Source organism: Agrobacterium sp. D14, from assembly GCF_001526505.1.
GTDB lineage: Bacteria > Pseudomonadota > Alphaproteobacteria > Rhizobiales > Rhizobiaceae > Agrobacterium > Agrobacterium leguminum.
On sequence record NZ_ASXX01000013.1, the window covers coordinates 1 to 57,671 of the forward strand.

Annotated in this window: 46 protein-coding genes, 1 tRNA gene and 1 pseudogene (1 of these 48 running past the window's edge); 27 read left to right on the forward strand and 21 right to left on the reverse strand. The window is 60.0% G+C overall.

Annotation, left to right across the window (positions count from 1 at the left end; genetic code table 11):
• Positions 1 to 152 precede the first annotated feature (152 nt).
• A complete protein-coding gene (locus tag L901_RS10950) occupies positions 153 to 2,243 on the reverse strand; it encodes a methyl-accepting chemotaxis protein (protein ID WP_059756532.1) in 2,091 nt (696 codons plus the stop codon).
• A gap of 329 nt (positions 2,244 to 2,572) precedes the next feature.
• On the opposite strand from L901_RS10950, the gene L901_RS10955 reads away from it, so the two are divergent.
• Positions 2,573 to 3,970, forward strand: coding sequence for an MATE family efflux transporter (locus L901_RS10955; RefSeq protein WP_059756536.1), 1,398 nt, complete (start codon positions 2,573 to 2,575; stop codon positions 3,968 to 3,970).
• A gap of 38 nt (positions 3,971 to 4,008) precedes the next feature.
• Here L901_RS10955 and carA read toward each other — a convergent pair whose 3' ends face one another.
• Positions 4,009 to 5,214 carry a glutamine-hydrolyzing carbamoyl-phosphate synthase small subunit gene (carA, locus tag L901_RS10960; RefSeq protein WP_003522834.1) on the reverse strand — a complete coding sequence of 402 codons (1,206 nt, stop codon included), beginning with the start codon at positions 5,212 to 5,214 and terminating at the stop codon, positions 4,009 to 4,011.
• Positions 5,215 to 5,549: 335 nt separating this feature from the next.
• On the opposite strand from carA, the gene L901_RS10965 reads away from it, so the two are divergent.
• From L901_RS10965 to L901_RS10980, 4 genes are all read left to right on the forward strand, one after another.
• The gene (locus L901_RS10965) at positions 5,550 to 6,002 is read left to right on the forward strand and encodes a GatB/YqeY domain-containing protein (protein WP_003522833.1); all 453 of its coding nucleotides are present in this window, start codon (positions 5,550 to 5,552) and stop codon (positions 6,000 to 6,002) included.
• A gap of 380 nt (positions 6,003 to 6,382) precedes the next feature.
• Positions 6,383 to 8,368, forward strand: coding sequence for a DNA primase (gene dnaG, locus L901_RS10970; RefSeq protein ID WP_059756539.1), 1,986 nt, complete (start codon positions 6,383 to 6,385; stop codon positions 8,366 to 8,368).
• Positions 8,369 to 8,761: 393 nt separating this feature from the next.
• A complete protein-coding gene (gene rpoD, locus L901_RS10975) occupies positions 8,762 to 10,816 on the forward strand; it encodes an RNA polymerase sigma factor RpoD (RefSeq protein ID WP_035260974.1) in 2,055 nt (684 codons plus the stop codon).
• Between the two features lie 196 nt (positions 10,817 to 11,012).
• The gene (locus L901_RS10980; protein ID WP_059756542.1) at positions 11,013 to 11,933 is read left to right on the forward strand and encodes a DUF930 domain-containing protein; all 921 of its coding nucleotides are present in this window, start codon (positions 11,013 to 11,015) and stop codon (positions 11,931 to 11,933) included.
• 43 nt (positions 11,934 to 11,976) lie between these two features.
• Here the strand turns inward: L901_RS10980 and L901_RS10985 are convergent, their stop codons facing one another.
• The gene (locus tag L901_RS10985; protein WP_059756545.1) at positions 11,977 to 14,529 is read right to left on the reverse strand and encodes an HWE histidine kinase domain-containing protein; all 2,553 of its coding nucleotides are present in this window, start codon (positions 14,527 to 14,529) and stop codon (positions 11,977 to 11,979) included.
• Positions 14,530 to 14,782: 253 nt separating this feature from the next.
• Between L901_RS10985 and L901_RS10990 the strand changes: the two genes are divergently transcribed.
• The gene (locus tag L901_RS10990; RefSeq protein WP_035260980.1) at positions 14,783 to 15,205 is read left to right on the forward strand and encodes a secondary thiamine-phosphate synthase enzyme YjbQ; all 423 of its coding nucleotides are present in this window, start codon (positions 14,783 to 14,785) and stop codon (positions 15,203 to 15,205) included.
• Between the two features lie 151 nt (positions 15,206 to 15,356).
• Positions 15,357 to 15,692: a hypothetical protein gene (locus L901_RS10995; protein ID WP_059756548.1), complete on the forward strand. Its 336-nt coding sequence runs from the start codon at positions 15,357 to 15,359 to the stop codon at positions 15,690 to 15,692.
• A 166-nt stretch (positions 15,693 to 15,858) separates the two neighbouring features.
• Here the strand turns inward: L901_RS10995 and L901_RS11000 are convergent, their stop codons facing one another.
• Positions 15,859 to 16,602, reverse strand: a complete 744-nt coding sequence (locus L901_RS11000) for an SIMPL domain-containing protein (protein WP_059756550.1) — start codon at positions 16,600 to 16,602, stop codon at positions 15,859 to 15,861.
• A gap of 180 nt (positions 16,603 to 16,782) precedes the next feature.
• Here L901_RS11000 and L901_RS11005 point away from each other — a divergent pair.
• Positions 16,783 to 16,858: transfer RNA gene (locus L901_RS11005), tRNA-Ile, on the forward strand.
• Between the two features lie 171 nt (positions 16,859 to 17,029).
• On the opposite strand, the gene L901_RS11010 is transcribed toward L901_RS11005, so the two are convergent.
• Together L901_RS11010 and L901_RS11015 are read right to left on the reverse strand one after the other, a co-directional pair.
• Positions 17,030 to 17,401: a hypothetical protein gene (locus tag L901_RS11010; RefSeq protein WP_035261012.1), complete on the reverse strand. Its 372-nt coding sequence runs from the start codon at positions 17,399 to 17,401 to the stop codon at positions 17,030 to 17,032.
• A 211-nt stretch (positions 17,402 to 17,612) separates the two neighbouring features.
• On the reverse strand, positions 17,613 to 18,245 hold the full coding sequence (locus L901_RS11015) for an outer membrane protein (RefSeq protein ID WP_003522825.1): 633 nt from the start codon (positions 18,243 to 18,245) through the stop codon (positions 17,613 to 17,615).
• Between the two features lie 444 nt (positions 18,246 to 18,689).
• Between L901_RS11015 and L901_RS11020 the strand changes: the two genes are divergently transcribed.
• Together L901_RS11020 and L901_RS11025 are read left to right on the forward strand one after the other, a co-directional pair.
• Positions 18,690 to 19,142, forward strand: a complete 453-nt coding sequence (locus L901_RS11020) for a hypothetical protein (RefSeq protein ID WP_059756553.1) — start codon at positions 18,690 to 18,692, stop codon at positions 19,140 to 19,142.
• Positions 19,143 to 19,353: 211 nt separating this feature from the next.
• Positions 19,354 to 19,914, forward strand: a complete 561-nt coding sequence (locus L901_RS11025) for a dual specificity protein phosphatase family protein (RefSeq protein WP_059756755.1) — start codon at positions 19,354 to 19,356, stop codon at positions 19,912 to 19,914.
• Between the two features lie 146 nt (positions 19,915 to 20,060).
• Here L901_RS11025 and L901_RS11030 read toward each other — a convergent pair whose 3' ends face one another.
• Positions 20,061 to 21,308, reverse strand: coding sequence for an AGE family epimerase/isomerase (locus L901_RS11030; protein WP_059756556.1), 1,248 nt, complete (start codon positions 21,306 to 21,308; stop codon positions 20,061 to 20,063).
• 192 nt (positions 21,309 to 21,500) lie between these two features.
• On the opposite strand from L901_RS11030, the gene metH reads away from it, so the two are divergent.
• On the forward strand, positions 21,501 to 25,274 hold the full coding sequence (gene metH, locus L901_RS11035) for a methionine synthase (protein WP_059756559.1): 3,774 nt from the start codon (positions 21,501 to 21,503) through the stop codon (positions 25,272 to 25,274).
• Positions 25,275 to 25,493: 219 nt separating this feature from the next.
• On the opposite strand, the gene L901_RS11040 is transcribed toward metH, so the two are convergent.
• Positions 25,494 to 26,825: an MFS transporter gene (locus tag L901_RS11040; RefSeq protein WP_059756561.1), complete on the reverse strand. Its 1,332-nt coding sequence runs from the start codon at positions 26,823 to 26,825 to the stop codon at positions 25,494 to 25,496.
• 78 nt (positions 26,826 to 26,903) lie between these two features.
• Positions 26,904 to 27,680, reverse strand: coding sequence for an AAA family ATPase (locus tag L901_RS11045; protein WP_059756564.1), 777 nt, complete (start codon positions 27,678 to 27,680; stop codon positions 26,904 to 26,906).
• 332 nt (positions 27,681 to 28,012) lie between these two features.
• Between L901_RS11045 and L901_RS11050 the strand changes: the two genes are divergently transcribed.
• Positions 28,013 to 28,654 carry a hypothetical protein gene (locus tag L901_RS11050; RefSeq protein ID WP_059756567.1) on the forward strand — a complete coding sequence of 214 codons (642 nt, stop codon included), beginning with the start codon at positions 28,013 to 28,015 and terminating at the stop codon, positions 28,652 to 28,654.
• Positions 28,655 to 28,698: 44 nt separating this feature from the next.
• Here the strand turns inward: L901_RS11050 and L901_RS11055 are convergent, their stop codons facing one another.
• The 6 genes and pseudogenes from L901_RS11055 to L901_RS11080 all read right to left on the reverse strand — a co-directional run bounded on the left by L901_RS11055 (position 28,699) and on the right by L901_RS11080 (position 34,950).
• Entirely contained in the window at positions 28,699 to 29,742 is a 1,044-nt protein-coding gene (locus tag L901_RS11055; protein ID WP_059756569.1) for a zinc-dependent alcohol dehydrogenase family protein, read from the reverse strand.
• A 95-nt stretch (positions 29,743 to 29,837) separates the two neighbouring features.
• Positions 29,838 to 30,896, reverse strand: a complete 1,059-nt coding sequence (locus L901_RS11060; protein WP_059756572.1) for an ABC transporter ATP-binding protein — start codon at positions 30,894 to 30,896, stop codon at positions 29,838 to 29,840.
• A gap of 13 nt (positions 30,897 to 30,909) precedes the next feature.
• Positions 30,910 to 31,692, reverse strand: a complete 783-nt coding sequence (locus L901_RS11065; RefSeq protein ID WP_035261247.1) for an iron ABC transporter permease — start codon at positions 31,690 to 31,692, stop codon at positions 30,910 to 30,912.
• Entirely contained in the window at positions 31,689 to 32,573 is an 885-nt protein-coding gene (locus L901_RS11070; protein ID WP_059756575.1) for an ABC transporter permease subunit, read from the reverse strand. Before L901_RS11070 ends, L901_RS11065 begins: the two co-directional genes overlap by 4 nt.
• A gap of 101 nt (positions 32,574 to 32,674) precedes the next feature.
• Positions 32,675 to 33,780: pseudogene (locus tag L901_RS11075) on the reverse strand (ABC transporter substrate-binding protein).
• Positions 33,781 to 34,071: 291 nt separating this feature from the next.
• The gene (locus L901_RS11080) at positions 34,072 to 34,950 is read right to left on the reverse strand and encodes a MurR/RpiR family transcriptional regulator (protein ID WP_003522811.1); all 879 of its coding nucleotides are present in this window, start codon (positions 34,948 to 34,950) and stop codon (positions 34,072 to 34,074) included.
• A gap of 174 nt (positions 34,951 to 35,124) precedes the next feature.
• Between L901_RS11080 and L901_RS11085 the strand changes: the two genes are divergently transcribed.
• The 6 genes from L901_RS11085 to L901_RS11110 all read left to right on the forward strand — a co-directional run bounded on the left by L901_RS11085 (position 35,125) and on the right by L901_RS11110 (position 42,721).
• Positions 35,125 to 35,898: an N-formylglutamate amidohydrolase gene (locus L901_RS11085; protein ID WP_059756578.1), complete on the forward strand. Its 774-nt coding sequence runs from the start codon at positions 35,125 to 35,127 to the stop codon at positions 35,896 to 35,898.
• Positions 35,899 to 36,124: 226 nt separating this feature from the next.
• Complete coding sequence (locus L901_RS11090) at positions 36,125 to 37,639, forward strand: amino acid permease (RefSeq protein WP_059756581.1); 1,515 nt, start codon at positions 36,125 to 36,127, stop codon at positions 37,637 to 37,639.
• 64 nt (positions 37,640 to 37,703) lie between these two features.
• Entirely contained in the window at positions 37,704 to 39,071 is a 1,368-nt protein-coding gene (locus tag L901_RS11095; protein ID WP_003494807.1) for a glutamine synthetase family protein, read from the forward strand.
• An 18-nt stretch (positions 39,072 to 39,089) separates the two neighbouring features.
• Complete coding sequence (locus L901_RS11100) at positions 39,090 to 40,478, forward strand: aldehyde dehydrogenase family protein (RefSeq protein ID WP_059756584.1); 1,389 nt, start codon at positions 39,090 to 39,092, stop codon at positions 40,476 to 40,478.
• On the forward strand, positions 40,475 to 41,620 hold the full coding sequence (locus tag L901_RS11105) for an iron-containing alcohol dehydrogenase (RefSeq protein WP_059756585.1): 1,146 nt from the start codon (positions 40,475 to 40,477) through the stop codon (positions 41,618 to 41,620). The genes L901_RS11100 and L901_RS11105 overlap by 4 nt, the downstream gene beginning before the upstream one ends.
• 384 nt (positions 41,621 to 42,004) lie before the next feature.
• A complete protein-coding gene (locus L901_RS11110; protein ID WP_059756589.1) occupies positions 42,005 to 42,721 on the forward strand; it encodes a ParA family protein in 717 nt (238 codons plus the stop codon).
• Positions 42,722 to 42,769: 48 nt separating this feature from the next.
• Here the strand turns inward: L901_RS11110 and L901_RS11115 are convergent, their stop codons facing one another.
• Positions 42,770 to 43,288 (reverse strand): Spy/CpxP family protein refolding chaperone, encoded by a 519-nt coding sequence (locus tag L901_RS11115; RefSeq protein ID WP_059756593.1) that lies wholly within the window; start codon positions 43,286 to 43,288, stop codon positions 42,770 to 42,772.
• Between the two features lie 57 nt (positions 43,289 to 43,345).
• Between L901_RS11115 and L901_RS11120 the strand changes: the two genes are divergently transcribed.
• From L901_RS11120 to L901_RS11130, 3 genes are read left to right on the forward strand one after another with little or no spacing between them, the layout of a single operon-like run.
• On the forward strand, positions 43,346 to 43,900 hold the full coding sequence (locus L901_RS11120) for a Crp/Fnr family transcriptional regulator (protein WP_003522802.1): 555 nt from the start codon (positions 43,346 to 43,348) through the stop codon (positions 43,898 to 43,900).
• Between the two features lie 37 nt (positions 43,901 to 43,937).
• Positions 43,938 to 44,585, forward strand: a complete 648-nt coding sequence (locus L901_RS11125; RefSeq protein ID WP_059756595.1) for a TetR/AcrR family transcriptional regulator — start codon at positions 43,938 to 43,940, stop codon at positions 44,583 to 44,585.
• A gap of 46 nt (positions 44,586 to 44,631) precedes the next feature.
• Positions 44,632 to 45,837 (forward strand): MFS transporter, encoded by a 1,206-nt coding sequence (locus tag L901_RS11130; RefSeq protein WP_059756598.1) that lies wholly within the window; start codon positions 44,632 to 44,634, stop codon positions 45,835 to 45,837.
• A 69-nt stretch (positions 45,838 to 45,906) separates the two neighbouring features.
• On the opposite strand, the gene L901_RS11135 is transcribed toward L901_RS11130, so the two are convergent.
• Positions 45,907 to 47,295 (reverse strand): L,D-transpeptidase, encoded by a 1,389-nt coding sequence (locus L901_RS11135; RefSeq protein WP_059756602.1) that lies wholly within the window; start codon positions 47,293 to 47,295, stop codon positions 45,907 to 45,909.
• Positions 47,296 to 47,450: 155 nt separating this feature from the next.
• Between L901_RS11135 and L901_RS11140 the strand changes: the two genes are divergently transcribed.
• From L901_RS11140 to L901_RS11150, 3 genes are all read left to right on the forward strand, one after another.
• On the forward strand, positions 47,451 to 48,284 hold the full coding sequence (locus L901_RS11140; RefSeq protein WP_059756604.1) for an aldose 1-epimerase family protein: 834 nt from the start codon (positions 47,451 to 47,453) through the stop codon (positions 48,282 to 48,284).
• A gap of 117 nt (positions 48,285 to 48,401) precedes the next feature.
• Positions 48,402 to 48,740, forward strand: a complete 339-nt coding sequence (locus L901_RS11145; RefSeq protein ID WP_003494827.1) for a TIGR01244 family sulfur transferase — start codon at positions 48,402 to 48,404, stop codon at positions 48,738 to 48,740.
• 48 nt (positions 48,741 to 48,788) lie between these two features.
• The gene (locus tag L901_RS11150) at positions 48,789 to 49,130 is read left to right on the forward strand and encodes a RidA family protein (RefSeq protein ID WP_003494829.1); all 342 of its coding nucleotides are present in this window, start codon (positions 48,789 to 48,791) and stop codon (positions 49,128 to 49,130) included.
• 280 nt (positions 49,131 to 49,410) lie between these two features.
• On the opposite strand, the gene L901_RS11155 is transcribed toward L901_RS11150, so the two are convergent.
• The 4 genes from L901_RS11155 to L901_RS11170 all read right to left on the reverse strand — a co-directional run bounded on the left by L901_RS11155 (position 49,411) and on the right by L901_RS11170 (position 54,131).
• Positions 49,411 to 50,163: a HugZ family protein gene (locus L901_RS11155; RefSeq protein WP_059756607.1), complete on the reverse strand. Its 753-nt coding sequence runs from the start codon at positions 50,161 to 50,163 to the stop codon at positions 49,411 to 49,413.
• A gap of 67 nt (positions 50,164 to 50,230) precedes the next feature.
• A complete protein-coding gene (locus L901_RS11160; RefSeq protein ID WP_059756610.1) occupies positions 50,231 to 51,880 on the reverse strand; it encodes a thiamine pyrophosphate-binding protein in 1,650 nt (549 codons plus the stop codon).
• Positions 51,877 to 53,079: a CaiB/BaiF CoA-transferase family protein gene (locus L901_RS11165; RefSeq protein ID WP_059756613.1), complete on the reverse strand. Its 1,203-nt coding sequence runs from the start codon at positions 53,077 to 53,079 to the stop codon at positions 51,877 to 51,879. Before L901_RS11165 ends, L901_RS11160 begins: the two co-directional genes overlap by 4 nt.
• A gap of 101 nt (positions 53,080 to 53,180) precedes the next feature.
• On the reverse strand, positions 53,181 to 54,131 hold the full coding sequence (locus L901_RS11170; protein ID WP_059756757.1) for an alpha/beta hydrolase: 951 nt from the start codon (positions 54,129 to 54,131) through the stop codon (positions 53,181 to 53,183).
• A 148-nt stretch (positions 54,132 to 54,279) separates the two neighbouring features.
• On the opposite strand from L901_RS11170, the gene ettA reads away from it, so the two are divergent.
• The 3 genes from ettA to metF all read left to right on the forward strand — a co-directional run.
• Complete coding sequence (gene ettA, locus L901_RS11175; protein WP_003522791.1) at positions 54,280 to 55,929, forward strand: energy-dependent translational throttle protein EttA; 1,650 nt, start codon at positions 54,280 to 54,282, stop codon at positions 55,927 to 55,929.
• Positions 55,930 to 56,089: 160 nt separating this feature from the next.
• Positions 56,090 to 57,103, forward strand: a complete 1,014-nt coding sequence (locus L901_RS11180) for a metalloregulator ArsR/SmtB family transcription factor (RefSeq protein WP_059756617.1) — start codon at positions 56,090 to 56,092, stop codon at positions 57,101 to 57,103.
• 1 nt (position 57,104) lies between these two features.
• Positions 57,105 to 57,671, forward strand: the 5' portion of a protein-coding gene (gene metF, locus L901_RS11185) for a methylenetetrahydrofolate reductase [NAD(P)H] (protein ID WP_059756620.1). The gene runs 327 nt beyond the window's last position; the window shows 567 of its 894 coding nt (coding positions 1–567); it begins with the start codon at positions 57,105 to 57,107; the stop codon falls past the right edge of the window.

The window sequence follows — 57,671 nt, forward strand, 5'->3', positions numbered from 1 at the left end:
ATCCACGGTTGCTTGTCCCGAGCATCTGCGACGTATCTTTTAAACGAGGCGTGGTTGGATCCTCGGGACAAGCCCGAGGATGACGTCGAGAGTGGGTGACTTTCGGCCGTGATCTGGTTGCAGTAGCGATCCGGCCAATATTGTTCTCCCCCTCAAGCGGCCCGCCCATATTCCGCCTGCCGCCGGGTGGCCGTGGCGAGCTGGAACTGCGCGAGCAGCTCGTTGAGCGCCGCCGCTTCCGAGGCGAGCCCGTGGCTTGCGGCCGTCTGTTCCTCAACCATGGCGGCATTCTGCTGCGTGCCCTGATCGATGGTGTTGATGGCGGTGTTGATTTCCTGAAGGCCGGTGGACTGTTCGCGCGACGACGTCACGATGGCGTCGATGTGGCGATTGATCTCCTGCACTTCGCGGACGATGGTTTCCAGCGCCTTGCCGGCATTGCCGACGAGATCGACACCCGATTGTACCTGCGATGTCGAGGCGTTGATCAGCGTCTTGATCTCCTTCGCCGCATTGGCGGAGCGCTGGGCAAGCTCGCGCACCTCCTGTGCGACGACGGCGAACCCCTTGCCGGCCTCACCGGCGCGGGCGGCTTCCACACCGGCATTCAGCGCCAGAAGGTTGGTCTGGAAGGCGATCTCGTCGATCACGCCGATGATGTTGCTGATCTCGGACGACGATTTTTCGATGCCTTCCATGGCGCGAACTGCATCTTCGACGATGACGCCGGACTGTTCGGCATTGTTGCGGGCGCGGTCGACCAGACGGCCCACTTCTTCCGCGCGGCGGGCGGAATCCTTGACCGTCGTGGTGATTTCCTCAAGCGCCGCCGCAGTTTCTTCCACGGAAGCTGCCTGCTGCTCGGTGCGCCGTGCGAGATCGTCGGCGGACTGACGGATTTCGCCGGCCCCGGCGTCGATGGCGCGGGCGTTCTGGCCGACGGTGCTGAGCGCTGCGTTCAGCTTGGCAACGGAATTGTTGAAATCATCGCGCAGACGGTCGATGCGGGTCACGAAAGGTGTGTCGATGCGGTAGTTGAGGTCGCCATCGGAAAGATGCGCCAATCCACGGGCAAGCGAATCGACCGCGAACTGGATGTCGGCGGCGTCCTTTGCCGCCAGTCTTTCGCGCTCGCTGCGCTCCCGTTCGGAAAGCGTGCGGTTTTCTTCGGCATCGCCTTCGAGGCGCAGGCGTTCCATGGCGTTCGACCGGAACACGGCGACGGCCGCGGCCATGGAGCCGATCTGGTCGGTGCGCTCCTGACCGGGAATGGCGACCTCGAGATTGCCGGATGCGAGGCCTTCCATGGCTGACGTCATCTGCGTCACCGGGCGGACGATGAAGCGGGACAGCACGGTGGCCAAGAGACCGATCATGATCGCGGCGGCGAGAATTGTGGCGATGGTCGCCGCCAGGCGGAACTGGCCAATGGCGCCATAGGCAACATCGGAATCGACGACAAAGCCGAGATACCAGTCGACCGAGGGCAGGCCCGCCACCGGAATGAAGCTGGTGATCTTGCCCTTGCCGTCGATTTCCGTCTGCGAAATCGCCGAGGAAATGGCCGGCGTATTGACCTTGAACAGATCGGTCAGCGGCTTGTCGACGAATTTCGGATCGGGGTGAATAAGGATCTTGCCGTCCTTGCTGACGAGGAACGCATATCCGTCCGCGCCGGCATCCACCGACTTGATCATGTTGACCAGCGAATTGAGCGAGAAGTCGCTGCCCGTCACGCCAGCCAGCTTGCCATCGATGGAAACGGGAATTGCGGCGGTGATGATGAGGCCGCCGGTCGAGGCGTCGTTATAGGGTTCGGTCAGAACCGTCTTGCCGGCCTTGACCGCATCCAGATACCACGGGCGCTTGCGCGGGTCATATCCTTCCGGCAGCGGTGTTTTGGGGAAGGTGGTGAAGCTTCCCGTTTCGGCATTGCCGAAATAGGTCGACATGAACTGCGCGGTCAGAACGTCGTTTTCCAGAAACCGCAGCTTCGCCTCTTCATCCGGAAGCTTGGCAAGCGTCTTTGCCACTGTTTCCGTCAGCATGATGCGGCCATTCAGCCAGTTGGCGATGCTTTGCGCGGCCTGCTTGCCGGAAGAATCGATATTTTCTGCCACCGCTTCTGTTGTGACGCGGTGCTGAAGGCTGTCGATGTAGAAGGAAAAACCGGCAAAGGCGGCGACGACAAGCGAAGACGCCGCAAAGAGAATGCGTGTCATGAGGTTGGTTTTTTTGGGCAAGCTACACGTCCTTGGAACAGGATGTACCGTTCGGCTCATCTTGTGAAATGGTGGGAAAGACATGCCAGAAAGGCGGGAATATTCTGCATCATGCAGCTTGTGATTTAAAAGAACTACGCGATGTTCTAATGAATAAAGCAGAATGGTAAAATTCAGCTAAATTTGTCTTATGTCATGTCGTTTGCGCTGAGGCCGGAGCGGCGCCGTTTGTTTGCGTAAATTTTGATCACTCATCCGCAAAGGTTGCGTGCAGGAAGGGAATATTTTATTCATCACCATGCTGCCGTTGCGCAATTCGCGGGCAACGGCCAAAGTTCAGGTGAATTACAATGTCTTCGTCGGTTGTTGCAGAAACCGTTCCGTCCGGATCGGGGTCGTGGTTTTCGCATTTTCAGGCTACGCTTGCGCTGGGAATTCCGCTCATCGGTGCGCAGCTCGCGCAGCTTGGCATCCATACAACGGATATGGTCATCGTCGGACAGCTTGGCGCTGAAAAGCTGGCGGCCATGGTGCTGGCCGGGCAGTTCTTTTTCGTCGTCTTCATTTTCGGCTCCGGCTTTTCCGTGGCCGTGGTGCCGATGGTGGCGCAGGCCTACGGGCAGGGGGATGCGACGGCGGCCCGTCGCTCGCTGCGCATGGGCATGTGGGTGGCTATCGCCTATTGGCTGCTCGCCCTGCCGATCTTCTTTAATGCCGAGCGCATTCTCATTTCTCTCGGGCAGAACCCCAATGTGGCGGCGTTGACCGGCCATTATCTCGCCATCGCCAAATTCGGCCTTTTGCCGGCGCTGCTGTTTTATGTCCTGCGCGGGCTCGTCAGCGCCATCGGGCGCGCCGGCATCATTCTTTATGTCACCATCATCATGCTGGTGATGAACGGTGTGCTTGCCTATGCGCTGGTGTTCGGCCATTTCGGATTGCCCACCATGGGCATGAACGGTGCTGCCGTCGTTGCCGTCATCGTCAATGCCTTCAGCTTCATCTTCATCGTCGCCTATGTGCAGACGCGGGAGGAAACCAGGAAATACGAGCTGTTCGTGCGTTTCTGGCGGCCGGACTGGCATGCGCTCTTCGAAGTGCTGCGCCTCGGCCTGCCGATCAGTATCACCATCCTTGCCGAAGTGACGCTGTTCGCCGCCGCCTCGATCCTCATGGGGCAGATCGGCACCGTGCAGCTTGCGGCGCACGGCATCGCCCTGCAGCTCGCCTCCATCGCTTTCATGATTCCGCTCGGCCTGTCGCAGGCGGCGACCGTGCGGGTGGGCATCGCCCGCGGTCAAGGAGACTTCAAGAACCTCATCCGCGCTTCCATCATGGTCTATGCGATTGCCTGCGGTATTGCCATTTGCGGCGGCATCCTGTTTGCGGCCGTGCCGGAATTTCTGGCGAAATGGTTCCTGGATGCGAAATTGCCCGAGGCGGCGGAAGTGCTTGCCTATGCCAGCAGCCTGGTGGTGATCGCCGGCATCTTCCAGCTTGTCGACGGCATTCAGGCCGTGACGGCGGGCCTGCTGCGCGGATTGAAGGATGCGCGCATTCCGGCGATGCTGGCGCTGATTTCCTATTGGCCGATCGGGCTGGCGCTTGCCTGGACCATGGCCTTTCCGCTCGGCTTTGGCGGGCGCGGCGTCTGGTTCGGCTTCGTGATCGGCCTTTCGACGGCGGCCGTTCTGCTCACCGTCCGCTTCGTCCTTCTGGTGAAGCGTGAAATGCAAACGGCCCGCTGAAAAGCGGGCCGCATAATCTTTCCTGATTTTACGAAGTATCAGCGCTCGGCGAGCGCTGCCTCGCCTTGTCTTTCGCGCAGCAGGTTGACGAAGCGGCGGAAGAGATAGTGGCTGTCCTGCGGGCCGGGCGATGCTTCCGGGTGGTGCTGGACGGAGAAGACCGGCTTGCCGACGATGCGCAGGCCGCAATTGGTGCCATCGAACAGCGAGATATGGGTCTCTTCGACGCCTTCGGGCAGCGACTTGGTGTCGACTGCAAAGCCGTGGTTCATGGAGACGATTTCAACCTTGCCGGTGGTGAAGTCCTTGACCGGGTGGTTGGCGCCGTGGTGGCCCTGGTGCATCTTTTCGGTCTTTGCACCGACGGCGAGACCGAGCATCTGGTGGCCGAGGCAGATGCCGAAGATCGGCAGTTCGCTCTTGATGAGATTCTGGATGACCGGCACGGCATATTCGCCCGTCGCGGCCGGGTCTCCCGGACCGTTGGAGAGGAACACGCCATCCGGCTTCAGCGCCAGAATGTCTTCGGCCGACGTCTGGGCCGGAACGACCGTGACCTTGCAATCCAGACCGGCAAAGAGGCGCAGGATGTTGCGCTTGACGCCGAAATCGACGCAGACGACGTGGTATTTGGCATCGGCTTCGCCGAGCGTGCCATAACCCTTGTTCCACACCCACGGCGTTTCCGTCCAGGTGGAGGACTGGCCGGAGGTGGCTTCGATGGCGAGATCGAGACCGACGAGGCCGCTCCAGGCCTTGGCTTCCGCCTTCAGCGCTTCGATGTCGAAGACGCCGTTCGGGTCATGGGCGATGACCGCGTTCGGCGCGCCATTTTCGCGGATCCATGCGGTGAGCGCGCGGGTGTCGATGCCGCAAAGGCCAATGACGCCACGGGCCTTCAGCCAGGCATCGAGATGCTTGGCGGCGCGGAAGTTCGACGGATCGGTGATGTCGGCCTTGAAGATGACGCCGACGGCGCCGCGACGGGCGGCGGGCGTCAGGTCTTCGATGTCTTCCTCATTGGTGCCGACATTGCCGATATGCGGGAAGGTGAAGGTGACGATCTGGCCGAGATAGGAAGGATCGGTCAGGATTTCCTCGTAACCCGTAAGCGCCGTGTTGAAGCAGACTTCGGCCTGAACCTTGCCGGTTGCGCCAATGCCCGTTCCTTCAATCACCGTGCCATCGGCAAGAACAAGCATTGCGGTCGGTTTGCGGGTAGTCCAGGGCGCTGTCTCGGTCATCTCGTTCCGTTTCTGCCGCTTTGCACCCCGCCTCTTGAAAGGCAGGGGGTAAGGGGCCATTTTTGTCGCAGGCTTCGTGACATAAAGGGGCGCGCGATAAAGCTCGCGTTCCGACCCTTCGTTAAAATCTCGTGCAGGTGCCGGAAAATAACGAAAGCAGCCCAAGCGGTCAACCGCAGGGCCAAGATTTACGTGGAATTAAACCACCGTATTTTCAAGGTCTTATGCATTTGATTTGCTTGAGCGTGTCTGCTCGTTTATGTCGTTTCGCAAAATGAGGTGGAAAGTTTCCGTATCGAGAAGCTGCGGAAAGCGCTTTCCCAAGGAGAAGAAAAATGATGCGCGACACGTTCGCAAACGCTTTGAAGGACGCATTGAAGGCTCGTGATGCACGCCGCACCTCGACCGTGCGCCTCATCCAGACCGCCATCAAGGATCGCGATATCGCCAATCGCGGCGTGGGCAAGGACCCCGTCAGCGATGAGGACATCATGCAGATCCTGACCAAGATGGTGAAGCAGCGGGAAGAATCCGCCAATATCTATGAAGGCGCCGGCCGCCCCGAGCTTGCAGCTCAGGAGCGCGAGGAAATCGTCATCATCAAGGAATTCATGCCGGAAGAAATCCCGGCCGAGAAGGTGCGCGAACTCTGCCAGGCCGTTATCACTGAGACCGGCGCGTCCGGCCTGCGCGACATGGGCAAGTGCATGAACGCGCTGAAGGAGCGTTATCCCGGCCAGATCGACTTCGCCAAGGCTTCCGGCGTCGTCAAGGATTTGCTGAAGTAAGTTCGGGCATCCTTAAAAAGTAAAGGCAGGGCAGATGTGGGCTGCCCTGCCTTTTTTCTGTCGATGAAAACGCATTCCGGCGGATCAAAATGCGGTCCTTCACAGGTTTTTTTCGGGGGACGTGCCTGCGGGCGTCGGCAGATTATACGGAGGTCAATTGCTGCCTTCGCTGATGTTTTTACATCGCCGCTGCGGCCGGCTCAAATTACAAAAACATAATTTTTGGTGATGCTGCGGTGCCATAAATTCGCCCGAAGCGGGCGCAAAGGCGATGTGATTTTGCCGTCGTGGCCTGTGAATATCGGGTATTCCTGTTCTTTAAGTTTTGTGCTGGCCTCTTTCCGCGCTTATATGAAAGACTGGCCTCGAATAGGTAACCCATGCGCTTTTCCAACTCTTTCCTCGATGAGATACGCGACCGCGTGAACATCTCCGATGTGATCGGCCGACGTGTGTCCTGGGACAAGAAGAAGACCAACACGTCGCGCGGGGATTATTGGGCCTGCTGCCCGTTCCATGGGGAAAAAAGCCCGAGCTTCCATTGCGAGGACCGCAAGGGGCGGTATCATTGCTTCGGTTGCGGCGTTTCCGGCGATCACTTCCGCTTTCTGACCGAGCTTGAAGGTTTGAGTTTTCCGGAGGCCGTGCAGCAGATTGCCGATATGGCCGGCATCTCCATGCCGCAGCCCGATCCGCAGGCGGAAAAGCGCGAGCGCGAGCGCACCTCGCTTCAGGACGTCATGGAAATGGCAACGCTGTTCTTTCAGGACCAGTTACAGACCGCGCTCGGTGCGCGGGCGCGGGCTTACCTGCGCGATCGCGGGTTGACCGGGCGCACCATCGAGACTTTCCGGCTGGGTTATGCGCCCGATAGCCGCAATGCGCTGAAAGAGCATCTGGCGAGCAAGGGCGTAACGAAGGAACAGATGGAGGCCTGCGGGCTGGTGGTACATGAGAATGTGCCGGTCTCCTACGACCGCTTCCGCGATCGCATCATGTTCCCGATCCTGTCGTCGCGGGAAAAGGTGATCGCCTTTGGTGGCCGCGCCATGGCGGCGGATGCGGTGGCGAAATATCTGAACTCCAACGAAACAGAGCTCTTTCACAAGGGCAATGTTCTCTACAATTTCGCCCGCGCCCGGCGCGCCTCGCAGGCGGCAGGCGGTTCGGTCATCGCCGTCGAAGGTTATATGGATGTTATCGCGCTCTATCAGGCGGGTGTGGAAAATGCCGTCGCCCCGCTCGGCACGGCGCTGACCGAAAGCCAGCTCGATCTCCTCTGGAAAATGTCGCCGCAGCCGATCCTCTGCTTCGATGGCGATGGCGCCGGCATTCGCGCCGCCAACCGTGCGGCCGATCTTGCCCTGCCGCATATCAAGCCGGATCGTTCCGTCAGCTTTGCGCTTCTGCCCGATGGCAAGGATCCGGACGATCTCGTGCGGCTGGAGGGGCGTGCGCCTTTCGACCGGGTACTTTCAGAGGCCAAGCCGCTGGCCGCGATGATCTGGAGCCGCGAGACCTCCGGTGTTACTTTCGATACGCCGGAAAAACGCGCGCAGCTTGAAAGCCGGTTGCGGCAGATCGTGGCCGTGATCGGCGACGAGACGGTGCGGCGGTTTTACCAGCAGGATATGCGCGACAGGCTGAACGGCTTTTTCCAGCCGCGTTTTCAGCAAAGCGGGGCTCAGAACGGCAATTTCCGCCGCAATGGCGCGCAGCCGGCGGGACGCGGCTTCCAGCGCAATGCGCCGGGGCGGGGCGGGGCGATGGCTGCACCGACCAGCAGCATTTCAGACCGGCTGGCGCAATCCGGTCTCGTCAGGGGTTACCAGACCAAGCCTTCGCTCCGGGAAAGCGTTCTTGCCATCACCATCGTCAACCATCCCGAATTGCTGCTCGAGGAATATGACGAGATCGCCGCCATCGACTACGAGAACCGCGATTTGCAGCGCCTGTGGTCGACGGTGCTGACCTATGCGGCGGAAAGTGCGGCGGAGATTTCGCGGGCCGGGCTGATCGAGCGCCTGTCGCAGCAGGGTTTCGAGGTGCTTTTGAAGGCCATGGATCAGCAGGTGCGCAATGCCCGCCTGTGGACGGCGACGGAGCAGGCGGCGATGGAGGATGCGCGCGAGGGTTATGTGCAGGCGCTTTCCCTGCATAAGAGGACGAAATCCCTGCTCTGGCAGAAAAAGGAACTGGAGCGGGAAATCGCCGAGGCGACGGATGACGAACGCGGTACATTGCTGGTGCGGGCGCTGGCCGAAGTGCAGCTGGAAATCGGCCGTATGGAAAATCAGGAGGCGATCATCGATGGTTTCGGGGTCATGTCCGGCCGGGTGAAGGGGCCGGCCGTCGGCCATGGCTGAGGGCGGTCGGCAGAATTGAAAGGTGTTTGGGGTTGCCTTTTGCGGCAGGCGTCCTAAATAGGGGATAGTCTGGTGATAACCCGCAAAATGCGGCTCTTTTTAAGAATTTCCTTGGCTGTCTCGCCTTCAAAGGCTTGACGGGGCGGGAAATAGCGGGAATCACCATTTCAGGAAAAGTAAGGTGGAATGAGCCTTGGCGGATAGAAATTGCATGAGCAAGCATTTCCGGGTGCACTGTCTTTGCATTCTGCCTGAGGCTGCCGTGGTTAATCGGCAATTAAAGATCACTCCGTTAGGTGTCTGACAGTGATTCGCGGCAATGCGCCGGATGCTCAAGGGGCGGACGGCGATGCGGCGGAACAGGTGTTAGCGTCAGGGAAAGCGACGAGATAGATGGCAACCAAAGTCAAAGAAAACGAAGAAGCAGAAAACGAACGCGACGGTGCGACGGACGGCCCGCTTCTCGACCTTTCGGATGACGCGGTCAAGAAAATGATCAAGGCCGCCAAGAAGCGCGGCTATGTGACGATGGACGAGCTGAATTCCGTCCTGCCGTCCGAAGAGGTGACCTCCGAGCAGATCGAGGACACGATGGCGATGCTGTCCGACATGGGCATCAACGTGATCGAGGACGAGGACGCCGAGGAAGCCGCCAGCAGTGACGACGACAGCGATTCCGATAGCGACGATTCCGAGGGTGGGGAACTTGCCCCTTCCAGCGGCACCGCGCTTGCGACCGCCAAGAAGAAAGAACCGACCGACCGTACCGACGACCCGGTGCGCATGTATCTGCGCGAAATGGGTTCCGTGGAGCTTCTGTCGCGCGAAGGCGAAATCGCCATCGCCAAGCGCATCGAGGCCGGCCGCGAAACGATGATTTCCGGCCTGTGCGAAAGCCCGCTGACGTTCCAGGCGCTGATCATCTGGCGCGACGAGCTCAACGAAGGCACGACGCTGCTGCGCGAGATCATCGATCTCGAAACCACCTATTCCGGTCCGGAAGCCAAGGCGGCTCCGCAGTTCCAGAGCCCGGAAAAGATCGAAGCGGACCGTAAGGCCGCCGAAGAGAAAGAAAAGACCCGCAAGCTGCGCGCGCCGACCGGCGACGAGGATGTGACGGATGTTGGCGGCGATGGCCTGCCGCCGGAAGAGGAAGAAGAGGACGACGACGAGTCCAATCTTTCGCTTGCCGCGATGGAAGCCGAACTGCGCCCGCAGGTCATGGAAACGCTCGACACCATCGCTGACACCTACAAGAAGCTGCGCAAGCTTCAGGATCAGCAGGTTGAGGCGCGCCTTGCCTGCACCGGCACCCTGTCTTCCGGTCAGGAGCGTCGTTACAAGGAATTGAAGGATCAGCTGATCACTGCCGTCAAGTCGCTGTCGCTGAACCAGAACCGTATCGACAGCCTGGTCGAGCAGCTCTACGACATTTCCAAGCGTCTGATGCAGAATGAAGGCCGGCTGCTGCGCCTTGCCGAATCCTATGGCGTCAAGCGTGACAGCTTCCTTGAGCAGTATCACGGTGCGGAACTCGATCCGAACTGGATGAAGTCGATTGCCAATCTGGCCGCGCGCGGCTGGAAGGAATTCGCCCGCGAGGAAAGCAACACGATCCGCGAGATCCGTCAGGAAATCCAGAACCTCTCCACGGAAACCGGCATTTCCATCGCCGAATTCCGCCGCATCGTTTCGATGGTGCAGAAGGGTGAGCGCGAAGCGCGCATTGCCAAGAAGGAGATGGTCGAGGCCAATCTGCGTCTGGTGATCTCGATTGCGAAGAAATACACCAACCGTGGTCTGCAGTTCCTCGATCTCATTCAGGAAGGCAATATCGGCCTGATGAAGGCGGTCGACAAGTTCGAATACCGTCGCGGTTACAAGTTCTCGACCTATGCGACCTGGTGGATCAGGCAGGCGATCACGCGTTCGATCGCTGACCAGGCCCGCACGATCCGTATTCCGGTTCACATGATCGAAACGATCAACAAGATCGTTCGCACCTCGCGCCAGATGCTGCACGAGATCGGCCGCGAGCCGACCCCGGAAGAACTGGCCGAAAAGCTGGCCATGCCGCTTGAAAAGGTGCGCAAGGTTCTGAAGATCGCCAAGGAGCCGATTTCGCTTGAAACCCCCGTGGGCGACGAAGAGGATTCGCATCTCGGCGACTTCATCGAGGACAAGAACGCGCTGCTGCCTATCGACGCCGCCATTCAGGCGAACCTGCGCGAGACGACAACCCGCGTTCTGGCTTCGCTGACGCCGCGTGAAGAGCGTGTTCTGCGCATGCGTTTCGGCATCGGTATGAATACGGACCATACGCTGGAAGAAGTCGGCCAGCAGTTCTCGGTCACGCGCGAACGTATCCGCCAGATCGAGGCGAAGGCGCTGCGTAAGCTGAAGCATCCGAGCCGCTCCAGAAAGCTGCGCAGCTTCCTCGACAGCTAAGCTGTTTGTTTCCTTTAAAATTGAACCCGGTCAGTCAGCGCTGGCCGGGTTTTTTGTTTCCCGCACTGGCGAACTCTGCGACAAGCCTTATGTGTGAAAACAGGCATTCCGCTTTTGCTGGATAAGCCCGGGTTCGATTTGGTTCGATGAGATGCAACAGATTTCGGCAAGCAAATGGCGGAGGGGAGGATGGGCTGTGCCCGTCTCCGTGCTGCTGCATCTTGCCGTCGTCGCGCTTTTCTTTTTCGAGCTGCCGGAGCGGATAGCCGAGCCGCAGGAGCCTGAGAGCATTAGCGTCGATCTGGTGTCTCAGCCCGAGGAGAAAAAGGCGGAAGAGGCCCCGCCGCCGGGTGAAGAGAAGGCGAAAGAGGAAAAGCCGCAACCTCCACCGCCGCCGCCCGCTCCTCCGGCGGAAGAGGCAAAACCTTTGCCGCAGCCGCAGGCGACGTTACCGGCCATAGCCATGAGGCCCGAGGAAACGCAGGCGGACCCCGAGGACAAACCGGGCAAGACGGAGGAAGCGGAAAAGACCGAGCCTTCTGCGGAGCCTGCAAGCCAGCCTGAGAAAACGGCTGAGGAAAAGCCCGCAGCTCCTGCCGCCAACAGCGATCTTCAGGCTTCCGCCGCACAGGGGGAGATCGCGGTTTCACCCGTGAAGGAAGAAGCGCAGCCCGATCAGCCGCCGGTGCCGCAGGCCAAGCCGACTGAGGAAAAGCCGGCGGAAGTGACGGAAAAGAAGCCCGCGAAGCTTCCGGCGGCCAAAAACCTCCTGTCTTCGGCCATGCTGTCACCGGCGCAGAGACGCCAGATGTTTGGCGATCTGCCACCGCGTCGCCGCGTCGTTCAGCTTTGCAGCACCGAAGCCCTTGCCCAGATTCAGGGTGCGGGATTTGCCGCCAGAGGCATGATCCCCTATTCGGACACGGGCGGCAGGATTTCCGGTAATTCGATCGATGCTTCCGGCGGCGCGTTCAACACGGGCAATGGCTGGCATGACGTCTCGTTCCAGTGCGAAGTCGATCTGGAAAATTACACGGTGACGGAATTCCGGTTTAAAATCGGAAATGAGGTCAGCCCGGAAGACGCGAAAAAGCGGGGCTTTACGAGGTTTCAGTGAAGGCGGGTGTTCCCAATCAGGAAGCTTCGTTCACATAAGTCTCCTAAACCCGCTCCGCATCCCCCACCAGCAGCCCAATGCCCGCCATCAGTGCATCCTCATCATAGGGCTTCCTGATCACCGGCACGTTGCCGAATTCATCCGGCACCATGCTGCCATCCGCATAACCGGTGGCGAAGAGGAAGGGGACGCCGCGGCGGTGGAGTTCCCGGGCGACGGGGATCGATGTATCGGAGCCGAGATTGATGTCGAGAATGGCCACGTCCGGCACATAGGTCTTCAGCTTTTCAATGGCCATTGCCGACGAGGTTGCCGTTTCGATTGCCTTGATGCCGTTGTCTTCCAGCATGTTCTCGACATCCATGGCGATCAGCATCTGGTCTTCGACGAGTAATACTTTCAACGGCTCCTCCCGGTTATAGCGTCTGGGCTGCGGCGCGGTTTCATCTTCGGTTTGCGTGTCGGCGACTGCCGTGGCCGAGGAAACGTGACGGGAGGGCAGGAGAATTTCCGCCTCCAGCCCGTCAGGCAAATAGCGTATCGTGCTGCGTCCGCCGAGATCGTATGGGATGCTGCGGCTGATGAGCGCGGTGCCGAAGCCCGCGCGCGATGGCGGGGGCAGTTTGGTGGGCAGGATTTCGCGCCACTCAATCTCGCAATCGCGGTTCTCGTCGATGGTCCAGCGCACATGCAATTGCCCGCCATTTTGCGAAAGCGCGCCGTATTTGGCGGCGTTCGTCGCCAGCTCATGCAGAACAAGAGCCATGACGGAAAAAGCGCGCGAATCGAGCGTCACCTGCGGGCCGGTCAGTTTCACAACGGTTTCCGGCGAGCGGTGCGGCGACAGTTCGGCATCCAGAAGATCGCGAAGCGCGCCGCCGCCTTCACCGCGAATGATCTGGTCATGGGCAAAGGACAATGCCTGAATGCGGCCCTTCAGGGCGGTCACATATTCCTGCAGGGTCTTGCCCTCCTGCGAGGGATTGCCGACCAGCGATTTGATGATGGCGAGAACATTTTTGACGCGGTGGTTGAGCTCCTCGTTCAGCATGCGCTGGCGAACTTCTGCGCGTTCCCTTTCGCCCGCCATCAGTTCGCTGTGATGGAATGCGACCTCGACCAGCGCAATCCTCGCCGCTTCCGCGATCTCCCGGTCGGCTTCCGACCAGGGCTGCGCCTGCAGGCGGACCGTCTCTTTCCAGATCGCAAAGCTCTTGCGCGGGGTAAGGCGGTCGCCCATCGGGCCGGTCTCATAGGATTTTTCCGGATTGCCGGCCCAGTTCAGGTTTTGCACGATCTCCTTGCGGAAAAACAGCAGGTAGTCGTTTTTCACCTGCGACAGCGGGATGGCGAGCATTCCAGCTGCCGTGCCGGCATAGATTTCCGCCTCCGGTATGGCCTGCGACAGCGCATGCGTCGCCCAGACCTTGCCTTCCGACGCCGAGGCGACGAAGCGCGCCAGCCTTGGAATGGCGTCATGCGGCGGTGTTGCGCCATGGCCGTGCCAGTTGTTTCCCACCCATAGGCCGACGCCATCGCAGGGCATCAGATCGGCAAAATCCTGAAAGCTGTCGATCAGCAGTTCTTCGATGTTGGCGTGATGGGCGGCAAGCCGAAGAAAGCGGTCAAGCGCGGCATGGGCATGGTTGACGGTATCGAGCCTGCGCTTCTGTTTCAGAACCTGCAAATGCATGGAGAAAAACTCTCCGAACATTTCAGCGGCGATCCGGACCGGCATCGTCAACACGCGCGGGGAATAATGATGGCAGGCGATCAGGCCCCATAGCGCACCGTCGACAATTACCGAAATCGACATGGAAGCCGCAACACCCATGTTGCGAAGATATTCGCAATGGATGGGCGAGACGCTGCGCAGATGCGCAAAGGACATATCGAGAGGTTCGCCCGATGCGTCGAGCGCCGGCAGGACGGAAACCCGGGCTCCGCTCGCATCGGAGATGATGCGCAATGTGTTCTTGAGATAGAGCGCGCGGGCCTGCTGGGGTATGTCGCTGGCGGGGAAATATTGACCGAGAAAGCTTTCCAGCTCCGGCTGCTTGGCTTCCGACACGACCTTGCCGGCGCCGTCTTCCTCGAAACGATAGATCATCACCCGGTCGTAACCGAGCGTCGCCTTTATCAGCCGCGTCGTTCTGGAGATCAGGCTTTCGACGCTGTCCGCCTCGCGGATGCGGTCCACCATCTTGCGCGCGGTGCCCAGCGGCTGCGTTTCGCTGCGGGAGGGTTCGAATTCGATGATCGTGGTGGATTTGTAGCGGTGCAGGGAAATATCGAAGCTGCGGCCGTCGCTCATTTCCATGGCGGGCAGCATGGCGGGACGTGTGGTTCTGCCGGTGACGGTGAGCGCATTGCGAAGATCGTGGACGAGCTTTTTGCCGAGCACCTCCTCGGCGGTCCTGCCATTGATATCGCCTTCGACGCCGAGCAGTTCGCGGCAGTTTTCAGAATGCCGCAGCACCATGCGCATGGCGTTGTCGCAGGCGATGAGGCAGCCATGCGGTTGAATATAGCCTGGGATGTGGATGGGTTCGCGGTCGCAATTGGTCAGATCGACATGATAGTCACTGGGGGCCATGAATAAGTCTTTCGCACCCTGTGCCTGTCTTGTACGGGGAATATTTTGTTCGTCGAGGAACGGGTAAGCTTGAATAATTCATTCTGATAGTGCCAACCCTTCCCCGTTTTTTGCAACTGTGACGCCGGTTTTCCGTTCTGCTTTTATAGGCCGTCGTCACGCAATTGTCGTATCCATTACGTCATCGGATACAATTTGACATGCTGAAACGTTGGCAGCGCCGATTTTGTTCCAACCCGTTGAAGGAAAAAATGTGCCGCAGAGAAAAATGATCGTCGCCACCCGGGGGCAGGGTCTTTATGAATTCACATCCGAGGCCAAGGCATTCGTCAGCCACGCCGGCTTGGAAGAAGGCCTGCTGACGATCTTCGTCCGGCACACATCCTGCTCGCTGCTTATTCAGGAAAATGCCGATCCCGATGTGCGGCGCGATCTCACGGTGTTTTTCTCCCGTCTCGTGCCGCCTTCGGACGATCCTTCCATGCGCTGGATCATCCACACGCTCGAAGGCCCCGACGATATGCCCGCCCATATCAAATCGGCGCTCACCACGGTTTCCATCGGCGTGCCGATCAGCGACGGCAGGCTCGTGCTCGGCACCTGGCAGGGCCTTTATCTTTTCGAACACCGCGATGAGCCGCATCGGCGCGAAATCGTGCTGCATATCTCGCCGTGATATCCGGATCCGGATCGAGGCGTTCCGCGTTAACCTCCCTGAACGCCTGCTGAACATTCGGTTCTGCTGATATTCAGGCGGGCGGGTCTAGGGTCTCGTCAATCGCCGGGGGATGTTCCCCTGTCGGCAAAGCAACAAACGGAGTGAGTTCATGTTCAGCACCTTCGCAAAAGCCGGCCTGGCTGCCCTCATCGCCCTCGGTGGAATTTCCTTTACTGCGCCGGCGGCTTCCGCAGGCTCGGATGTTCAGTTCAGAGTTCAGGTTCAGGATGGCTATGGCCATCGTCCCGGCTGGGGTCGTCCGGATCGCCCGGGCCGTGGCTGCTCGCCGTGGCTTGCGGAAGAAAAAGCGAGCCGCATGGGCCTTCGCCGCGCCCGCGTGGTTGATGTATCGCCGCGCCGTGTCGTGGTGGCTGGCTTCAACCGTTACGGCCGCGACCGCGTCGTTTTCGCCAATGAGCGCGGCTGCCCCGTCATCCGCCGCTAACAGCGGCGACCTTATCGATCTGCCGATATCCCCGTACGGTAGATGGATCAAAAATGCCCCTCGCTTGTCCGGAAAGGCAGGCGAGGGGCATTTTATTTTGGGTTATGTGAATGGCTGAGCGCAAGACGGAGCAGGAGCGGCGCCGAAGCGCCGCCCGCCGTCGATCTTATTGCTCGAGAGCGAAGGTGACGTTGACCACCACGCTATAGCTGTTCTCGCCAGAAGCGATCGGAACGCTGTCGGCTTCCTTCGCCATCGAAGCGCGCATCATGCCCGCCGGCATTGGCATTGGGCGCTGCGAGTTTTCGCTGATCTGAATGACCCGGCCAAGCTTCACGCCCGCCGCTTCCGTCAGCGTCTTCGCCTTGGCCAGCGCATCGGCAACGGCCAGCTTGCGGGCCTCGGTCACCGTCGCTTCGGGCTTGTCATTGGTGAAGGTGATGTCGCCGCCCTGGTTGATGCCGAGCTTGACGGAGGTATCGAGGATCGTGCCGAGCTTCTTCAGGTCGCGCACCCGTACGGTCAGGCCATTGGACACCTGATAGCCGGTGATCTCGGGCGCGACATAGACGCCATCCTTGGGTTCATAGTGCTTGTAGAGCGGCTGTACCGAGAAGTTGCTGGTCTGCAGGTCGCGGTCCTCGATGGCGGCCTCTTTCAGCGCCTTCAGAACATCGGCAAGCGCCTTGGAGTTTTCGGTAAGCGCCGCAGCCGCGGTCTCCGCCTGCTTGACGACGCTGAAGGACAGGATCGCCATGTCGGGGGCAATGGCCGACTGGCCCTCACCGGAAACACTGATGGTGGCTTCGCGAGGAGTAGCCTCCTGCGCAGACACCTGGGCGGCGAGCGGCATCATGGCTGCTGCGGTCATTGCGGTGAGTGCGAAAAGGCGGGCCGTTTTTGTCTTCATGGTGTTTCCTCGTTGATTGAGTCCCTTTGAAGGGTATTGCCTTAGATTGTGTAGCTAATACGGCGGCACTGCTTTGCGAAAGCATCATTGGCTTGTCGGGCTCAAAAAATTACGTTAGAGCGTGACCCACCGGATTCGAGCCATTGCGAAACCGGTGTTTCGGACTGGTTTTTCCGAAAAGGGCCTGTAGCTCAATGGTTAGAGCCGGCGGCTCATAACCGCTTGGTTGGGGGTTCGAGTCCCTCCGGGCCCACCATTTTCTTTCAAGATCAATTGCTTGGGATGTTTTGCGACTCTTCGCGAGCGCGCGCCTGCCACGTCTGATGCGTGATCTGCTATGCCGATGGCAAATTCCGGCTGCGGAATGAATGCGCCGGAGCCGATCCGGCCTGCCGATGGGGCAAGCCGGATCGAGAAAGCTTTAATGTCAGTTGCAGACCCGCATACTTTCCGTATGCCAGCCGCCGTCATAGGAATTGGGAACGCGGCGGTCTTCGAACCAGCAGCGGGGGCGGGGCGGCGGTGGCGGTTCGTAGTAGCGCGGGCCGTTGTTGCTGTTGGCGATGGCGCCGCCGATCAGGCCGCCGATGACGCCTGCGGCGAGGCCGCCGGCAATTGCTGCGCCGTCATTGTGGCGGCGGTGTTCGCGGTAGGGCGGCGGTGGTGGGCCGCCGCGGTCGTAGCCACGGTCATAGCGGGGGCGATAGGGATAGTCCTGCGCGGCAGCGGTGCCATAGGATGCAAAAATGCTGCCGGTGGCGACCAGCGCGGCAATAGTGGAAAGAATTATCTTTTTCATCGGGGCTACTCCATAAGCCTGCTTCGGGAGATAGAGGCTCATTATGCCCGGATCATGGCACGGGACGGGTGAACGGCCTGTGAATATTCCATTTCTGCGCAGTTCATATTTTTCTGATTTCAGAATGTAAGAATTTAAGCCGGTTCAAGCTTTCAGTGACAAAAAAGCCCGGCGGATGGCCGGGCTTTTTGTCGAAATCGATTGGTCGCGATCAGAACTTCACGCCGAGACCGACCTTCACAGTGTGCTGGTCGACATCGGTGTTGATGCCGAAGATGTCCTTGTCGCTATAGTCGTTGTAGCGATATTCGAGCCTGCCGAACACATTGTCGGTGAAGGCATAGTCCAGACCCGCGCCAACGGTATAACCGTTGAAGGTGGTGCTGTCCTTGCCGGCGCCGGGCGTTTCGATGAAGCCGCGTGTCGCGGTCCAGCCGGCGGTGGCATAGAGCAGGGCATGGTCGAAGGCATAACCCACACGGCCACGGACGGAGCCCTGCCAGTCGGTGCCGATCTCGGTGCCCGCATAGTCATTGTCGTTCCAGTTATAATCGACATCGCCTTCGATGCCGAGGACCAGATTATTGTCGAACTGGTAATTGTAACCCACGAAGGCGCCCAGAATGCCGCCGTCGAAATTATCCGAGGCGACCGGGCCGCCTGCCGAAAAATCGCCATTCGCCCAGCCCGCGCCGCCTTGAATACCAAGATAGGGGCCAGACCAGGTGAAGACGGGCAGGGTTTCCTGCGCGACCGGAGGTGCGGGCGTTTCGTAGACGGCATCCGCGGCCATTGCGGTGCTGGCCGACAGGGCCAGGAGTGACGTTACGATCAGCGTTTTCATCGTTTTTCTCCCTGAGCTGACTGACATCCATAGCATAGATTAGCTGCTTTTAATATGGGTCGGGGTTCGGCGGTTCCAAGAGGCGCTCGTGTCCTCCCGGCTTTGCTGGCCGTCTTGCCCCGGATCGCGGCTTTTTATCGCCCCGCCATGCTGTTCTGATGCGGCGAACGTCTTTGGCCGTGTTTGGTTCCCTTCGCCGTTTCGTCAAAAGTCCGGCAGGGCGGCTGGCCGACGTCACGCTTGGTTGTCTTGACAGCGCAGGGCGCGACCATAGAGTTGTGGTAGACTATGGCGGTGCCGATGCTTTTCGCCGCATTGCCGGCGGCATAAGCTGCGGTTGAGACTACACCGTTGCGACCTCCCGGTGAGGGGGATCGTTGCGGGCGGAAAGGGCATGGGAGGATCAGATCGCATGAGGCTTTATTTTAGCGGAGGAGAGGCGACGTGATTGTCGGAGCCGTTCTCAGCGCCATTCTTCTTCTCACCCTCATTGCATTTCCGCGGCATCTCAAATCCGTCGTTGTCTGCCTGTTGCTGATCTGGACGGCCACCGCCGCCTTTGTGATTTATGACTGGTGGCGCGGCAACCAGCGGCTCGACCATATCGTCGCCAGCGCCGGATTCGATGCCGCCTGCCCGGATACGGCATTGCCGATCCGCGTCAGCTTTCGCAACGACAATAATGTCGCCGTACAGCGGCTGACCTATACGCTCGAAGGGTTCGAACCGGCCTTCCGTGCCTCCGTTTCCTTCGATCCCTATCAGGTGAGCGAAAGACGGATCGAGGCCGGGGAGACTTTCTCGGCCTGCCGGGCGTTCCGGATGCGCAACAATGAAAGGGTGGAGCCGCAACGGCTGGAATGGCGCGTCACCGTCATTTCCGCGGAATTCGACTGAGCGGTTCGTGTGGCTGTCGGTTATCACGGCATTTTGAAAATTTTCGCGCCGGTGAGCGGCGGCCGGAAAATCCCTGCATCACAGCGGTTTCAGGCGGATGGGTGCATTGCCATCGTCCGTAACGGAACCGGCTGGGGCAGTCGCCGACTTGTTTTCGTCCATTTGCGATGCCATTTCCCCCTCCATTCGATGAATGTCGCGGGTTGATGTTTTGCGTATTGTTCTGAAGTTTCTGAAAATAACCGCCATCGGCCTTGTCGCCCTGCCGGTTCTGGCGGGTGCGCATATGGGCATCGGCCAGCTCACCGGAAATTTTCACGAAGTCATTCCCGGAGAGCTTTATCGTTCGGCCCAGCCGAGCGGCAAGGACATCGCAGCCTATGCCAAGGCTTATGGCATCAAGACGATCATCAACCTGCGCGATGAAAAGCGTGAAGGCTGGTACGATGCCGAAAGCCTTGCGGCCAAGAACAACGGCATCCGGCTTGTCGATTATCCGCTGAGTTCAAGCGAAAAGGTCTCGGTGGAAGATTCGGAAACGCTGGCGGCCGTGCTGCGCAATGCGGAAAAACCTGTTCTCATCCATTGCGAACATGGCGCCAACCGCACGGGGCTCGCCTCCGCCATCTATGTGGCCGCCGTGGCCGGCAAGAGCGAGGCGGCCGCAGAATTTCAGCTTTCGCCTTATTACGGGCATGTGCCGATCCCGGGTATCGGGCGGTATGAAATGTACCAGTCATGGGACGATTTCGAGGAAACCATCGGGTTTTGAGACGCCGCCAGACATCGTCACCCCGGACTTGATCCGGGGTCCAGTGCGATCAAGTCATTGATCGCAAAAGACTCTTTCACGGCGCAGACGCGCCGTGGCTGGATGCCGGCTCAAGGCCGGCATGACGGACGGTTGCGCAGCGCGCCTCAATAATCCCCGCCGTTTTCCCTGATCACCTTCGTCAGGCTTCCCGTCGCCGGGAAAAGCGGGATGAGGCAGGCCTGCAGTGCGTGGTAGATATCGCCCTTGCCGGGGAACAGCGTGTGGGCGGGAACCAGATCTTCCGTCAGCTCCTCATGCCAGCCGCCATTCTCATGGTCGATGAAATTGTTGGCGATGGTGCTCCAGATGCGGCGATAGCTGTCTTCATAGAAGTTGTCCGCCGGCAGGTTCTCGTTGAGGAAGTGGGCGGCGCCCGCCGCCTCGGACATGGGCCACCACAGCTTGGCCCGCTTGTCGGGATTGTCGTTCCAGTCGAGCGTATAAAAGAAGCCGCCCTTTTCCCGGTCCCAGCCGAGCGCCATGGATTGCACGAACAGCGATTTCGCGGCCACCGGCATCCAGTCGTGGCGGCGCTCCCCCAGCACCCATAATTGCAGGATGAGGCGCGCCCATTCCAGCCAGTGGCCGGGGGTGGAGCCGGAAGGGCGGAACATTTCGTTGCCGCGATACTCCTTGTCGAGCGTCCAGTTCTCGTCAAAGTGCTCCGGCACGCGGAAGTCCAGCTCGCCGGCGCGGCGGCGAATGACGAGGTCGGCGATGCGCTCCGCCTTGCTGAGATAGCTATTGTCGCCGGTGACCTCATAGGCGGCCATCAGCGCTTCGGTCAGGTGCATGTTGGAGTTCTGGCCGCGGTAATTCTCGATGGGCGACCAGTCGCGATGGAATTCCTCGGCGATGGCGCCGTGTTTTCCTTCCCAGAAGCGGGTTTCCAGAACCTCGGTAATATCTGCCAGCATCTTGTCGGCCAGTGGGTGGCCAACGGTCTTGGCGGAAGAGGCGGCGAGAAGCACGAAGGCATGGCCGTAGCCCTGCTTGGTGGCGTCCACTGGACCGGCATCGTTCACCTGCCAGAAATAACCGCCATGCTCGCCATCGCGGTGCCTGTTCCAGAGATAGGTCATGCCGTGATCGACGATATCGCCGCAGCCCGGACGCCCGAGCAGGTGGCCGATGGAGAAGCAATGCACCATGCGGGCGGATGCGTGAATGCCGCGCACGGGATCATTCGGCTGCAGCGGCGCGCCCCTGGCATCGAGATCGAAGAAGCCGCCGGCAGGGTTGAGGGCACGATACTGGAAGAAATCGAAAAGTCCCTCGGCCTGTTTTACCAGCCATTGGCGATGCCAGGGCAGGGTGTTCCAGTTGCGGCTGTTGTGATCGTCCTCGGGCATTCTCGTCCTCCATGCGGTTTGCTGCTTCGGCTTATATCCTTGCCGTATAAACCTGTCATCTGTCAGCGATATTTCGTAACGTGATGCAACTGCGCAAAGCCATGCCTGTCCCTTGAAGATATATTGACATAAACATATCTTTATGTGACTTGACGGCTTGCGATCTTGCAAATCGAAATGAGGAGTGTGCCCGTGTTTGACGATCTGTTCGGCCCTGAAGGGGCAAAGCGTGACGGCGCGGAAATTTTCAAGGCGTTGCGCGATGCCGCCAGCGAACGCATCCTCATTCTCGATGGCGCCATGGGCACGCAGATCCAGGGGCTGGGTTTTGACGAAGACCATTTTCGTGGCGATCGTTTTATCGGCTGTGCCTGTCACCAGAAGGGCAATAACGACCTTCTGATCCTGACCCAGCCGGACGCTATCGAGGATATCCACTATCGCTACGCCATGGCGGGTGCGGATATTCTCGAAACCAACACGTTTTCGTCGACGCGTATCGCGCAAGCCGATTACGAGATGGAAAATGCCGTCTACGACCTCAACCGTGAGGGCGCAGCGATTGTCCGCCGCGCCGCCCAGCGCGCCGAGCGGGAAGATGGCCGCCGCCGTTTCGTGGCGGGCGCCATCGGCCCGACCAACCGCACGGCCTCGATTTCGCCTGACGTCAACAATCCCGGTTTTCGCGCCGTCAGCTTCGACGATCTGCGTATCGCCTATGGCGAGCAGATCGACGGCCTTATCGACGGCGGCGCCGACATCATCCTGATCGAGACGATCTTCGATACGCTGAACGCCAAGGCGGCGATTTTCGCCTGCGAGGAGCGTTTCGAGGCCAAGGGCATCCGCCTGCCGGTGATGATCTCGGGCACGATCACCGACCTTTCCGGCCGCACGCTTTCCGGCCAGACGCCTTCGGCGTTCTGGAACTCGGTGCGCCACGCCAATCCCTTCACCATCGGCCTGAACTGCGCGCTGGGTGCCGACGCCATGCGTCCGCATCTTCAGGAACTGTCTGACGTGGCCGATACTTTCGTCTGCGCCTATCCGAATGCCGGCCTGCCGAATGAATTCGGCCAATATGACGAAACGCCCGAGATGATGGCGCGTCAGGTTCAGGGCTTCGTTCGTGACGGTCTCGTCAACATTGTCGGCGGCTGCTGCGGTTCCACGCCGGAGCATATCCGGGCCATTGCGGAGGCTGTCAAAGGCTACAAGCCGCGCGAAATTCCCGAGCATGTGCCCTTCATGTCGCTTTCGGGCCTCGAGCCTTTCGTGCTGACCAAGGACATTCCTTTCGTCAATGTCGGCGAACGCACCAACGTCACCGGCTCGGCTCGCTTCCGCAAGCTCATCACCGCCGGTGATTATACGGCGGCTCTGGCTGTCGCCCGCGACCAGGTGGAAAACGGTGCGCAGATCATCGACATCAACATGGATGAGGGTCTGATCGATTCCGAAAAGGCGATGGTGGAGTTTCTGAACCTCATCGCCGCCGAGCCGGATATTGCCCGCGTGCCTGTGATGATCGACTCATCCAAGTTCGAGATCATCGAGGCCGGCCTGAAATGCGTTCAGGGCAAATCGATCGTCAATTCGATTTCGCTGAAGGAAGGCGAGGAGAAGTTTCTCCAGCAGGCGCGGCTCGTCCATAATTACGGTGCGGCGGTCGTGGTCATGGCCTTCGATGAGGTCGGGCAGGCCGATACTTACGAGCGCAAGGTCGAGATTTGCTCGCGCGCCTACAAGCTCTTGACCGAGAAGGCGGGCCTGTCGCCGGAAGACATCATCTTCGACCCCAACGTCTTTGCCGTTGCGACGGGTATCGAAGAGCACAATAATTACGGCGTGGATTTCATTCAGGCCACCAGAACCATCCGCGAAACCATGCCGCTGACGCATATTTCCGGCGGTGTTTCCAACCTGTCCTTCTCCTTCCGCGGCAATGAGCCGGTGCGTGAGGCGATGCATGCCGTGTTCCTTTACCACGCCATTCAGGTCGGCATGGATATGGGCATCGTCAATGCCGGGCAGCTTGCGGTTTACGACAATATCGATCCGGAACTGCGTGAGGCCTGCGAGGACGTGGTGCTGAACCGCCGCGACGACGCGACCGAGCGTTTGCTTGAAGTGGCGGAGCGTTTCCGTGGCACGGGTGCAAAGGATACGAAGGTTCAGGACCTTTCCTGGCGCGAACTGCCCGTCGAGAAGCGGCTGGAGCATGCGCTGGTCAACGGCATTACCGACTATATCGAGGCCGATACGGAAGAGGCGCGCCAGAAGGCGGAGCGCCCGTTGCACGTCATCGAAGGGCCGCTGATGGCGGGCATGAATGTGGTCGGCGATCTCTTCGGCTCGGGTAAGATGTTCCTGCCGCAGGTGGTGAAATCCGCCCGCGTGATGAAGCAGGCGGTTGCCGTGCTGCTTCCTTACATGGAAGAGGAAAAGCGCCTGAATGGTGGGGCCGAGCGCAGCGCCGCCGGCAAGGTGCTGATGGCCACCGTGAAGGGCGATGTGCACGATATCGGCAAGAACATTGTCGGCGTCGTTCTCGCCTGCAACAATTATGAGATCATCGATCTCGGCGTCATGGTGCCGACGACGAAAATCCTCGAGACGGCGATTGCCGAAAAGGTGGATGTGATCGGCCTTTCCGGCCTCATCACCCCGTCGCTGGATGAGATGGTGCATGTGGCGGCCGAAATGGAGCGGCAGGGTTTCGACATCCCGCTGCTGATCGGCGGCGCGACGACGAGCCGTGTGCATACGGCGGTGAAAATCCATCCGCGTTACGAGGCGGGACAGGCAATCTATGTCACCGACGCCTCGCGTGCGGTGGGCGTCGTGTCGGCGCTTCTCTCCGCCGAGCAGAAGCCCGCTTATATCGACGGTATTCGCAGCGAATATGCCAAGGTGGCGGAGGCGCACGCCCGCAATGAGCGCGAAAAGCAGCGCCTGCCGCTTTCCCGCGCCCGCGAGAATGCGCACAAGATCGACTGGTCGGCCTATAGCGCCGTCAAGCCGCAATTCTTCGGCACCAGGGTGTTCGAGACTTACGATCTGGAAGAGCTTTCCCGTTACATCGACTGGACGCCGTTCTTCCAGACCTGGGAATTGAAGGGTCGTTTCCCGGCCATTCTCGATGACGAAAAGCAGGGCGAGGCGGCGCGGCAGCTTTACAGCGATGCGCAGGCGATGCTGAAGAAGATCATCGAGGAAAACTGGTTCCGGCCGCGGGCGGTGATCGGCTTCTGGCCGGCCAACGCCGTGGGCGACGATATCAGGCTGTTCACGGATGAAAGCCGCGGCGAAGAGCTTGCGACTTTCTTCACGCTGCGCCAGCAGCTTTCCAAGCGCGATGGACGCCCGAATGTGGCGCTGTCGGATTTCGTCGCCCCTGTCGATAGCGGCGTTGCCGATTATGTCGGTGGCTTTGTGGTGACGGCGGGTATCGAGGAAGTGGCGATTGCCGAACGCTTCGAGCGGGCCAATGACGATTATTCGTCCATTCTCGTCAAGGCGCTGGCCGACCGTTTCGCGGAAGCCTTTGCCGAGCGCATGCATGAGCGGGTGCGCAAGGAGTTCTGGGGTTATGCGCCGCAAGAAAACTTCAACGGCGATGAGCTGATTGGCGAGGCCTATGCCGGTATTCGCCCGGCACCCGGCTATCCGGCCCAGCCCGATCATACCGAAAAGAAGACGCTGTTCGCCCTGCTCGATGCCACCAATGCGGCGGGTGTGGAACTGACGGAGAGCTATGCCATGTGGCCCGGCTCTTCCGTCTCCGGCATCTATATCGGCCATCCCGAAAGTTACTATTTCGGCGTGGCCAAGGTGGAGCGCGATCAGGTGCTGGATTATGCGCGCCGTAAGGACATGCCGGTTGAGGAAGTAGAGCGCTGGCTCGGTCCTGTCCTCAACTACGTGCCGACGAATGGTGCTGAGGAAATCGACAGCGCGGCCTGAGGTTTTGGGCGCAGGTGGTTGATAGTTTTCAGGGCACGGATGAAGCCCTGCAAGCTCTCTTCCGTCATGCTCGGGCTTGTCCCGAGCATCTGCAACGTGTCGATTTTATCGACTGTGATTAGATCCTTGGGACAAGTCCAAGGATGATGTCGAGCGTAGAGACGCGGTTGTCGACAAGCTAAGCGCGGGCATGTCCCGCGCTTTTTTTGATGGCGTCTTTTAAGACCGTAACGCCGCCAGTTCTTCGATGCCGACATGGCTCTCCACCTCGCTGCCGCGCAGATAGAGATAGAGGCCGATCGCGAAGGCGAGGACGGCGATGAAGACCAGATACCAGGCATGGGCCATGGGGTTGATGGCAAGTGCGGTCGTCACGCCAATCGGCGTCAGCCCGCCGAAGACGGCATAGGAGACGTTATAGGCGAAGGAGAGGCCGGAGAAGCGCACCGAGGCCGGGAAGGCGCGGACCATGACATAGGGCACCGCACCCGCCATGCCGACCGACAGGCCCATGACGCCGTAGAGCACAAACATGGTTTGAAGCGATGTGCCGGCATAGCTGTAGAAGGTGAAGGTGGCGATGCCGAAGAAAATGCTCGCCCCCATGAAGAAGATGCCGGAGCCGACGCGGTCGATCAGCGCGCCGGCGATGATGACGCCGAAGATCAGGAACAGCGTGCCGAAGCTGGTGCCGGCCAGCGCCTGTGTCGGGGTATACCCGTAAAGCTTCTGCAGGAAGGTGGCCGTCATCAACGTCGTGACGACGATGGCGGCCGAGAGAACCCAGGTCAGCAGGGCGGAAATGACCACGCCGCGCATATGGTGCTTCAGCACCAGCCCGAGCGGCAGCTTGTCCGTCAGCGATTTCGACTTCTTCATCTCGGTGAAGATCGGCGTTTCTTCCAGCCAGCGGCGCAGATAGACAGCGATGAGGCCGAAAATGCCGCCGAGCAGGAAGGGAATGCGCCAGGCGTAACCGGCCACGTCCTCCGGTGTGAAAAGCGAGTTGATGGCGAAAGCGATCAGCGAGCCCAGCATGATGCCGAAGGAAAGGCCCGATGTGAGGAAGCCGCAGGCGAGCCCGACACGGCGGAAGGGCACATGTTCGGCAACGAAGGTCCATGCGCCCGGCACTTCGCCACCGATGGCCGCGCCCTGCAGCATGCGCAGGATGATGAGCAGGATGGGGGCAGCCACGCCGATGGTGGCATAGGTCGGCATCAGCGCCATGCCGAGGGTCGAGAGCGCCATCAGCAGGATGGAGAAGGCGAAAACCCGTTTGCGGCCGTAACGGTCGCCATAATGCGCCAGCACGATGCCGCCCAGCGGCCGCACCAGATAGCCTGCGGCGAAGATGCCGAAAGTCTGGATCATCACCAGCCAGTCCGGCATTTCCGGCGGGAAGAACAGATGGCCGATGACGGTGGCGAAAAATACGAAAATGATGAAATCGTAAAATTCCAGCGCGCCGCCGAGGGCCGAAAGGCCAAGAGTTCTGTAATCCTGACCGTTGAGGGGCCGGGCTGCCGCCGGTGTGGTGGTGGGAGACATGAGGCTGCTTCTTTTCTAAATTACGTATTACTTATGGGCATGCGGCAAGCGCGGCGCGATTTCAAGCCTTATCGACGCTCAATCGCTCAGGTATTTCGAGGGACGATCAAGAAAGCGGCGCAGGAAACTGATGTTTTCCAGCTCGTCATAAAGGCGCTCGGTAATGCCGTCCGCGTCGAAATGATAAATGGTCGCCTCGGGAATGGCCAAAAGCACCGGCGAATGGGTGGCGATGATCAATTGCCCGCCGCTATCGGCGGCGTCGCGGATAAGGGCTGCCAGTTCGAGCTGCTTTTGCGGCGAAAGCGGGCTTTCCGGTTCGTCGAGAAAATAGAGGCCGGCGCCATGCAGCCGCTGTTGCATGATATCGAGAAATCCTTCGCCATGCGAACGCCGGTCGATGACATTGTTCCTGACGATCCTGCGAAACGTATCCGGGGTTTCTTCCGGAAAGTCTTCACCCTTCTTGAGCGCCTTTTCCCGCTCCCAGCGAAAATCGTCCAGCGCATCCTCGTTCTGCCGGCGGATATAACCAAGCACGTCTTCCGCGCGCATGAACATGCGGATTTTCGGATATTTCTTGCGGGCGAAATAGAAGGACTTCGCCACGGTCTCGGCATGCTGAAGGTAGAGGTCGCCGGCAACCTGGCCGTGATTGCCGATGGCATAGGCCGTCATTCCCGCCGCCAGCCCTTCCAGCAGCGTCGATTTGCCGGAGCCGTTATTGCCGGCAAAAAAGGTGATCGGCGTCTTGAATTCGAGGCGTTCCAGATGGCGCAGCGCCGGAACGGAGAAGGGATAGTCGTCTCTTCCGTCCGGGGTCTCTTTCATGGTTACGCTATCGAGAAACAGCATGTCGCGTTCCTTGCATCTAATCCGTCATGTTCGCCGACGTTGCGCTCTGTCGCATCATCGCGGTGCTATGCTCAAAGCAATTGCGTGTGATTGCGGTTTAACGTGGGGCGCTGTTCGCGCCAATGGTTTGCAGCGTCGGCGGAGATACGTCATGCCGCATCGTTCGAAGTTCATTTTATTATAAATTAGCACAGTTCATTCTTGTAATAAATCGATCAATATTATATATATGCAATATATATCTTAAATTTAAGATGTTATTGTAAGTATAAACTTCAAATTAATTCAGTAATGCCAGTTTTCGTCATTCTCGTTGTTGTTGGAGAGAGTGAATGAAGCATATTGCGCTTTTTTCGGTCGGGTTTCTATTTTCCGCGATATTCGTGAGCGAAGCTGAGGCGCGGAAGTCCCGGTTTTTTGCCATCCCCGGATTCGGCGGCGGCGAGACAATCGATCTCGTTTACGATCTGCCGGATAACGAGCCTTTTCTTCGCGACGGGGAAGCATTCGACATTGGTTATCTCAACAGCGGGGATAGGAGCGGTTATGTGCTGTATCGTGGCGAGCGGTACAGCAGGCTCAGCGATGCGGATATCGCCAGGCTGAAGGCGACGCTTGGTTTTGATCCAACGACAAAAGACCGCATGGAGCGGGCGGCGAGGGGCAGCGACGCGCCCTGGAACCTCGTGATTATCATAGCGGTCGCAATTGCTGGTATCTTTGTGCTTGTTCACAAGGGCATGCAGCTAGTGCGGTGGATTTCGCGATTGGCGACGACCTCCGCAATTGCGGGAAGTAAGCGGCAGGAGGAGGACACCCCCGACCCGCTGGAGGTCCGCAAGAAACAGCTGGTAAACCGTCAATGGAGCGATAGCCAGACGGATCACGCGGCGCGTATCCCGGCAGCATCGCCGGCTCATGCGTCTGCGCGAGGAACCACTGCGGTCCGGACATTCGGACGCAGGAGCGCCTGAGCGGTGCGAAATCCCTAAACCTCAGACGGTCTCAGGAGCCTGCACTATTCGAACCTGTCGATGATGCTGATGCCGCTTTCCCTGAAGCTGTCCATGGCGGGCAGGGCGGTGGCGGCATCGGAGAGGCTGATGTGGCGGCCGATCAGCTTTTCCGGCGCGAGCCTGCCGCTTTCGATCATCGCCAACATGTCCTCGTAACGCCACGCCTGCATGCCGTGGCTGCCATAGATCTCCAGTTCATGTGCGATCACACGGGCCATGGGAACGGCGGGCATGGCGTGATCGGCCAGCATCAGCCCAACCTGCACATGGCGGCCGCGCCGGCGAAGGTTGCTGATGGAGTTGCAGCAGGTCTGCGGGTGACCGAGCGCATCGATCGAGACATGCGCGCCGCCACCCGTCACTTCGCGTACCGCCTCGGCAACATCGGCAACCGCGCGGCTGTTGATGGTGGCGGTTGCTCCGAGCTGCCGCGCAAGTTCGAGCTTGTCTTCGGCGATGTCGATGGCGACGACCTGCGCACCGAGGCCAGAGCCGATCATGATGGCGGAGAGGCCGACGCCGCCGCAGCCATGCACCGCCAGCCATTCGCCGCCCTTCAGGCGTCCCTGATCGGTCACGGCCCGGAAGGAGGTGGCGAAACGGCAGCCGAGGCCGGCGGCGGTGGCGTAACTCATCGTCTCAGGCAGATGCACGAGGTTTTGATCGGCATAGTCGATGGCGACATATTCGGCGAAGGAACCCCAATGGGTGAAGCCGGGCTGGAACTGCGTTTCGCAGACCTGCTGGTTGCCGGAGCGGCATTCATGGCAATGGCCGCAGCCGGAAACGAAGGGCACGGTAACGCGGTCGCCGGTCTTGAAACGGGTGACGTTTTTGCCGACAGCGGCGATCACGCCTGCGAATTCGTGGCCGGGAACATGCGGCAGGCGGATATCCGGGTCATGCCCCATCCAGCCGTGCCAGTCGCTGCGGCAGAGGCCGGTCGCCTTTACCTCGATGACCACGCCGCCATCGGTCGGTTCCGGGTCGGGCAGGGACGCAACAACCGGGGTCTCGCCGAACAGTTCGTAAAAAAGCGCGCGCATCATGGCCTCACATGGTTGGTATGCAGGTTCGAAGTCATACCTGCTCTACCATGTCCCGCAAATGGGCGAAGCGGTTTTGCGTCTGGAAAAGCGCTTCAGTCCTTGATGACCATCAGGTCGCCGGCTGCGAATTTCAGCGTCACCTGCTCACCGACGGCGGGCGGTGCTGTGCCGGGATCGTTGAACATGTCGAAAGACAGGGTCGAGCCGCCGAGATCGAGGCGGGTGCGGATGACGGAGCCGAGGAACTGGCTGGAGGTGACGAGGCCGGAAATGGCGACATCGCCTTTCGCATCGCCGCCGAGCGAGCCTGCTTCCGGTCGCAGGGCAAGGGTGATTTTTTCGCCGTTCGCCGCATCGACCGGCTTGTGCAGGGTGATCTGCTGCTCTCCGACACGGATGGTGTTGGATGAGGAATCGACCACGGTGGCGTCGATCAGGTTCAGCGTGCCGACGAAAGAGGCGACGAAGCGGGTCGCGGGCTTGTTGTAGATATCGAAGGGGGAGCCGATCTGGTCGGCGCGGCCGCCATTCATGACAACGATGCGGTCGGAAATCGACAGGGCCTCTTCCTGATCGTGGGTGACGAAAATGGTGGTGATGCCGAGTTTCTGCTGGATCTGGCGGATTTCCTCGCGCAGCGACACACGGATCTTGGCATCAAGCGCGGAGAGCGGCTCGTCCAGCAGAAGCACTTCCGGCTTCGGTGCGAGCGCGCGGGCAAGCGCCACGCGCTGCTGCTGGCCGCCCGACATCTGGTAGGGGTAACGGTCCGCCAGATGCTCCAGATGGATGAGCTGGAGCATTTCCTTCACGCGGGCGTCGATCTCGGCTTTCGGCTTGCCGGCGACTTTGAGCCCGAAGGCGACGTTTTCATAGACATTCATGTTGGGGAACAGCGCATAGGCCTGGAACACCATGCCGATATTGCGCTGGTTCGGTCTCAGCGCCGTCTGGTCTTTGCCATTGATGACGATGGATCCGCCGGTGGGGATTTCAAAGCCGGCGATCATGCGCAGCACGGTGGTCTTGCCGCAGCCCGATGGCCCCAAAAAGGAGACGAACTCGCCTTTTTCGATGGCCATGTTGAAATCATGCACGACCTGCACGGAGCCGAAGGATTTCTTGATGTTGCTAAGTGTCAAAAAGCTCATGAAAATATTGTCCTCAGGCCTTGGGAGGCGCGCCCTTCTGGTAGCGTGAAACGAGTTGGATCAGACCCAGGCAACCCCAGGTGATGCCGAAGGAAATCACGGCAAGTGCGGCCGGTTCATAGGCGCGGTTGGCGCCGAGCAGCTGCATGTAGGGGCCGAAGGCCGGGCGGTTCAAAAGGGCCGCCATGGTGAATTCACCGATGACGATGGCGAAGGTCAAAAACGCACCAGACAGCACGGCGACCAGAACATTCGGCAGGATGATGCGCGAGAGGATGGTCGTCCAGCCCGCGCCGAGGCTCTGCGCCGCTTCTGTCAGTGTTGCCACATCGATGGTTCGGAGGCCGGTATCGACGGCGCGGTACATATAGGGCAAGGCCAGCGTGGCATAACCGAACATCAAAAGCAGGTTGGTGCCGAAGCTCGTGCCGGTCAGCGGCAGCCAGCTCGAGGTGTTGTAAAGCCGGATATAACCGAAGACGATGACGATGGCCGGGATGACCAGCGGCAAAAGCGTGATGAATTCGATATAGGGGCGCAGGCTTGGCAGTTTCAGGCGCACCCAATAGGCGGTGGGCACCACCAGCAGAACCCCGAAGACGATGGTGAACAGCGCCATCACCACCGAATAGCTGAAGGTTTCCTGAAAACGCGGGTCGGTGAGCACCTTGCCATAGGCGTCGAAGGAATATTCGCCGCGCCGCATTTTCAGCGAGAAGTTGGTCATGCCGATCAGCGGCAGGGCGAAATAGAGCAGGCCGAAGATCAGCGCGCCCCAGGCGAAGAAACGCTTCATTTCAGCCACCTTTCGCTGCGGGCGCGCAGCCAGATGTAAAGTGCATTGGCAAGGCCGGTGACGACGATCATGCCGAAGGCAAGGGCGTAACCGAGATGCGGATTGCCGAGAACGTCACCACGGATCTGCGCGAAAAGCAGGATCGGCACGATATTGAGCGAGGAGCCGGTGAGCGCGATTGCGGTGGCCACCGCGCCGAAGGCATTGGCAAACAGCAGCGACATGGTGCCGAGCAGCGACGGCAGCAGGATGGGGAAGGCCACCATGCGCCAATATTGCAGGCCGGTGGCGCCAAGGATTTCCGCCGCTTCGCGCCATTCGCGCTTCAGCCCGTCCAGCGCAGGCGTGATGATGAGGATCATCAGCGGTATCTGGAAGAACAGATAGGTGACGGTGAGACCCCAGAAGGACAGGATGTTGAAGCCGAGCAGCCTCAGATCGATGCCGATCTGCGTCTTCAGGAAGACGGTGAGAAGGCCGACCGGGCCAAGCGTGGCGATGAAGGCGAAGGCGAGCGGCACGCCGGCAAATTGCGAAGCGACGCCGGAAAAGGTCAGAAGCGGTCCGCGAATGCGCTGCGGCAATCCGCCCAGCACCACGGCGGCGGCGACGGCAAAGCCGATCAGGCAGCCCAGCGCCGCCGAGGCGAGGCTGATCTTGATCGAAATCCAGTAGGCCGCAAGGATGGAGGAGGTGAAAAGCCCGGCGATATTTTCCAGCGTAAAGCTGCCATCGGCATGCTGGAATGCGCCGATGACGATCTTCATCGTCGGCATAATCAGAAACAGTAAAACAAAAACGGCAAAAGGTACGACGCCAATCCAGTGCAGCGGCAGTTTCCTGCCCGCGTCGGATGGTCCGCCGGTGTTGGTTGATGGCATCCTTGTCCCCAAACGCCGTTTTCAAACGGTCTGTATATAAAGGTCTACATCATAAAAGAAGCACCCCGGCTTTTGATCGGCCGGGGTGCGTTTTCAACAGTTTACTTCACGTTTGCGCCGACAACGCTGTCCCAGCCGCCGGTGACAGCAGCCTTGTTGGCGTCGACTTCCTCGAGTGTCGGGAAGTCGCCTTTTCATAGGCTGCTGCCGGCGGCAGGCTGTCGATCAGTTCCTGCGGAACCTTGCCAGCCTTGACCATGGCGTTGAAGCGGATCGGGTGGCAATAGCCCTTCAGCCAGCCGAGCTGACCGTCGTCGGAGTAGAGGTGTTCCATCCACAGCTTGGCAGCGTTCGGATGCGGCGCGTAAGCGGAAATGCCCTGAACGTAGACGCCGGCCAGAACGCCCTTTTCAGGAACGACAACTTCTGTCGGCGGGTTGTCGTTCAGCGTCTTCTTCCAGGAAAGGGCGTTATAGTCCCAGGCGACGATGATCGGGGTCGCGCCCTGCGCCAGCGTTCCGGCCTTGCCGATGACCGGCAGGAAGTTGCCAGCCTTGTTGAGATCGGCGAAATATTTCAGGCCAGCTTCACCGGCTTCCTTGCCGGATTTCGCACCGGTGGAAAGGCCGGCGGCGAGAACGCCGAGGATGGCCTGGTTGGAAGCGCGCGGATCGCCCGCGAGCGCCACCTGACCGGAATATTCCGGCTTCAGCAGGTCGGCCCAGTCCTTCGGTGCGTTGTTGACGAGGTCCTTGTTCACGAAGAAGGACATCACGCCGTAATAGTCGCCGTACCAGTAACCTTCCGGATCCTTGACGTTGTCGGGAATTTCGTCCCAGGTGGAGACCTTGTAGGGCTGCAGCAGGCCTTCGGCCTTCATCTGCGGGCCGAAGGCGAGGCCGACGTCGACGACGTCAGGCGCCTGCGGGCCCTTATTGTCCTTGTTGGCCTTCACCGCTTCGACTTCGTCGGCGGAGCCGGCGTCGGGGTTCAGTTCGTTGACGGTGATTTCCGGATATTTCGCCTTGAAGGCGGCAATCACGTCGCCGTAACCGCACCAGTCGTGCGGCAGCGCGACGGTGGTCAGCATGCCTTCCTTCTTCGCGGCGGCGATCAGCTCGGCGCTCGGTTCAGCGGCGGCAATTGCGGTGGAGGCGATGACCAGTGCAGTGGTCGTAGCGAGCAGTCGGCGGCAGTGAGAGATCACTTTTTTCTCCTCTTCGTGTTCTCATATTGCGGACGCTGATACGGATTCTCGATGAAGCTAATGTGACGGCTGGATTGCAATTTATTTATCCGGATTCCGTCACTTTACGCCCGTTTTCCGCCATCACCCGGCTTTTTGCCTGCAATTGCGGGAGATTCCCCTCATGATCCGTGGTGGCCAGATATGTTCCCCAGCTTGGTTTCTTATCCTGTTTTATCGTGCTGGTAGCGATGACAGGTATCCAATCAGCGTGCGGCATCCGCGTCAAGCAAGTTGCCCGGCTATGTAGTTTCATGTTCTGTCCGGCCTGCGGAACAGCCGCGTCTGTTCGAACAGGCCTTCCAGTGCATTCATGCGTTCCCTGGTTTCATCCCAGGTGCCGTTCTGCACCGCTTCGATCAGCGCTTCGACCACGAACAGCGTGACGACCGAAGAATCCCATGCCGAGGGTGCTTCGATCCTGACACGGAAAGTGTGCAGCGCGTGGCGCGCCACCGGCGATGTCCATTGATCAGTGAAGAGAATGATCTGCACGCCGTTTGCCTTGGCGACTTCGGCCAGCGTCGTCATGTCGTGCTCGTAACGGCGGATATCGAAGATAACCAGTATGTCGCCGGCGCTCATGTTCAGCATATATTGCGGCCAGGCGCTGGAATTCGACGACATCAGCGTCGTCTTCGGCCGGATCACCTGCATATGTGTGAAGAAATATTCGGCAATCGCGCCGGTGATGCGCCCGCCGACGAAATAGATGCTGCGCTTGCGGTCGGAAAGCAGCGCTGCGGCATTGTCGAAGACGGCGGTGTCGAGATCGCTCAGCGTATCGCGCAGATTGCCGGTGATGGCATCGGCGAAGCGGTTGAGAATGTGCAGGCCGGGGGCATTGGTTGCCCAGCGGTCATGTTTGGCGATGGGGCCGGAGATCGTCGCTTCCAACTCCTGGTGCAGATGCGCCTGAAATTCCGGATAGCCCTTGTAGCCGAGCTTCTGCACCATGCGCGCCACCGTCGGCGTCGAAACGCCGGCATTTTCCGCAATGGTGGTGATGCTGCCGAGGCCGGAGACGGGGTAGTTGCCGAGCAGGCTCTCCGCCAGCCGTTTTTCCGAACGGGTCAGTGCGTCGTAATGGGCATGAATGACATCCGACACGGTCGCCGTCGTGCTGCGCAAATTTTTCCCCTTCCGGTCTTCTGCCGGTGCATGGCTAAAATAAACATCTGTGCCAGCTATCGAGTCAATGGGAAAATGAAGAGAAAATTTCAAAATTCCATTTGACACTCGCAATAATGTGAAGAATTCTTTTCGGCGTTGACGGAACGCGGGGGTTCCGGGTGGGGTTCGTGCATGACGCTGCGGTCACGGTTTTTCACAGAAGCGGAAGGGCAGGCCGTCGGCATCGAGAATGCTGCGGCGAAGGGCGACGTCCTTCTCGTCTGCGAACATGCCTCCGCCACCATTCCGCAGAAATTCGGTACATTGGGTCTTTCGCCGGAGGTGCTTTCGAGCCATGCGGCCTGGGATCCGGGCGCTCTGGCCGTCGCCCGGCTGCTTTCGGAAAAGTTTGACGCCACGCTCGTCTATCAGCGGTTTTCACGTCTCGTCTATGATTGCAACCGGCCGCCCGAATCGCCTTCCGCCATGCCGGTGAAAAGCGAGATTTACGATATTCCCGGCAATTTCGATCTAAGCGAAGCGGAGCGGTTCGCCCGCACCTCAGCACTTTATGTGCCGTTTCATGACCGGGTGAGCGAGATCATCGCCGCGCGGCAGGCGGATGGCCGCAACGTGGTGGTGGTAACCATCCACAGTTTCACCCCGGTCTATCACGGCCGGTTCCGAAAAGTTGAGATCGGCATCCTGCACGATACCGACAGCCGCCTCGCGGATGCGATGCTGGCGGGCGCCGAAGGGTCCACGCTCACGGTCAATCGCAACGATCCCTATGGCCCGGAAGACGGCGTGACGCATACGCTGCGGCTGCATGCGCTGCCGGACGGGCTTTTGAACGTCATGATCGAGATCCGCAACGATCTCATCACCAATGAAGGAGAGCAGGCGGCAATCGCCGGTTTTCTTTACGAGCTTATGGGGAAGGCGCTCTCATCGATCGATGAGTGAGGGAGCTATGGCCGGCCGATGGTGAAAACACCGGGGTCGGCTGCCAGATGAGACTGCCGCCATTTTATAAAAACCGGCCATGCAGCCGGAAAAACACAAAGCGGCAAGGGAACAGCAAGTGCGTGCGGCCAATCGCGGGAAATTCCCGGGTGAAGCCGGAAACTGGGGCACAATCGGCCAATAACGGCTGACTGGCTTGTTTTTTTCTTATTCAGGAGAGAAGGGCATGGACAGTTCATCGTCAGGCGTCAGCTACAAGAAGGCTGATGCATCCTATTTCGAAAAACGCGGACTATCCCGTTATGCGGGCGTGTGGTCGCTCTGGTCGCTCGGCGTCGGCGCGGTCATTTCCGGGCATTTTTCCGGATGGAATTTCGGCTTCTCCACCGGCGGCTGGGGCGGCATGCTGGTGGCGGGCATCATCATCGCCATCATGTATCTCGGGCTGACATTTTCGATTGCGGAAATGAGCCCGGCCTTGCCGCATACCGGTGCGGCCTATTCCTTTGCCCGCACGGCCATGGGCCCATGGGGCGGCTTCATCACCGGGCTTTGCGAGAATGTCGAATATGTGCTGACGCCGGCGGTCGTCGTCACCTTCATCACGGCCTATGTGAACTCCATTCTCGGCCTCGATCCCGCTTATTCACCCTTCGTGTGGATAGCGTTCTACGCGATATTCCTTGCGCTCAATGTCTTCGGGCTTGAGCTTTCCTTCAAGGTGACGCTGGTTATCACGCTAATTTCGCTTGCCGTTCTGGTGTTTTTCTGGATCAGCGCCATCCCGAACATCGATTTTTCGCGTTTCGCGCTCAATATCGGTGTCGGACCTGACGGCAAGGCGGTGGAGCTGCCGGAGGGCGGCGGTTCCTTCTTCCCCTTCGGGTTCTCGGGCGTTCTCGCGACGCTGCCTTTCGCGGTCTGGCTGTTCCTTGCCATCGAGCAACTGCCGCTGGCGGCGGAAGAATCGGTCGATCCCAAGCGCGACATGCCGAAGGGCATCATCCTCGGCATGATAACGCTGATGGTTTCGGCCTTCATGATCGTATTGCTCAACCCATCCCTGCCGGGCGTCGGCGCCTTCCATCTCAGCTCCTCGCTTGAGCCGCTGCTCGATGGTTTCAAGGCGATCTATGGCGATGGCGGCGTGGTGGTGCTGGGTCTCGTTGCCTTGACCGGCCTGATCGCCAGCTTCCATACGATCCTCTATGCACAGGGCCGGCAGATCTATTCGCTGTCGCGTGCGGGTTACTTCCCGACCGTGCTGTCGATCACCCATTCCAAGTACCGCACGCCATACGTTGCCAACATCACCGGCGCGATTGTCGGTCTCGCGGTCATGCTCGTCATCTGGTTCGCGCTGGGTGCGGAACAGGGCGGCAGCATCATCGGCAGCGTGCTTTTGAACATGGCCGTCTTCGGTGCGATGTTCTCCTACATCATGCAGGCGATTTCCTTCATCCTGCTCCGAAAGAACCTGCCGCATATCGAGCGGCCGTTCCGCTCGCCCTTCGGCATTCCGGGCGCGGTGCTGACGGTCATCATCGCCATCGTGACATTGCTTTACCAGATCCAGGATCCGAACTTCACCAAGGGCGTGCTCTGGGTGGCGGTCTGGTTTGCCGTGGCGATTGCCTACTTCGCCTTTGTCGGGCGCCACCGCCTCATCCTCTCGCCGGAAGAGGAATTCGCGCTGGAGCACAAGCAGGCTGCGGTTGCCGCAGCGGCTGCAAAGGCCTGATGTTCAAACAAACGGGCGGCCGCATTCCGGCCGCCCGGTCACGACAATAAAGGGAACGGACAAAATGACGAGCTACACATTCGACGCGCTTAAAATGGATGTCGCCGAGGGGCGCATCGACACGGTTCTGGCCTGCCTTGTCGACATGCAGGGGCGTCTGATGGGCAAACGGTTCCAGGCGGAATTCTTCGTTGAAAGCGCCTTTGAGGAAACCCATAGCTGCAATTACGTGCTTGCCACCGACATGGAGATGGAAACCGTTCCCGGTTACAAATCCTCCAGTTGGGAAAAGGGTTATGGCGACTATGTGCTGAAACCCGATCTTTCGACGCTGCGGCGCGTGCCGTGGCTGGAAGGCACGGCGCTGGTGCTGTGCGATGTGCTCGATCATCACACCCATGAAGAAGTGCCGCATTCGCCGCGGGCGCTCTTGAAAAAGCAGGTGGCGCGGCTGGAGGCCATGGGGCTGAAGGCCTATATGGCGACCGAACTGGAATTCTTCCTGTTCGACCAGACTTTCGATGCGGCGCGCGCCAACGGTTACAAGGGGTTGAACCTCGCCAGTGGCTACAATGAGGATTACCATATCTTCCAGACGACCAAGGAAGAGGATGTCATGCGGGCGCTGCGCAAGGGCCTGCAGGGCGCCGGCATTCCGGTCGAGAATTCCAAGGGCGAAGCGTCCGCAGGTCAGGCGGAAATCAATGTGCGTTATGCCGATGCGCTGACCATGGCCGACCGGCACGCCATCATCAAAAACGCGACCAAGGAGATTGCGTGGTCCAAGGGCAAGGCGGTGACCTTTCTCGCCAAGTGGAATTACAACGCCGCCGGCAGTTCCTCGCATATTCACCAGTCGCTGTGGAGCGCCGACGGCAAGACGCCTGCTTTCCTCGACAAGGACGCCAAGCACGGCATGTCGGAACTGATGCGGCATTATGTTGCCGGGCTTCTCGCCCATGCCAGCGAGATCACCTATTTCCTCGCGCCCTATATCAATTCCTACAAGCGGTTCATGGCCGGCACCTTTGCGCCCACCAAGGCGATCTGGAGCCTAGACAACCGCACGGCAGGATATCGCCTCTGCGGCGAAGGTACCAAGGGTATCCGCATCGAATGCCGCGTCGGCGGCTCCGATCTCAATCCCTATCTCGCCATGGCGGCTTTGCTTGCGGCAGGCATTGACGGCATCGAAAATAAACTCGAACTTGAGCCCGCTTTTGTCGGCGATGCCTATGGTGGCAAGGACGTGCGCGAGATACCCAAGACATTGCGTGACGCCACTGCCTTTCTGGACGGATCGAAAATGCTGCGCAACGCCTTTGGCGACGATGTGATCGATCATTACGTCCATGCCGGACGGTGGGAACAGGAAGAATACGACCGCCGCGTGACCGACTGGGAAGTGGCGCGCGGTTTCGAACGAGCCTAATCATTACGGGAAAACATCATGACCATGATCCAGAATATCTCGCCCATCGACGGCTCGGTTTACGCCGAGCGGGAGGCGATGTCGCTGGAGGCGGCGCGGGCCGCCGTTTCGAAAGCGCGCAAGGCGCAAAAGGACTGGGCGCGGCGTCCGCTTGAGGACCGCGTTCAGCTGGTTCTGAAGGGCGTCGCCCGCCTCAACGAAATGGTGGCGGAGGTGGTGCCGGAACTGGCGCATATGATGGGCCGGCCGGTGCGTTATGGCGGCGAGTTCAAGGGTTTCAACGAGCGCTCCAACTATGTCGCTTCCATCGCCGCCGATGCGCTGGCGCCGCTCGTCATCGAGGAAAGCGGCAATTTCGAACGCCGCATCGAGCGCGAGGCGCATGGTGTGGTCTTCGTCATTGCTCCCTGGAACTATCCTTACATGACGGCGATCAACACCGTCGCACCCGCCTTGATGGCCGGCAACACGGTCGTCATCAAACATGCGGCGCAGACGCTGCTGGTGGGCGAGCGCATGGTGCGGGCTTTCGTCGAGGCCGGTGTGCCTGAAGACGTTTTCATCAATGTTTTCCTCGACCACGGCACGACCTCGGCGCTGATTTCCGAGGGCCTGTTCAACTTCGTCAATTTCACCGGTTCGGTGGAAGGCGGTCGCGCCATCGAGCGCGCCGCGGCCGGCACCTTCACCGGTCTCGGGCTTGAACTCGGCGGCAAGGACCCCGGCTACGTGATGGAGGACGCCGATCTCGACGCCGCTGTCGATACGCTGATGGATGGCGCCACCTATAATTCCGGGCAATGCTGCTGCGGTATCGAGCGCATCTACGTCAATGAAAACCTGTATGACGCGTTTGTCGAGAAGTCCGTGGCGTGGGTGTCCAACTACAAGCTCGGCAATCCGCTGGTTGAGGAAACCACGCTTGGGCCGATGGCCAACAAGCGTTTCGCCAAGGTGGTGCGCGCGCAGGTTGCCGATGCTGTCGCCAAGGGCGCCAAGGCGCTGGTCGATCCGAAGCTTTTCCCCGCCGATGACGGTGAGAGCGCTTATGTCGCGCCGCAAGTGCTCGTCAATGTCGATCATTCGATGGAGTTCATGACCGAAGAAACCTTCGGCCCGGCCGTCGGCATCATGAAAGTGAAGAATGACGACGAAGCCATCGCGCTGATGAATGACAGCAAATACGGGCTGACCGCCTCGCTGTGGACGCAGGATGCCGCCCGCGCCGGGCGCATCGGCCGCGAAATCGAAACCGGCACCGTGTTCATGAACCGCGCGGATTATCTCGATCCCGCCCTTTGCTGGACCGGCGTGAAGGAAACCGGCCGTGGCGGCTCGCTCTCCGTCCTCGGTTTCCAGAACCTGACCCGCCCGAAATCCTACCATCTGAAGAAAGTCACGAAATGAATATCGTCGCCAACTGGAGCTATCCCACCGCCGTCAAGCTTGGCCGTGGCCGGATCAAGGAACTGGCGGAAGCCTGCAAGACGCTCGGCATCAGGAAACCGCTGCTCGTGACGGATCGCGGCCTTGCCAATATGGCGATCACCGCGCATGCGCTCGATGTGCTGGAAGAGGCGGGTCTCGGCCGGGCGATCTTCGCCGAGGTCGATCCGAACCCCAATGAAATCAACATGGAAGCCGGCGTGAAAGCCTATCGCGATGGCGGCCATGACGGTGTCGTCGCTTTCGGCGGCGGTTCTGGCCTCGATCTCGGCAAGACCATCGCCTTCATGGCCGGGCAGACACGCCCGGTCTGGGATTTCGAGGATATCGGTGACTGGTGGACACGGGCGGATGCTTCGAAGATCGCGCCCGTCGTCGCCGTGCCGACGACGGCCGGTACCGGCTCCGAAGTCGGCCGCGCCAGCGTCATCACCAATTCGCAAACCCATGTGAAGAAGATCATCTTCCATCCGAAGCTTTTGCCCGGTGTCGTCATCTGCGATCCGGAACTGACGGTCGGCATGCCGAAGGTCATCACGGCGGGCACGGGCATGGATGCCTTCGCCCATTGCCTCGAGGCCTATTCGTCGCCCTTCTATCATCCGATGAGCGCCGGCGTGGCGCTGGAGGGCCTGCGGCTCGTCAAGGAATTCCTGCCCCGCGCCTATAAGGATGGCACGGATATCGAGGCGCGCACCAATATGATGGCGGCGGCGGCGATGGGGGCGGTGGCCTTCCAGAAGGGTCTCGGCGCCATTCACTCGCTCTCGCACCCGATTGGCGCGGTCTACAACACCCATCACGGTATGACCAATGCCGTCGTCATGCCGGCGGTGCTGCGCTTCAACCGCCCCGCCATCGAAGACAAGATTGCCCGCGCGGCCGCCTATCTCGGCATTTCCGGCGGCTTCGACGGTTTCTACGATTATGTGCTGGAGCTTCGCAGGGAACTCGGCGTGCCGGAAAACCTGACCGCCATGGGCATCAAGCCTGATCGTATCGACGAACTGGCGGCGGAGGCGATCAAGGATCCGAGCTGCGGTGGTAATCCGGTGCCGATGACGCTGGAGAATACGAAGAAGTTGTTCGAGGACTGCTTCTGATGAGCTTTGCCATTCGCTAGGTTTATAAGAGACCGAGCGGGTGCGGTTTTCGCCTTCTCCCCGAGGGGGAGAAGGTCGCGGCAGCGGGATGAGGGGGCAAGGCCAGCGATAGATCGAGAGCTGGCCCCCTCATCCGACCCTTCGGGCCACCTTCTCCCCCGGCGGGGAGAAGAAACCGTGCCGCAATGTCGTGCCCTTCATGGGGACAGCGCTAAGATACGACCTGTAATTCATGAAGCCTGCGATGATCCAGTCGCGGGCTTTTTGTTGTACCTAAAAAGATCTTAGTCTTTTCTTAACCATGTTCGTTAAGGTTATGGAAAGCACCATGATCGGCTCGGTGCGTGAATGAGCATGAAATGGCTCTGATCAATCGGGGATATCATGCCTGTCATTACTTTTGCCAACACCAAGGGTGGCGCCGGAAAAACCACTGCCGTGCTGCTTCTGGCAACCGAGCTCGCCCGCAGCGGCCACCGCGTGACGGTTCTGGATGCCGATCCGCAATTGTGGATTTCCCGCTGGTACGACTTGTCCGGCGAGATCGAAAATCTCTCGGTGATTTCGCATGTGACGATGGCTTCGCTTGAAGGCCATATTCGCGAGAATAAAACCAATACCGACTGTTTCATCATCGACCTGCCCGGCGCGAAAAGCCCGCTTCTGACCATGGCGCTCGGCATTTCCGATCATGTGCTGATCCCGGTGCAGGGCTCAGCCATGGATGCGCGCGGCGCTGCCGAGGTTCTGGACCACATCGAATTCTTGAACCGCAAGATGGGCAAGGCTATCGCCCATTCGATCGTACTGACACGGGTCAACGCCATGGTGGCGACGCGCTCGCTGCTGCTGGTCAAAATGCTGCTGGCGGAAAAGAACGTCTCGGTGCTCAATACGCCGATTGTCGAGAGAGCGGCCTATCGCGATATTTTCGACTATGGCGGCACGCTTCTCTGTCTCGACAAGGACAAGGTCAGCAATATCGACAAGGCGGTGGAGAACGCGAAAGCCTTCGCCACCGAAGTCGTCGGCCTATTGCCGAAACGTCTTTTGCGGCTCGGAACGCAACCCGCGCGTCTTTTCACCCGCAAGGCTGCCTGAGAGCCGGAGCTGCTGCCAGAGCAGGAACCGGCTCCGTCCGCGCGCTCGTTAAGGCGCATAGCCGCGCAGCCTGTTGTAACGTGCGACCTGCTCCTTGGTCAGCAGCTTTACCGTTTCGAGATGAGCGGCAAGGTGGATGTATCTCAGTCTGGCGCGGCTTTCTTCAATACGGTCGAGTTGCGCTCGCAATTGATCCGCATCGATTGAGCCATTACGGAAGCCTGCATCCAGTGCCGCTTCGCCGGCGATCATTTTCCTGCCTTCTGTCGCGGCATCTTTCCGCATGGTTTGAAACAGCTGTTGGACGGCGGCGGCCTGCTCGGTCGTCAGCGCCAGTTCGGTCGCCATCTTGCTGACATGTGAAGGACCCGGCATACCGTTGAGATCGGCGGCTTTCGCAAAGCCCCATCCGCCTCCCTGTTCCAGTTCGGCAATATCTTCAGCCGACAGGCTCTTGATGGTTCGGCTCTGCTGGCCCGCATAGGGCGATTGGTGGAGATGCTGCTCTTCCCCGGCGGCTGAGAGGGGGAGAAGAGCGGTGAGGAAGACAAGAACCGTGGTTTTCATGGGGCTACTCGGATTGTTGCGATCCCCTGAGCTTGTCAGCCGACCCGTTTGCCGGACATGATAGAAATCATGTCGAGTTCGATTTTTGACCAGCTTCGCCCGAAGGCGTCCGTGTCCAGATCCTTTGAAAAAGGCGAATACCTTTTTCATCAAGGCGATTCCATTCACGTGCTGGCGCTGGTGGTCGAGGGTTATGTCCATCTGATGCGGTTTCAGGAGGATGGGCATAGTGCCGTGTTGCAACGGGCGGGGCCGATGACGGTTCTTGCCGAAGCCTCGGTGTTTTCGGAGAAATATCACTGCGACGCCATTGCCATGACGGCCGGACGTGCCTTGTTCGTACCTATCGGCACGCTGCGGCAATTGCTGGAACGCGAACCCGCATTCGCACTCGAATGGATAAATCATATCTCCGGCGAGCTAAAAAAGGTCAGGACGCGGGCGGAAATATTGGCGCTGCGCTCGGTTGGCGCGCGGCTCGATGCCTGGATCACTGTCAATGAAGGTCTGCTTCCGCCCAAGGGGCAATGGAAGAGCCTCGCTGCTGAAATAGGCGTTTCTCCCGAGGCGTTGTATCGGGAAATAGCCAGGCGCCCGGCTTCATCGCGCTAGTTCGCACAGAGGATAAAATTATTCGCTTGATTTGGAAATGATCGTTTCCTATATTCCGGCCATGAGCAATATCAACCAGACCCATTCACCGGAACAGCGCCATCGCGGCAGGCCGCGCGAGTTTGACGTCGACCGTGCGCTCGATGGGGCGATCCGCGTTTTTTCGCGACGCGGTTATCACGCCACCTCCGTCGGTGATCTCACCGATGCGATGGAACTGGCGCAGGGCAGTCTTTATAAGGCCTTCAAGGACAAGAAAGCCATCTTCATCGCCACGATGGAACGCTACAGGATCGTGCAGACCGAGCGTTTCGAGGCGGCGGTGGCTGGTTTCGATACCGGTTATGAGCGCGTTAGGGCAGGCCTGATGTTCTATGCGGAACGGTCGCATGGCGGTGTCGGTTCCGATGGATGTCTGGTGGTTGGGGCTGCTGCCGATCTGGCGGCTCTGGATGACGATATTGCAATCGTGGTCGAGCGGGCGGTGAAGGCGAGGGAGCGAATTGTCGCCCGCCTCGTTGCCGAAGGGCAGAAGGATGGTTCCGTGCGTTCGAAGGCCGATCCTGACGATCTCGCCCGGGCGATGCTGTGCATGATGTACGGCATGCGCGTGGTGGGAAAGACGGGGCGCAGCCTTAAAGACATGGTGGCCGTGGTGGATATCGCCATGAAGCTTGCCGAGTGATTTTGTGACTATTTAGGAAACGTTTGTTTCCATATTGGAGAAAATGATGACGACGCGTGTAATTGAAGGGGATGATGTCGAGGCAACATCCATTTCCCCGGCCTTGACGTTCCTCTTGGCGACAGCCTGCGGACTGATTGCCGCCAATCTTTATTATGGCCAGCCGCTGGCCGGCATCATCGGGGCGGAACTCGGTCTTTCTGCGGGCGCGACTGGGCTGATCGTGACCCTGACCCAGATCGGTTACGGTATCGGTCTGCTGTTTGTCGTGCCGCTCGGCGATCTCATTGAAAACCGCAAGCTGGTGGTCAGCGCTGTCGCGATGGCGGTGCTTTCCCTTGTGGCGGCGGCATTCGCGCCGCATGCGGCCCCGTTTCTTATTGCGGCCTTTCTGGTCGGCGTCAGTTCCGTGGCGGTGCAGGTCATCGTTCCCTATGCCGCCCACATGGCGCCGCACGCCATTCGCGGGCGGGTGGTCGGCAATGTCATGAGCGGGCTGATGGCCGGCATCATGCTGGCGCGGCCGGTTTCCAGCCTTTTGTCGGAAGTGGTCTCCTGGCGCGGTGTGTTTCTGACCTCGGCGGCCGTCATGGCACTTCTTGCCGTGGTGCTTTTCCGGCTTCTGCCCGCCCGTATGCCCGATGCGCGGCTGAGCTACGGCGCATTGATGGCCTCGATGGGCCGGCTGGCGCTGCACACGCCGATCCTGCGGCGGCGGGCGATCTATCACGCCTTCCTGTTTGCGGCCTTCAGCCTGTTCTGGACCACGACGCCGCTTTATCTGAGCGGACCGCATTTCAATCTGAGCCAGGGTGAGATCGCGCTTTTCGCACTGGCCGGTGCGGCGGGCACCGTGGCTGCGCCGATTGCCGGGCGGATGGCTGATCGCGGCTGGACGCGTGCGGCCACCTTCTTTGCCCTGGTGGCGGTGGCGCTCTCTTTCGCCGTCACGCATTTTGCGCCCGAAGGCTCGCATCTGGCGCTCGCCATTCTGGTCGTGGCAGCCATCGTTCTTGATTTCGGCGTCACCACCAATCTGGTGCTTGGCCAGCGTGCCATCTTCACGCTTGGAGCGGAATTCCGCAGCCGCCTGAACGGTATCTATATGGCGACATTCTTCATGGGAGGCGCAATCGGTTCCGCCGTCGGCGGCTGGGCCTATGCCGTCGGCGAATGGCAAGCCGCCTCGTGGATCGGCTTCGCCTTGCCAGTGGCAGCCCTGTTTTATTTCCTCACGGAGAAACGCGACTGAAACGCCTCTAAATGATGAAAAGCCCGGCGGACCAAACCGCCGGGCTTTTTCTTTTTCTTTCGGTCGATCCTATTCCGCGAATTCGACCACCACGCCGGGGCGGACCATTTTCGCCAGTTCGGTCGCATCCCAGTTGGTCAGGCGGATACAGCCGTGGCTGTTGGTCTTGCCGATCTTCGAGGGTTCCGGCGTGCCGTGAATGCCGTAGGTCGGCTTCGACAGGGCAATCCAGACCGTACCGACCGGGCCGTTCGGACCCGGCGGAATCTGCAGGATCTTGTCGTTCTGGCCCTGCTTGAAGTTGATCTTCGGATTATAGGTGTAGCCGGGATTGAGCGCGATACGCTCTACCGTGTGCGTGCCGCTCGGCGAGGGCGTGTCCGTGGAGCCGATAGTGGCGGGATAGGCGGCGATCAGATTGCCGTCCTGACCGTAAGCGAAGACCTGCTTGATGCCCTTATGCGCGACGATGCGGGCAACCTGTCCCTTTTTCGTCTCGCCCGGATTGACGACCTTGATGATGGTGCCGGGAACGGAAAAATCGATGCCGGGGTTCAGTTCCTTCAGATAGTTCTCATCCATGTGGAAGCGTTCGGCGAGCGCTTCCGAAGTCGAGGTGAAGGAGAGGGCAGGCAGCTGCGATTTTTCGGCATAGTCGTCCGGGATGGAGGCGACATAGGGGCCGGCGGCGTCGGCGGCGGTGATGGTGTAGTCGACAATAGGCATACCGCCGGAAGCGCGCAGACGCTCCAGAATGTCATCGGAATTGTTGGGGTCGAGCTTCTCGCCGGTCATGTCCTGCCAGGCGGCAATCGCCTTGTTGACGTTGTCGCCCATCTTGCCGTCGATAACGCCGGGCGAAATGCCTTCACGGTCGAGGAATGTCTGGAGCGCAACGATTTCCTGGCGCGAGCGATTGACCGGCGTTGTTACCGGCGTATGGCGCTCGATCAGGTGGTCTGGCTGCGGAACGGCGGCCGTGGTGCTTTCGCCCGGCATCGGCTGGCCGAGCGGGCCGCTTTCCACCGCACCGGGTGCGGGAACGGAGCCGGTATAGAAATTCTCGTCGGAACCGTCGCCGCGATATTCGCGGTAATCGCGCACGCTGCCATTGTCCTGATAGCCGTAGTCGCGTTGCGGTTCACGATACTGGCCGCCGGGGGCGGGCGGATAATAGGTGGTGTCGCGCTGGCGTGCCTGCTGCCGCTGCTGGTAGCCGGAGGGCATTTCGGTGGCGAGGAGATTGCCGTACTGGTCGTAAAACACCGTGCGTCCCATGGAATCGCGGCTGATGACGATATCGCCGCGCTCCGGCACGAAGTCGAGCACGCGACCGTCCGGGGTCACCAGCATCGTCTGCTGATCGCCATAACGCTGCTGCGCGCCAGCCTGTAGCGGGGCGATAGCTGCCGCCAGCGCGACTGTCAGACCCAGAGCTGCGTTAAGAAACTGTTTCACGATTCTGCTATCCCTTGCTTGTTCACCGATAAACACACCGCAATCTTGACCCTATTGTGAAAAAGGTGAATTCGCGGTTAATGCAATCTTAATTTCCGTCACGGTTAGTAGCGTTTCCGTGAAGCATGCGTTTTTAGGGTCACAGGGAGGTTATCTTGCGTTCGTTTCAGGCTGGCAGATCGCCACGCATTTTCCTCGATGAAACCTCCGTTTTCGATATCGGCTCCTGTGTCGTCGATGGTGTCGACATCGCGCCCGGCCGCGCCATTCCCGACGATGGCGATGCACGCATCGACCACTCGTTGGAAGGTTTTCTGTTCACCTGCGGCCCTGACCATATTCGCCATCCCGAACCGATCGATGGCGACGGTGAGGGGCGTCGATATCCGCTGCATGGATCCTTTTCCTCCCATCCCGCGACGGTCATCGCGTTCGATGTTCATGAGTCCAATGCATTGGCGCGCGTCGAGGTTCCCGTGAAGCTTGCCGATGGCGGCACAGCCCTTCTGGAGCGGACATGGCGTATCGACGGGGAAAGCGGCGAAGTCAGCCTTGATGATAAGATCGTCAACACCTCGGCGCGGCCGGTCCCGGTGTTTCTGATGTATCATATGAATGTCGGCGCGCGCCTCTTCGACGATGCCGTGCGGCTTGAAGGCGCGATGTTGGAAGGCGGCGGCCACGGCTGGCGTTTCGGCGAAGAGCCGGGCAATGTTTTCTGCGTTCCCGCCGGTGATGACGAGTGGGCGTCGCTCGCGCTCGGACCGATTGCGGCCATTGGCGGGAAGACGCTGACCGTGCGTTTTCGTACGGAAACGCTGCCCTATCTGCAGATGTGGCGCAACCAGCAGGCGCCGGCCAATGTGCTCGGCATCGAGCCGGTTTCGCATCGCTGGGTCGGGCGGAGCGAGCTTGAAGCGGCCGGTGAGTTCAATATTCTCCAGCCGGGCGAAAGCCGTTCCTTCGGCCTGCGCTTTTCCATCCTCTGAACTGTAGCGAATGACAGTGCGCCATCATTGACGCACGGGGTTTGACCGCTTACATCGGATGCGGATTTCAAGGGTGACAGCCAGCGGCGCGGACGCCGGTTTCAGCGGAGGCATGACATGGATATCAGGCGCATAGACGACGAATATTCGGTAACGGGACAGATCAGCGTCGCCGATCTCGACGAGATCAAGGCGCTCGGCTTCAAGTCGATCGTCTGCCACCGCCCTGACGGCGAAGAAGACGGCCAGCCGCTTTTCGCCGATATTGCCGAGCGTGCCGAACAGCTTGGCCTCACCATCATGCATGTGCCGGTTGGCCGTTACGGTGTCGATGCCGATGCCGTTACCGGTATGGTGGATGCACTGGACGAATTGCAGCGCCCGATGCTCGGCTATTGCCGTTCCGGCGCGCGCTCGACGGCAATCTACGAAAAGACCCATCACCTGCGCGGCTGATTTTCCGCGCATCATTCTATTTTAAATGCCAATCAACAGGAGTTTTCCATGACCATCAAGCGTATCGAGCCGGGCAAGCGCATGAGCGGCGCCGTCGTTCACGGCAACACCGTTTATCTGGCCGGCCAGGTTGGCGAAGGCACGAGCGTTACGGAACAGAGCAAGTCTGCTCTCGCTGAAGTCGACCGCCTGCTGGCCGCTGCCGGTTCGGACAAGTCGAAGATCCTGCAGACGATCATCTATCTCTCCGACATGTCCACCTTCGGCGAAATGAATGCCGTCTGGGAAGGCTGGATCGACCCGGCAAACCCGCCGGCCCGCGCCACCAGCGGTGCACCATTGGCAACGCCGGATTACAAGGTTGAGTTCATCGTGACCGCTGCTCTCTGAGCATACGTCTGAGTTTCTAAGAAAAGGCCGGGTCGCGGAAAGCGGCCCGGCCTTTTTTGATGGATGGGGCCAAAACCCTCCCCGTCATGCCGGGCTTGACCCGGCATCCAGCCACGGCGCGTCTGCGCCGTGAAGAGAGTCTTTCGCGATCAAGGACTTGATCGCGCTGGACCCCGGATCTAGTCCGGGGTGACGGCGCGGCGTGGCGACATGGCCACAAAATGCCAAGTAGGAGCAATTTTCATGTTTTTTGAATCGCTTGCGCCCGTCACCTCACCGGCTAAGCAAGCGCCTTCTCAAACTGCTTCAACGTCGTCACTCGCTCCGCAAACCACAGCCGGGCCAGATCGCTGGCTGAGGCGAGATCGGTACCATCAGGGTCGATGGAGGTGATCGTCCAGCGGCCAGTCTTTGCGCCGGCCAGAACGGCAAGCCGGGACGCTTCGCCCTTGATGGCGTTGAGGCGGATGGCTTCGCTTTCCGCCGCCGCCATCAGTTCTTCTGCGCCTGACAGATCGGTGCGCAGATCGGCCGGGGTGATGTTGCTGGCATTGCGGGCCGGGCCGCCATTGATCTGCACACCTTCCGTCCGCAGCCGATAAAGCCGCGTGTCGGGAAGGGAGAGATAAAGCTTCGCTTTGGGGTAGCGGGCAATGTAGCGCGCGATGGCGAGCGGCACTTCATCCGGGCCGATTTGTTCCGCCTTGCCCACCAGTGTCAGGCGCGGCAGCGTCAGCGCATCGCCCTTGCCGAAGGGGGCGAGCGTCAGCGAGATGCGCGCGTCCGCCTCCATGTTGCGGGCATGCAGCGTCAGCCCCGCCGCGAAGAAGAACGGCGTGCCATCCGGTTCGATGCCGATATTGGTGGCGGTCGTATAGGGATAGCCGCTGACGGGATCGAGGGTAGCAAGCGCTGCCGTGCGGGAAGTGTGCAGCACATCGCGGGCCACGCGCACGGCCTCGAAAGGCGCGCCGGCCGAGGGTTCGATTTTCGCGCCGCGCGGGGTGATGACGGGAGGGGCTGCATCCGGCATGTCGTTTCCTAAGCTGTGTGTTTCAGTCAGGATTTACACCATGCCGGAGCCGTGTCCATGCGTAATATCAGCTTCCGGTCCTGATCTGCGTCAGGGTACGCGTCGGCGTGATGGCTTCGGCATCCAGCTTCACCTCGATGATGGCCGGCTTGCCGCTGGCCCGTGCCCGTTCGAAGGCGGCGGCGAAGTCTTGCGTTCTTTCCACCGTTTCGCCGTGGCCGCCATAGGCTTTGGCAAAGGCGTTGAAATCCGGATTGACAAGATCGGTGCCGCTGACACGGCCGGGATATTCCCGCTCCTGATGCATGCGGATCGTGCCGTAGGTGCCGTTATTGACCAGTACCGTGATGATCGGCAGGCCGTAACGTACGGCGGTGATGAATTCCTGTCCGTGCATCATGAAACAGCCGTCCCCGGCAAAGCAGATCACCTCGCGTTCCGGGAACAGATGCTTCGCGGCAACCGCCGCCGGCAGCCCGTAACCCATCGAGCCTGATGTCGGGGCCGATTGCGTGTTGAAGCGACGGAAACGGTGGAAGCGATGGACCCAGGTGGCATAGTTGCCCGCGCCATTGGTGAAGATCGCATCCTCGGGCACGTTGGCCTCGATCCAGTCCATGATCGGACCCATCTGCACAGCGCCGGGGCCGGTCTTCGGCGGGGTGGACCAGGTGAGATAGGCCGCATGCATGGCGGCGGTCCGATCCGCCCATACATTTGCGGAAAGCGTAAGCGAGGAGAGGGCGGCAACGAAGTCATCCGGTGCGGCGCATATCGCCAGATCCGGCCGATAGACGCGGCCAAGCTCTTCGGCTTCCGGATAGATATGGACGAGTTTCTGCGACGGGTAGGGGATGTCGAGCAGCGTGTAGCCGGAAGACGGCATTTCGGAGAGGCGGCCGCCGAGCAGCACCACGAGATCGGCCTCCTTGATCTCCTTGGCCAGCGCCGGATTGATGCCGATGCCGACATCGCCCGCATAGGAGGGGCTCAGATGATCGAACAGCATCTGGCGGCGGAAGGAACAGCCGACGGGCAGCTTGTTGTTTTCCGCAAAAGCCTTGAAGCCCGCGACGCTTTCCTCGGACCAGCGCGTGCCGCCGATGATGAAGACCGGGCGCTTAGCCTCATCAAGCATTTTTGCGAAGGCGGCCATCTGTGACGGACCGGGATGCGCCTCGACAGGGGTATAGGGCTTTGCCTTGGGTGCTTCGACCTCTTCCACCAGCATGTCTTCGGGCAGCGTCAACACCACCGGGCCGGGGCGGCCGGAGGTGGCGACGGCGAAGGCGCGGGTGACGAATTCGGGAATGCGGCGGGCATCGTCGATCTCTCCCACCCATTTGGCGAATTCGGTGAAGGCGCGGCGATATTCCACTTCCTGAAAGGCCTCGCGCTCGCGGGCCTCGCGCTGCACCTGGCCGATGAAGAGGATCATCGGAATGGAATCCTGCCGCGCAATGTGCAGGCCCGCCGAGGCGTTGGTTGCGCCCGGTCCGCGGGTCACCATGCAGATGCCGGGTTCGCCGGTCAGCCGGCCCCAGGTGTCGGCCATCATGGCGGCGCCGCCTTCCTGGCGGCAGACCACGGTTTCGATGCCGCTTTCATAAAGCGCATCCAGCACGGCGAGATAGCTTTCGCCCGGAACGCAGGAAACGCGGGAGACGCCATTGGCCTTCAGCGCTTCGACGATCAACTGTCCGCCTGTTCTCTTCATGGCGTCGTGGTCCTTTCGATGTTTTCCAGTTCGGCCAGCACCTGCGCGTGATGTTCACCGAGCTTGGGGCTCGGGCGTTCATAACGCAGCGGCGTTTGCGACATGATAATGGGTGTGCGGACACCGGGGATGACGGTGCCGTCTTCCGCTTCCAGATCGACGCGAAGGCCGCGGGCCTTCACCTGCGGGTCGGCGAACATTTCCTCGATGGAATTGATCGGCCCGGCGGGGACGGCGTTCTTTTCGCAGGCGGTCAGAAGATCGCACTTCTGCCATTTCAGCGTTTCGGTGGAAACGATCTGCCGGACTTCCGCTTTGTGGGCCACGCGGGCCTTGTTCGTCGCGTAACGTTCGTCATCGGCAATCGCGCCGATGCCTAGAATGGCGCAGAGGCGGCGGAACTGGCCGTCATTGCCGACCGCGAGGATCAGGAAACCGTCGGCAGTCGGAACCACCTCATAGGGGGAAATATTCGGATGGGCGTTGCCGAGCCGAACGGGAGGCTTGCCGGAAATCAGGTAATTCATGTTCTGGTTGGCGAGCACTGCCGATTGCACATCGAGAAGCGCCATGTCGATATGCTGGCCCTCGCCGGTGCGGATGGCGTGGATCAGGGCCGCCTGAATGGCTGACACGGAATAGATGCCGGTGAAAATATCGGCAACCGCCACGCCCGCCTTCATCGGCTGGCCATCCGCTTCGCCTGTTATCGACATGAAGCCGGACATGCCCTGCACGATGTAGTCGTATCCGGCGAGATCGGCATAAGGCCCGGTCTGGCCGAAGCCGGTGATGGAGCAATAGATCAGCTTCGGATTGAGCACTTTCAGGCTCTCGTAATCGAGGCCATATTTGGCAAGCCCGCCGCGCTTGAAATTTTCGATGACGACATCGGCGGTGCGCACCAGCCGGCGCACCAGCTCGCAGCCCTCGGGCGTCTTCAGATCGGCGACGATGGAGCGCTTGCCGCGATTGGTGGCGTGATAATAGGCGGCGGAGAGGTTTTCTCCATCATCGCTTTCGACGAAGGGCGGTCCCCATGCGCGGGTATCGTCGCCGCCCTCGGGGTTTTCGACCTTGATGACGTCGGCACCCATATCGGCCAGCATCTGCCCTGCCCAGGGACCGGCCAGAACACGCGCCAGCTCGATGACGCGAATGCCTGATAGCGGCGGTTTCCTGTTCGGCATGTCGGTCATCGGTCCCCCGGTATTTTGTGTCTGCCGGTTTATAGACCGCTGCTTGCCGCGTCGCATGTGATTTTATCTCATGGACTTATTCCGTTTCGGCAAAGGCCGCCTCAATCGCCGACGACGCGGCCGCACCAGGCGGCAAAATCCGCCGCGACGGGCTGCCAGCCGATTTCGTTGAGCGTCTCGTGCCGCATGCCTTTGTAGATCGTCTGCTCGACATTGCTGAAACCTGCCTCGCGGAAACGCTCCGCCAGCCAGACGATCTCTTTGCCGTCATTGGTCGCCGCGTCCTGGTCGCCGCTGACGAGCAGAAGCGGCAGGTTTTTTGGCAGGCGCTCGATGAGTTTCGGTGCACGATAGGAGAGTTCGAAGACATCCTGCCACAGGGAAACGCTCGCCTCGAACTGGCAGAGCGGGTCTTCCACATAGGCGTCCACCGCCGCCCTGTCGTGGCTCAGCCAGTCGGCATGGGTGCGCCTTTCCGGCATTTTCGCATTCCACACGCGGAAGGTTGCCTTCGGCAGAATGGCGCTCGGCACATCCGAGCCTTTCAGCATTTTTTCCAGCCGCAGCAGAACCTGCGCGACACGGCCTATGAGGCCGGGATTGAGGTTGGAATTCCAGATGGACAGGCCGTCGAAGGCATCCGGATGGCTGACAGCGGTGTTGAGCGCCACGAGGCCGCCCATGGAATGGCCGAACAGGATTACCGGCAGGCCGGGATGCCTTTCGCCGACCATCCGGCGCATCGCCATGACATCGGCAACGACCTTTTCCGCACCGTCGTTCCAGCCAAAACGGCCGAGAGGTGCATCCGCCGCTCTCGTGCGGCCATGGCCGCGATGGTCGTGGGCATAGACTTCGAAACCCTGCTTCGACATCACATCCGCAAGCCGACGATAACGGCCCGCGTGGTCAACCAGCCCGTGGCAGATCATCAGCACGCCGCGCGCAGTGGCAAGAGCGGAGGGCTGGTGGCGAAAGGCGATGGATGCGCCGGAGGGGGCTTCCAGCCTCTCAATACGGCTGAAGGCCAAGTCGTCGGTCGTTTCATTCATGATCGCGCCTGTCCCTGCCATCACATCCCTTGTCATAATCATGGGGTCATAATCGTGCCAGAGGTTGCCCCAAGGTCCTATTTACCCTACATAGCGGCAAATTTCCCGATACGTACTCTTAAAAATCCGATGTGGAGCATTCGCTACAATGGCACGTCAATTCATCTATCACATGGCCGGACTGAACAAGGCCTATGGCGCGAAGAAGGTTCTGGAGAACGTTCATCTCTCCTTCTACCCCGACGCCAAGATCGGTATCCTCGGCCCGAACGGCGCCGGTAAGTCGACTGTTCTGAAAATCATGGCCGGTCTCGACAAGGAATATACCGGCGAGGCCTGGCTGGCTGAAGGCGCGACGCTCGGTTATCTCGAGCAGGAGCCGAAGCTCGACGAAAACAAGACCGTGATGGAAAACGTCATGGAAGGCGTGGCGAGCAAGACGGCCATCGTCGACCGCTACAACGAATTGATGATGAACTATTCCGACGAAACGGCGGATGAGGGCGCGAAGCTTCAGGACATCATCGACAGCCAGAATCTCTGGGACCTCGAAAACCAGGTCGAAATGGCCATGGACGCGCTGCGTTGCCCACCCGGCGACTCGGCCGTAACAGGTCTCTCAGGTGGTGAACGCCGCCGCGTGGCGCTTTGCCGCCTGCTGTTGTCACAGCCGGACCTGCTGCTGCTCGACGAACCGACCAACCACCTCGATGCGGAAACCATCGCCTGGCTTGAAAAGCACCTGCGCGACTATCCCGGCGCCGTGATGATGATTACCCACGACCGCTACTTCCTCGACAACGTCACGGGCTGGATTCTCGAGCTCGACCGTGGCCGCGGCATTCCTTACGAAGGCAACTATTCCGCTTACCTGCAGGCGAAAGCCAAGCGCATGCAGCAGGAAGCCCGTGAAGACGCCTCGCGCCAGAAGGCCATCAGCCGCGAAAGCGAGTGGATCGCCTCCAGCCCCAAGGCTCGCCAGACGAAATCCAAGGCACGTATCAAGGCCTATGACGAGCTGGTGGAAGCAGCGGAAAACCGCCGTCCCGGCGATGCGCAGATCGTCATTCCGGTTGCAGAGCGTCTCGGCCGCGTCGTCATCGAAGCCGACAACCTGACGAAGTCCTATGGCGACCGCGTGCTGATCGAAAATCTTTCCTTCAAGCTGCCGCCCGGCGGCATCGTCGGCGTCATCGGTCCGAACGGTGCGGGTAAGTCCACGCTGTTCAAGATGATCACCGGTCAGGAAAAGCCCGATAGCGGTTCGGTCACGGTTGGTGAGACGGTTCAGCTCGGTTATGTCGACCAGAGCCGCGATACGCTGGCGGGTGACAAGACCGTCTGGGAGGAAATCTCCGGCGGCAACGACATCATCAAGCTCGGCAAGTTCGAAGTGAACTCGCGCGCCTATTGCGGCGCCTTCAACTTCAAGGGCGGCGATCAGCAGCAGAAGGTCGGCAATCTCTCGGGCGGTCAGCGTAACCGCGTGCACCTCGCCAAGATGCTGAAGGCCGGCGGCAACGTTCTGCTACTCGACGAACCGACCAACGACCTTGATACGGAAACGCTGGCAGCACTCGAAGAAGCGCTGGAAGCCTTCGCCGGTTGCGCCGTTATCATCAGCCACGACCGCATGTTCCTCGACCGCCTGGCCACCCACATCCTCGCTTTCGAGGGTGACAGCCATGTGGAATGGTTCGAAGGCAACTTCGAAGACTACGAAAAGGACAAGGTCCGCCGCCTCGGCCCGGAAAGCATCAAGCCCGGCCGGGTGAGCTACAAGCGCCTGACGCGCTGATCCTTTTCCGGATCCCTTCAGAAAGGCCCGCCGCAAAGCGGGCCTTTTTCCGTGTAATAAGTGGACATGATCGCCTCACGGAACACTTTGCGCTTGCATCGAACGCCACATCGACATAAAGATATCTTTATATCTTGATTAGCTTGCGAGGCGCGGCAGAGTGGCGTTCGGTCTGGACAAATTGGTGGATCTTCTGAAGGCGGCGGGTGAGCCGACGCGCTTTCGCTTGCTGGCGCTTCTTTCGGCCGGCGATCTGACGGTCACCGACCTTACCGAAATTCTCGGCCAGTCGCAGCCGCGCATCTCCCGCCACCTCAAGCTTTTGACGGAAGAGGGGCTGATCGAGCGTTATCAGGAAGGCGCCTGGGCCTATTTTCGTTTGCGGCAGGATGGTGAGCCCGCCATTGTGGTCCGGCAGCTGCTTGGCGCCGCATCGCCCTCCGATGCCGTTCTCCAGCGTGACAGCGAGCGGCTTGCAACCGTCAAGCGGGTGCGGGCGGAGCGGGCGCAGGATTATTTCAGCCGCAATGCCTCCGCCTGGGACGAGCTGCGCCGCCTGCATGTCAGCGACGAGGCCGTGGAAGGCGCGCTCCTGAAGCTGGTGGGCACCACGCCGGTCGATTCGCTGCTCGACCTCGGCACCGGCACCGGCCGCATCCTACAGCTTCTGAGCGGTATCTATCGCCGCGCGATCGGCGTCGATGCCAGCCGTGACATGCTCTCGGTAGCGCGCGCCAATCTCGACAAGGCGGGCGTGGTCAATGCCTCGGTTCGCCATGGCGATATTCTGAATTTGCCGCTGGAAGGGCAGGATTTCGATCTGATCGTCATCCATCAGGTCCTGCATTTCCTCGACCAGCCGGAGATTGCGCTTTCCGAAGCCGCGCGCATGCTGCGCCCCGGCGGGCGGCTGATCGTTATCGATCTGGCGCCGCATTCCTTCGAATATCTGCGCGACGAGCATGCGCATGTGCGGCTGGGTTTCTCGCATCCGCTGATGGAAGAATGGCTGAAGAAGGCCGGGCTTTCTCTGGAGCGCGCCGTCGATCTTCATTCTGAAAAAGCGTCCGACGAAGCTCTGGACGTGACGATATGGGTTGCCCGTGACCAGCGGCTGCTGATGGCAGACGATGTGGTGCAAGAGGCCGTTTTACTTGCTGCCGGGAGGGCATGATATGTTGAGGTCGGAAACCGCGCGCCAAAATGGCGATATCCGGTTGTCTTTCGAGTTTTTCCCGCCCAAGAATCCCGAGATGGAAACCCAGCTCTGGGAAACGGTTGCCGAGCTGAAGAAATGGAACCCGGATTTCGTGTCCGTCACCTATGGCGCTGGCGGTTCCACCAAGGCGCCGACGCTGGATGCGGTGCGCCGCATGATCGGTGACAGTCATCTGGCGACCGCCGCGCATCTGACCTGCGTGGATGCCAGCCGTGAGGATGTGCATCAGGTCATCGAAGAGTTTCGCAATGCCGGCGTTCGTCATTTCGTGGCGCTGCGCGGCGATCCCTCCACTGGCATCGGCACGGCCTATAAGCCGCATCCGGAAGGGTATGAGAACGCTGCCGCTCTGGTGAAGGGGCTGCGTGAAATTGCCGATTTCGAGATTTCCGTGTCGGCCTATCCGGAAAAGCACCCGGAAAGCGCAAGCGAGGCGGTCGATATCGATATGCTGAAGCGCAAGGCTGATAATGGCGCGACGCGGGCCCTGACGCAGTTCTTCTTCGATAATGACGTGTTCGAG

Excerpts from the sequence above, each read along its gene's own strand:
- L901_RS11125 (WP_059756595.1), top strand. The coding sequence starts at position 43,938 with ATGATCGTTTCCTATATTCCGGCCATGAGCAATATCAACCAGACCCAT.
- L901_RS11010 (WP_035261012.1), bottom strand. The coding sequence starts at position 17,401 with ATGAAAAAGATAATTCTTTCCACTATTGCCGCGCTGGTCGCCACCGGC.
- L901_RS11070 (WP_059756575.1), bottom strand. The coding sequence starts at position 32,573 with ATGCCATCAACCAACACCGGCGGACCATCCGACGCGGGCAGGAAACTG.
- L901_RS10985 (WP_059756545.1), bottom strand. The coding sequence starts at position 14,529 with ATGGCCCCCAGTGACTATCATGTCGATCTGACCAATTGCGACCGCGAA.
- L901_RS11155 (WP_059756607.1), bottom strand. The coding sequence starts at position 50,163 with ATGCCGGATGCAGCCCCTCCCGTCATCACCCCGCGCGGCGCGAAAATC.
- L901_RS11090 (WP_059756581.1), top strand. The coding sequence starts at position 36,125 with ATGGACAGTTCATCGTCAGGCGTCAGCTACAAGAAGGCTGATGCATCC.
- L901_RS11085 (WP_059756578.1), top strand. The coding sequence starts at position 35,125 with ATGACGCTGCGGTCACGGTTTTTCACAGAAGCGGAAGGGCAGGCCGTC.
- L901_RS11015 (WP_003522825.1), bottom strand. The coding sequence starts at position 18,245 with ATGAAAACGCTGATCGTAACGTCACTCCTGGCCCTGTCGGCCAGCACC.
- dnaG (WP_059756539.1), top strand. The coding sequence starts at position 6,383 with ATGCGCTTTTCCAACTCTTTCCTCGATGAGATACGCGACCGCGTGAAC.
- L901_RS11060 (WP_059756572.1), bottom strand. The coding sequence starts at position 30,896 with ATGAGCTTTTTGACACTTAGCAACATCAAGAAATCCTTCGGCTCCGTG.
- L901_RS11030 (WP_059756556.1), bottom strand. The coding sequence starts at position 21,308 with ATGCCCGAGGACGATCACAACAGCCGCAACTGGAACACCCTGCCCTGG.
- L901_RS10965 (WP_003522833.1), top strand. The coding sequence starts at position 5,550 with ATGATGCGCGACACGTTCGCAAACGCTTTGAAGGACGCATTGAAGGCT.
- L901_RS11150 (WP_003494829.1), top strand. The coding sequence starts at position 48,789 with ATGACCATCAAGCGTATCGAGCCGGGCAAGCGCATGAGCGGCGCCGTC.
- L901_RS11170 (WP_059756757.1), bottom strand. The coding sequence starts at position 54,131 with ATGAATGAAACGACCGACGACTTGGCCTTCAGCCGTATTGAGAGGCTG.
- L901_RS11095 (WP_003494807.1), top strand. The coding sequence starts at position 37,704 with ATGACGAGCTACACATTCGACGCGCTTAAAATGGATGTCGCCGAGGGG.
- L901_RS11145 (WP_003494827.1), top strand. The coding sequence starts at position 48,402 with ATGGATATCAGGCGCATAGACGACGAATATTCGGTAACGGGACAGATC.
- L901_RS11120 (WP_003522802.1), top strand. The coding sequence starts at position 43,346 with ATGATAGAAATCATGTCGAGTTCGATTTTTGACCAGCTTCGCCCGAAG.
- L901_RS10955 (WP_059756536.1), top strand. The coding sequence starts at position 2,573 with ATGTCTTCGTCGGTTGTTGCAGAAACCGTTCCGTCCGGATCGGGGTCG.
- L901_RS11110 (WP_059756589.1), top strand. The coding sequence starts at position 42,005 with ATGCCTGTCATTACTTTTGCCAACACCAAGGGTGGCGCCGGAAAAACC.
- L901_RS11130 (WP_059756598.1), top strand. The coding sequence starts at position 44,632 with ATGACGACGCGTGTAATTGAAGGGGATGATGTCGAGGCAACATCCATT.
- L901_RS11045 (WP_059756564.1), bottom strand. The coding sequence starts at position 27,680 with ATGCTGTTTCTCGATAGCGTAACCATGAAAGAGACCCCGGACGGAAGA.
- ettA (WP_003522791.1), top strand. The coding sequence starts at position 54,280 with ATGGCACGTCAATTCATCTATCACATGGCCGGACTGAACAAGGCCTAT.
- L901_RS11165 (WP_059756613.1), bottom strand. The coding sequence starts at position 53,079 with ATGACCGACATGCCGAACAGGAAACCGCCGCTATCAGGCATTCGCGTC.
- L901_RS11050 (WP_059756567.1), top strand. The coding sequence starts at position 28,013 with ATGAAGCATATTGCGCTTTTTTCGGTCGGGTTTCTATTTTCCGCGATA.
- L901_RS11055 (WP_059756569.1), bottom strand. The coding sequence starts at position 29,742 with ATGCGCGCGCTTTTTTACGAACTGTTCGGCGAGACCCCGGTTGTTGCG.
- L901_RS11040 (WP_059756561.1), bottom strand. The coding sequence starts at position 26,825 with ATGTCTCCCACCACCACACCGGCGGCAGCCCGGCCCCTCAACGGTCAG.
- L901_RS11160 (WP_059756610.1), bottom strand. The coding sequence starts at position 51,880 with ATGAAGAGAACAGGCGGACAGTTGATCGTCGAAGCGCTGAAGGCCAAT.
- L901_RS11000 (WP_059756550.1), bottom strand. The coding sequence starts at position 16,602 with ATGAAGACAAAAACGGCCCGCCTTTTCGCACTCACCGCAATGACCGCA.
- carA (WP_003522834.1), bottom strand. The coding sequence starts at position 5,214 with ATGACCGAGACAGCGCCCTGGACTACCCGCAAACCGACCGCAATGCTT.
- L901_RS11065 (WP_035261247.1), bottom strand. The coding sequence starts at position 31,692 with ATGAAGCGTTTCTTCGCCTGGGGCGCGCTGATCTTCGGCCTGCTCTAT.
- L901_RS10995 (WP_059756548.1), top strand. The coding sequence starts at position 15,357 with ATGTTCAGCACCTTCGCAAAAGCCGGCCTGGCTGCCCTCATCGCCCTC.
- L901_RS11115 (WP_059756593.1), bottom strand. The coding sequence starts at position 43,288 with ATGAAAACCACGGTTCTTGTCTTCCTCACCGCTCTTCTCCCCCTCTCA.
- rpoD (WP_035260974.1), top strand. The coding sequence starts at position 8,762 with ATGGCAACCAAAGTCAAAGAAAACGAAGAAGCAGAAAACGAACGCGAC.
- L901_RS11100 (WP_059756584.1), top strand. The coding sequence starts at position 39,090 with ATGACCATGATCCAGAATATCTCGCCCATCGACGGCTCGGTTTACGCC.
- L901_RS11105 (WP_059756585.1), top strand. The coding sequence starts at position 40,475 with ATGAATATCGTCGCCAACTGGAGCTATCCCACCGCCGTCAAGCTTGGC.